General features: G+C 38.2%; 63 protein-coding genes and 1 riboswitch (1 of these 64 cut by a window edge). Of the genes, 50 read left to right on the forward strand and 13 right to left on the reverse strand.

Going from position 1 to position 56530, the window contains the following annotated elements:
* Window positions 1-10: 10 nt before the first annotated feature.
* The 7 genes from ilvA to ACRPLQ_RS02360 all read left to right on the forward strand — a co-directional run bounded on the left by ilvA (window position 11) and on the right by ACRPLQ_RS02360 (window position 6783).
* Window positions 11-1282, forward strand: a complete 1272-nt coding sequence (ilvA, locus tag ACRPLQ_RS02330; RefSeq protein WP_013084697.1) for a threonine ammonia-lyase IlvA — start codon at window positions 11-13, stop codon at window positions 1280-1282.
* Window positions 1283-1443: 161 nt separating this feature from the next.
* Window positions 1444-1695, forward strand: coding sequence for a YpmP family protein (locus ACRPLQ_RS02335; RefSeq protein WP_013058743.1), 252 nt, complete (start codon window positions 1444-1446; stop codon window positions 1693-1695).
* Window positions 1696-1864: 169 nt separating this feature from the next.
* A complete protein-coding gene (locus tag ACRPLQ_RS02340; RefSeq protein WP_028415129.1) occupies window positions 1865-2707 on the forward strand; it encodes a DegV family protein in 843 nt (280 codons plus the stop codon).
* Between the two features lie 150 nt (window positions 2708-2857).
* Complete coding sequence (locus ACRPLQ_RS02345; RefSeq protein WP_028415128.1) at window positions 2858-4474, forward strand: ATP-binding protein; 1617 nt, start codon at window positions 2858-2860, stop codon at window positions 4472-4474.
* A 24-nt stretch (window positions 4475-4498) separates the two neighbouring features.
* Window positions 4499-5077, forward strand: a complete 579-nt coding sequence (locus ACRPLQ_RS02350) for an SCO family protein (protein ID WP_028415127.1) — start codon at window positions 4499-4501, stop codon at window positions 5075-5077.
* 236 nt (window positions 5078-5313) lie between these two features.
* On the forward strand, window positions 5314-6198 hold the full coding sequence (locus ACRPLQ_RS02355; RefSeq protein ID WP_014458541.1) for an SGNH/GDSL hydrolase family protein: 885 nt from the start codon (window positions 5314-5316) through the stop codon (window positions 6196-6198).
* 12 nt (window positions 6199-6210) lie between these two features.
* Entirely contained in the window at window positions 6211-6783 is a 573-nt protein-coding gene (locus ACRPLQ_RS02360; RefSeq protein ID WP_028415126.1) for a YpmS family protein, read from the forward strand.
* A 31-nt stretch (window positions 6784-6814) separates the two neighbouring features.
* Here the strand turns inward: ACRPLQ_RS02360 and ACRPLQ_RS02365 are convergent, their stop codons facing one another.
* The gene (locus ACRPLQ_RS02365; RefSeq protein WP_014458542.1) at window positions 6815-7570 is read right to left on the reverse strand and encodes a DUF4397 domain-containing protein; all 756 of its coding nucleotides are present in this window, start codon (window positions 7568-7570) and stop codon (window positions 6815-6817) included.
* Window positions 7571-7784: 214 nt separating this feature from the next.
* On the opposite strand from ACRPLQ_RS02365, the gene ACRPLQ_RS02370 reads away from it, so the two are divergent.
* From ACRPLQ_RS02370 to ACRPLQ_RS02430, 13 genes are all read left to right on the forward strand, one after another.
* A complete protein-coding gene (locus ACRPLQ_RS02370; protein WP_165573653.1) occupies window positions 7785-7946 on the forward strand; it encodes a hypothetical protein in 162 nt (53 codons plus the stop codon).
* Window positions 7936-8361, forward strand: a complete 426-nt coding sequence (locus ACRPLQ_RS02375) for a hypothetical protein (protein WP_230624675.1) — start codon at window positions 7936-7938, stop codon at window positions 8359-8361. Before ACRPLQ_RS02370 ends, ACRPLQ_RS02375 begins: the two co-directional genes overlap by 11 nt.
* A gap of 87 nt (window positions 8362-8448) precedes the next feature.
* Window positions 8449-8622: a YjcZ family sporulation protein gene (locus ACRPLQ_RS02380; RefSeq protein ID WP_080518349.1), complete on the forward strand. Its 174-nt coding sequence runs from the start codon at window positions 8449-8451 to the stop codon at window positions 8620-8622.
* A 153-nt stretch (window positions 8623-8775) separates the two neighbouring features.
* Complete coding sequence (locus ACRPLQ_RS02385) at window positions 8776-10176, forward strand: ATP-binding protein (RefSeq protein WP_028415123.1); 1401 nt, start codon at window positions 8776-8778, stop codon at window positions 10174-10176.
* Window positions 10177-10393: 217 nt separating this feature from the next.
* A complete protein-coding gene (locus ACRPLQ_RS02390) occupies window positions 10394-11863 on the forward strand; it encodes an NAD(P)/FAD-dependent oxidoreductase (RefSeq protein WP_165636113.1) in 1470 nt (489 codons plus the stop codon).
* A 602-nt stretch (window positions 11864-12465) separates the two neighbouring features.
* Window positions 12466-12620, forward strand: a riboswitch (cyclic di-AMP (ydaO/yuaA leader).
* A 180-nt stretch (window positions 12621-12800) separates the two neighbouring features.
* Window positions 12801-14036, forward strand: coding sequence for a dicarboxylate/amino acid:cation symporter (locus ACRPLQ_RS02395; RefSeq protein WP_057242995.1), 1236 nt, complete (start codon window positions 12801-12803; stop codon window positions 14034-14036).
* Window positions 14037-14144: 108 nt separating this feature from the next.
* Complete coding sequence (locus ACRPLQ_RS02400) at window positions 14145-15494, forward strand: aspartate aminotransferase family protein (protein WP_098999605.1); 1350 nt, start codon at window positions 14145-14147, stop codon at window positions 15492-15494.
* A complete protein-coding gene (locus tag ACRPLQ_RS02405) occupies window positions 15495-16196 on the forward strand; it encodes a CoA transferase subunit A (RefSeq protein ID WP_028415119.1) in 702 nt (233 codons plus the stop codon). It begins immediately after the preceding gene.
* Window positions 16181-16843 carry a 3-oxoacid CoA-transferase subunit B gene (locus ACRPLQ_RS02410; protein ID WP_028415118.1) on the forward strand — a complete coding sequence of 221 codons (663 nt, stop codon included), beginning with the start codon at window positions 16181-16183 and terminating at the stop codon, window positions 16841-16843. The genes ACRPLQ_RS02405 and ACRPLQ_RS02410 overlap by 16 nt, the downstream gene beginning before the upstream one ends.
* Window positions 16844-16856: 13 nt before the next feature.
* On the forward strand, window positions 16857-18122 hold the full coding sequence (locus ACRPLQ_RS02415) for a peptidase (protein WP_028415117.1): 1266 nt from the start codon (window positions 16857-16859) through the stop codon (window positions 18120-18122).
* Between the two features lie 26 nt (window positions 18123-18148).
* Window positions 18149-18997: a putative beta-lysine N-acetyltransferase gene (gene ablB / locus ACRPLQ_RS02420; protein ID WP_028415116.1), complete on the forward strand. Its 849-nt coding sequence runs from the start codon at window positions 18149-18151 to the stop codon at window positions 18995-18997.
* Window positions 18998-19064: 67 nt separating this feature from the next.
* Entirely contained in the window at window positions 19065-20477 is a 1413-nt protein-coding gene (ablA, locus tag ACRPLQ_RS02425) for a lysine 2,3-aminomutase (RefSeq protein WP_432235655.1), read from the forward strand.
* Between the two features lie 14 nt (window positions 20478-20491).
* A complete protein-coding gene (locus ACRPLQ_RS02430) occupies window positions 20492-20770 on the forward strand; it encodes a YokU family protein (RefSeq protein WP_013058725.1) in 279 nt (92 codons plus the stop codon).
* 35 nt (window positions 20771-20805) lie between these two features.
* Here the strand turns inward: ACRPLQ_RS02430 and dat are convergent, their stop codons facing one another.
* Window positions 20806-21651, reverse strand: coding sequence for a D-amino-acid transaminase (dat, locus tag ACRPLQ_RS02435; RefSeq protein ID WP_028415114.1), 846 nt, complete (start codon window positions 21649-21651; stop codon window positions 20806-20808).
* A gap of 121 nt (window positions 21652-21772) precedes the next feature.
* Window positions 21773-22810 (reverse strand): acyltransferase family protein, encoded by a 1038-nt coding sequence (locus tag ACRPLQ_RS02440; protein ID WP_013058723.1) that lies wholly within the window; start codon window positions 22808-22810, stop codon window positions 21773-21775.
* Window positions 22811-23218: 408 nt separating this feature from the next.
* Here ACRPLQ_RS02440 and ACRPLQ_RS02445 point away from each other — a divergent pair, with 408 nt between their 5' ends.
* The 3 genes from ACRPLQ_RS02445 (at window position 23219) to ACRPLQ_RS02455 (ending at window position 24754) form a co-directional block, all read left to right on the forward strand.
* Window positions 23219-23434: a YozE family protein gene (locus ACRPLQ_RS02445; protein ID WP_013058722.1), complete on the forward strand. Its 216-nt coding sequence runs from the start codon at window positions 23219-23221 to the stop codon at window positions 23432-23434.
* Between the two features lie 197 nt (window positions 23435-23631).
* A complete protein-coding gene (locus ACRPLQ_RS02450; RefSeq protein ID WP_013058721.1) occupies window positions 23632-24318 on the forward strand; it encodes a hypothetical protein in 687 nt (228 codons plus the stop codon).
* A gap of 265 nt (window positions 24319-24583) precedes the next feature.
* Entirely contained in the window at window positions 24584-24754 is a 171-nt protein-coding gene (locus ACRPLQ_RS02455; protein ID WP_013058720.1) for a YozD family protein, read from the forward strand.
* 58 nt (window positions 24755-24812) lie between these two features.
* Here ACRPLQ_RS02455 and ACRPLQ_RS02460 read toward each other — a convergent pair whose 3' ends face one another.
* On the reverse strand, window positions 24813-25874 hold the full coding sequence (locus tag ACRPLQ_RS02460) for a DUF2515 family protein (RefSeq protein ID WP_028415113.1): 1062 nt from the start codon (window positions 25872-25874) through the stop codon (window positions 24813-24815).
* 117 nt (window positions 25875-25991) lie between these two features.
* Between ACRPLQ_RS02460 and ACRPLQ_RS02465 the strand changes: the two genes are divergently transcribed.
* From ACRPLQ_RS02465 to ACRPLQ_RS02485, 5 genes are all read left to right on the forward strand, one after another.
* Window positions 25992-26246 carry a hypothetical protein gene (locus tag ACRPLQ_RS02465; RefSeq protein ID WP_323873956.1) on the forward strand — a complete coding sequence of 85 codons (255 nt, stop codon included), beginning with the start codon at window positions 25992-25994 and terminating at the stop codon, window positions 26244-26246.
* 6 nt (window positions 26247-26252) lie between these two features.
* Window positions 26253-27086, forward strand: a complete 834-nt coding sequence (locus ACRPLQ_RS02470) for a serine/threonine protein kinase (RefSeq protein ID WP_047749946.1) — start codon at window positions 26253-26255, stop codon at window positions 27084-27086.
* A complete protein-coding gene (locus tag ACRPLQ_RS02475; RefSeq protein WP_028415111.1) occupies window positions 27073-27843 on the forward strand; it encodes a sporulation protein in 771 nt (256 codons plus the stop codon). Before ACRPLQ_RS02470 ends, ACRPLQ_RS02475 begins: the two co-directional genes overlap by 14 nt.
* Before the next feature lie 235 nt (window positions 27844-28078).
* Window positions 28079-28705: a phosphatase PAP2 family protein gene (locus tag ACRPLQ_RS02480; RefSeq protein WP_028415110.1), complete on the forward strand. Its 627-nt coding sequence runs from the start codon at window positions 28079-28081 to the stop codon at window positions 28703-28705.
* Window positions 28706-28951: 246 nt separating this feature from the next.
* On the forward strand, window positions 28952-29275 hold the full coding sequence (locus ACRPLQ_RS02485) for a hypothetical protein (protein WP_013058713.1): 324 nt from the start codon (window positions 28952-28954) through the stop codon (window positions 29273-29275).
* 51 nt (window positions 29276-29326) lie between these two features.
* Here the strand turns inward: ACRPLQ_RS02485 and ACRPLQ_RS02490 are convergent, their stop codons facing one another.
* Entirely contained in the window at window positions 29327-29479 is a 153-nt protein-coding gene (locus ACRPLQ_RS02490; protein ID WP_013058712.1) for a hypothetical protein, read from the reverse strand.
* A 194-nt stretch (window positions 29480-29673) separates the two neighbouring features.
* On the opposite strand from ACRPLQ_RS02490, the gene deoD reads away from it, so the two are divergent.
* Together deoD and ACRPLQ_RS02500 are read left to right on the forward strand one after the other, a co-directional pair.
* Window positions 29674-30378 carry a purine-nucleoside phosphorylase gene (gene deoD, locus ACRPLQ_RS02495; protein ID WP_013058711.1) on the forward strand — a complete coding sequence of 235 codons (705 nt, stop codon included), beginning with the start codon at window positions 29674-29676 and terminating at the stop codon, window positions 30376-30378.
* A 214-nt stretch (window positions 30379-30592) separates the two neighbouring features.
* Window positions 30593-32041, forward strand: coding sequence for a SulP family inorganic anion transporter (locus ACRPLQ_RS02500; RefSeq protein WP_323873958.1), 1449 nt, complete (start codon window positions 30593-30595; stop codon window positions 32039-32041).
* 245 nt (window positions 32042-32286) lie between these two features.
* On the opposite strand, the gene ACRPLQ_RS02505 is transcribed toward ACRPLQ_RS02500, so the two are convergent.
* Complete coding sequence (locus ACRPLQ_RS02505; protein ID WP_014458560.1) at window positions 32287-33453, reverse strand: FtsW/RodA/SpoVE family cell cycle protein; 1167 nt, start codon at window positions 33451-33453, stop codon at window positions 32287-32289.
* Between the two features lie 666 nt (window positions 33454-34119).
* Between ACRPLQ_RS02505 and ACRPLQ_RS02510 the strand changes: the two genes are divergently transcribed.
* The 12 genes from ACRPLQ_RS02510 (at window position 34120) to ACRPLQ_RS02565 (ending at window position 44359) form a co-directional block, all read left to right on the forward strand.
* Complete coding sequence (locus tag ACRPLQ_RS02510) at window positions 34120-34665, forward strand: hypothetical protein (protein WP_047749948.1); 546 nt, start codon at window positions 34120-34122, stop codon at window positions 34663-34665.
* A gap of 158 nt (window positions 34666-34823) precedes the next feature.
* Window positions 34824-35279, forward strand: a complete 456-nt coding sequence (locus tag ACRPLQ_RS02515; RefSeq protein WP_116739483.1) for a transporter — start codon at window positions 34824-34826, stop codon at window positions 35277-35279.
* A 140-nt stretch (window positions 35280-35419) separates the two neighbouring features.
* The gene (locus ACRPLQ_RS02520; RefSeq protein WP_014458563.1) at window positions 35420-36046 is read left to right on the forward strand and encodes an FMN-dependent NADH-azoreductase; all 627 of its coding nucleotides are present in this window, start codon (window positions 35420-35422) and stop codon (window positions 36044-36046) included.
* Window positions 36047-36180: 134 nt separating this feature from the next.
* Window positions 36181-36378: a hypothetical protein gene (locus ACRPLQ_RS02525; RefSeq protein WP_372452798.1), complete on the forward strand. Its 198-nt coding sequence runs from the start codon at window positions 36181-36183 to the stop codon at window positions 36376-36378.
* A gap of 234 nt (window positions 36379-36612) precedes the next feature.
* The gene (locus ACRPLQ_RS02530) at window positions 36613-37110 is read left to right on the forward strand and encodes a PTS sugar transporter subunit IIA (RefSeq protein WP_098999610.1); all 498 of its coding nucleotides are present in this window, start codon (window positions 36613-36615) and stop codon (window positions 37108-37110) included.
* Window positions 37111-37147: 37 nt separating this feature from the next.
* Window positions 37148-37975, forward strand: coding sequence for a PRD domain-containing protein (locus tag ACRPLQ_RS02535; protein WP_028415104.1), 828 nt, complete (start codon window positions 37148-37150; stop codon window positions 37973-37975).
* 178 nt (window positions 37976-38153) lie between these two features.
* Window positions 38154-39533 (forward strand): sucrose-specific PTS transporter subunit IIBC, encoded by a 1380-nt coding sequence (locus tag ACRPLQ_RS02540; RefSeq protein ID WP_028415103.1) that lies wholly within the window; start codon window positions 38154-38156, stop codon window positions 39531-39533.
* Window positions 39534-40038: 505 nt separating this feature from the next.
* The gene (gene yidC, locus ACRPLQ_RS02545; protein WP_014458568.1) at window positions 40039-40857 is read left to right on the forward strand and encodes a membrane protein insertase YidC; all 819 of its coding nucleotides are present in this window, start codon (window positions 40039-40041) and stop codon (window positions 40855-40857) included.
* A gap of 101 nt (window positions 40858-40958) precedes the next feature.
* Window positions 40959-42164, forward strand: a complete 1206-nt coding sequence (locus ACRPLQ_RS02550; RefSeq protein WP_224980521.1) for a TolB family protein — start codon at window positions 40959-40961, stop codon at window positions 42162-42164.
* Between the two features lie 35 nt (window positions 42165-42199).
* Window positions 42200-42709 (forward strand): GNAT family N-acetyltransferase, encoded by a 510-nt coding sequence (locus tag ACRPLQ_RS02555; protein WP_098999613.1) that lies wholly within the window; start codon window positions 42200-42202, stop codon window positions 42707-42709.
* Window positions 42710-42828: 119 nt separating this feature from the next.
* Window positions 42829-43671 (forward strand): ATP-binding cassette domain-containing protein, encoded by an 843-nt coding sequence (locus tag ACRPLQ_RS02560; protein ID WP_033579865.1) that lies wholly within the window; start codon window positions 42829-42831, stop codon window positions 43669-43671.
* A 1-nt stretch (window position 43672) separates the two neighbouring features.
* Window positions 43673-44359: a hypothetical protein gene (locus tag ACRPLQ_RS02565; protein WP_028415100.1), complete on the forward strand. Its 687-nt coding sequence runs from the start codon at window positions 43673-43675 to the stop codon at window positions 44357-44359.
* 27 nt (window positions 44360-44386) lie between these two features.
* Here ACRPLQ_RS02565 and ACRPLQ_RS02570 read toward each other — a convergent pair whose 3' ends face one another.
* The 3 genes from ACRPLQ_RS02570 to ACRPLQ_RS02580 form a co-directional block, all read right to left on the reverse strand.
* On the reverse strand, window positions 44387-45205 hold the full coding sequence (locus tag ACRPLQ_RS02570; RefSeq protein ID WP_155010511.1) for a glycerophosphodiester phosphodiesterase family protein: 819 nt from the start codon (window positions 45203-45205) through the stop codon (window positions 44387-44389).
* Window positions 45206-45333: 128 nt separating this feature from the next.
* Entirely contained in the window at window positions 45334-45957 is a 624-nt protein-coding gene (locus tag ACRPLQ_RS02575; protein WP_028415098.1) for a class F sortase, read from the reverse strand.
* Window positions 45954-46763, reverse strand: coding sequence for a DUF4397 domain-containing protein (locus ACRPLQ_RS02580; RefSeq protein WP_432235656.1), 810 nt, complete (start codon window positions 46761-46763; stop codon window positions 45954-45956). Before ACRPLQ_RS02580 ends, ACRPLQ_RS02575 begins: the two co-directional genes overlap by 4 nt.
* 260 nt (window positions 46764-47023) lie before the next feature.
* Between ACRPLQ_RS02580 and ACRPLQ_RS02585 the strand changes: the two genes are divergently transcribed.
* From ACRPLQ_RS02585 to ACRPLQ_RS02605, 5 genes are all read left to right on the forward strand, one after another.
* Complete coding sequence (locus ACRPLQ_RS02585; RefSeq protein ID WP_013058693.1) at window positions 47024-47914, forward strand: YitT family protein; 891 nt, start codon at window positions 47024-47026, stop codon at window positions 47912-47914.
* A gap of 214 nt (window positions 47915-48128) precedes the next feature.
* A complete protein-coding gene (locus ACRPLQ_RS02590; RefSeq protein ID WP_049166054.1) occupies window positions 48129-48884 on the forward strand; it encodes an alpha/beta family hydrolase in 756 nt (251 codons plus the stop codon).
* Between the two features lie 105 nt (window positions 48885-48989).
* Entirely contained in the window at window positions 48990-49358 is a 369-nt protein-coding gene (locus tag ACRPLQ_RS02595; protein WP_028415095.1) for a GntR family transcriptional regulator, read from the forward strand.
* The gene (locus tag ACRPLQ_RS02600) at window positions 49355-50224 is read left to right on the forward strand and encodes an ABC transporter ATP-binding protein (RefSeq protein ID WP_028415094.1); all 870 of its coding nucleotides are present in this window, start codon (window positions 49355-49357) and stop codon (window positions 50222-50224) included. The genes ACRPLQ_RS02595 and ACRPLQ_RS02600 overlap by 4 nt, the downstream gene beginning before the upstream one ends.
* A complete protein-coding gene (locus tag ACRPLQ_RS02605; protein WP_033579869.1) occupies window positions 50224-50919 on the forward strand; it encodes a hypothetical protein in 696 nt (231 codons plus the stop codon). The genes ACRPLQ_RS02600 and ACRPLQ_RS02605 overlap by 1 nt, the downstream gene beginning before the upstream one ends.
* Window positions 50920-50957: 38 nt before the next feature.
* Here ACRPLQ_RS02605 and ACRPLQ_RS02610 read toward each other — a convergent pair whose 3' ends face one another.
* Window positions 50958-51560, reverse strand: coding sequence for a DUF3885 domain-containing protein (locus tag ACRPLQ_RS02610; RefSeq protein ID WP_013058688.1), 603 nt, complete (start codon window positions 51558-51560; stop codon window positions 50958-50960).
* Window positions 51561-51790: 230 nt separating this feature from the next.
* Here ACRPLQ_RS02610 and ACRPLQ_RS02615 point away from each other — a divergent pair, with 230 nt between their 5' ends.
* Window positions 51791-52159, forward strand: a complete 369-nt coding sequence (locus ACRPLQ_RS02615; RefSeq protein WP_028415092.1) for a hypothetical protein — start codon at window positions 51791-51793, stop codon at window positions 52157-52159.
* A gap of 5 nt (window positions 52160-52164) precedes the next feature.
* Here the strand turns inward: ACRPLQ_RS02615 and ACRPLQ_RS02620 are convergent, their stop codons facing one another.
* From ACRPLQ_RS02620 to ACRPLQ_RS02630, 3 genes are read right to left on the reverse strand one after another with little or no spacing between them, the layout of a single operon-like run.
* A complete protein-coding gene (locus ACRPLQ_RS02620; RefSeq protein ID WP_098113575.1) occupies window positions 52165-53292 on the reverse strand; it encodes a Ger(x)C family spore germination protein in 1128 nt (375 codons plus the stop codon).
* Window positions 53289-54386 carry a GerAB/ArcD/ProY family transporter gene (locus ACRPLQ_RS02625; protein ID WP_098113576.1) on the reverse strand — a complete coding sequence of 366 codons (1098 nt, stop codon included), beginning with the start codon at window positions 54384-54386 and terminating at the stop codon, window positions 53289-53291. The genes ACRPLQ_RS02620 and ACRPLQ_RS02625 overlap by 4 nt, the downstream gene beginning before the upstream one ends.
* A gap of 15 nt (window positions 54387-54401) precedes the next feature.
* On the reverse strand, window positions 54402-55838 hold the full coding sequence (locus tag ACRPLQ_RS02630; protein ID WP_028415089.1) for a spore germination protein: 1437 nt from the start codon (window positions 55836-55838) through the stop codon (window positions 54402-54404).
* 118 nt (window positions 55839-55956) lie between these two features.
* Between ACRPLQ_RS02630 and ACRPLQ_RS02635 the strand changes: the two genes are divergently transcribed.
* Both ACRPLQ_RS02635 and ACRPLQ_RS02640 read left to right on the forward strand, forming a co-directional pair.
* A complete protein-coding gene (locus ACRPLQ_RS02635; RefSeq protein WP_028415088.1) occupies window positions 55957-56361 on the forward strand; it encodes a secondary thiamine-phosphate synthase enzyme YjbQ in 405 nt (134 codons plus the stop codon).
* 102 nt (window positions 56362-56463) lie between these two features.
* Window positions 56464-56530, forward strand: partial view of a hypothetical protein gene (locus tag ACRPLQ_RS02640; protein WP_016765283.1) — the 5' portion only. 59 nt of this gene lie beyond the right edge of the window; only the first 67 of its 126 coding nucleotides appear in the window; its start codon is at window positions 56464-56466; its stop codon lies beyond the right edge, outside the window.

Genomic DNA, 56530 nt, shown 5'->3' on the forward strand with positions numbered 1-56530 from the left:
GAAGTTGGTTATGAAACAACAAGTAGATAATCGAACAAAACACGTACATTTAGAGGACATCATGATTGCAAATCAATTGATTAAAGATGTTGTTGTGCATACACCACTACAGCGTAATGACGTTTTGTCTGAACGATATGAATGTAATATTTATTTAAAACGTGAGGATTTACAGGTGGTGCGCTCATTTAAAATCCGCGGTGCGTACAATCGAATCAAAAAGTTATCCCCAGAAGAATTAGAAAATGGAATTGCCTGTGCAAGTGCAGGAAACCACGCACAAGGTGTAGCATATGCGTGCCGTCATTTAAATATCGATGGTAAAATCTTTATGCCGAGCACAACGCCACGCCAAAAAATTAATCAAGTGAAATTTCTAGGCAAAGATAACGTAAAGGTCGTACTAATCGGAGATACGTTTGATGATTCTTATGAACAAGCTATTGCATGCAGTGAAGAGGAGCATCGAACATTTATTCATCCATTTAATGATGTAGACGTTATTGCAGGACAGGGTACAGTAGCCGTTGAAATGTTCAATGACTGTGAAGATGAAATTGACTACGTATTTGCGGGTATCGGCGGGGGCGGATTAATTTCCGGTGTCGGCACATACGTAAAAAGCATCTCGCCTCAAACAGCTGTGATTGGGGTAGAACCAGCAGGCGCGCCTGGTATGCAGACATCTTTAGCAAATGGAAATGTAGTGACGCTACCGGCAATCGATCCATTTGTAGACGGAGCGGCTGTTAAAACAGTTGGAACGCTTCCGTATGACATCAGTAAAGAGCTTGTGGACGATATTGTAGTTGTTCCTGAAGGCAAGGTTTGCACAACCATTTTATCTCTATACAATGAAAATGCGATTGTAGCAGAACCAGCAGGAGCTCTTTCGATTGCTGCTCTTGACTCATACCGTGAGCAAATTAAAGGAAAAACGGTTGTTTGCGTCATCAGCGGAGGCAACAATGACATTGGACGTATGCAAGAAATCAAAGAACGTTCGATGATTTATGAAGGATTACAGCATTATTTTATCGTTAACTTCCCTCAGCGCGCAGGAGCTCTTCGTGAATTTTTAGACGAAGTGCTTGGACCGACAGACGATATTTCGCGCTTTGAGTATACGAAAAAGAATAACAAAGACAGCGGGCCTGCACTTGTGGGAATCGAGCTTAAGCATAAAGAAGATTATTATCCACTAATTAATCGTATGGATAAAAAAGGATTTCCTTACACAGAAATTAATAAAGAAAGCAACTTGTTTCACTTATTTATTTAAATAGAAGGTCGTTTTAAAAAGGAATGCTTCATCAACTGTCGAATAAGTTGATGAAGCATTTTTATTTTAAAAAATATTTGTGTTTTCTTTTTATTTTATCAAGACAGAAAGTACCTCAAGCATTATAATAAAATAAACGGGTAAAAAGAGGGTTGATCGCCTTGCTATTAAAAAGCCTTGAATTTAAACATGTCAGTGGTCAAAAAGTAAAAATTACTGAAATTCCAGTTTTAGAGGAAAATAGCACGTTTCGGTTCATGTTATCTGCAAAACTTGATTTATTTATTAGACAAATCACGAACGAATCAGTTCCGAAGCAAACCTACTCGTTTCAAGAATATTTAAAACGCGTGCTGAAATGGAAAGATTACGAACAGCTCTTTAAGTCTCATGTATTAAAGCATAATGCATAAACGTAAAAGTTGACTTTTCTGAATATTTCAGCAGAGTCAACTTTTTTTGTTGATTTAAAAGGTTGAACATGCATTTTACGAATTAGCAAAACTTGCATTCTATTATAACTATATTGTTGTAAGCGTTCATGTTATACTAGTCTGCAATGCATCTTATAGGGGTGAACACATGTCGAAAATTAAAGTGGTAACGGATTCAACAATTGATTTAACGTTGGAAGAAGCTGAAAAATACGGTATTGAGATGATACCTTTATGTATTAATATTGATAATGAAACATATTTGGATCGCGTGGAATTAACGCCGACAGATTTTATTGAAAAAATGAAAAATTCAAAAGAATTACCAAAAAGCTCTCAGCCGGCTATTGGTTCTTTTGTTGAAGTATATGAACGATTAGTGAGTGAAGGGTATGACGTCATTTCCATTCATATGACTGGAGGAATGAGCGGAACCGTTCGAGCAGCTGAAAGCGCGGCTCAAATGGTAGAAGGAAATATCACCGTTGTCGATTCTATGTACATTACAAAAGCTCTTTCGTTTCAAGTCTTTGAAGCGGTGAAAATGATTGAAGAGGGGCATACGGTAGAAGAAATTGTCGCGCGCTTGGAAGAGGTGCGTCAAAATACGAATCTTTTTGTCGTAGTCGATACGCTTGAAAATTTGGTTAAAGGTGGACGTATTGGACGTGGAAAAGGGCTAATCGGTTCTCTTTTAAATATTAAGCCAATTGCTTCCCTAGCTGACGGAGTATATACTCCTGTTGCTAAAGTGCGCAGTCATTCTCAAATTGTTAAGTTTTTAACGAAGCAGTTCGAAGAGCATACAGAAGGAAAAAGTATTAAAGGAGTAGGGCTTGTACATGCAGATGGACTTGGGCTCGCTTCTAAGCTAAAAGAATCAATCGTGAAGGCAAGAGGCTATACGCAATTTTCGATTGAAGATACGACGCCTATTATCTCGACGCATACGGGTATTGGTGCAATTGGTTTTATGTATTTTGCTGAATAAAGTGAGTTGCTTTTTGCAAGTCACTTTTTTGGCTTTCTCTTTTTTGGAAAAAGGAGAAAGAGAAGTGGACGAACGTGTGATATAATAGAATCAACTTTCTACCAGCGAATGCTGTGCTGGTTACTATTCTTTTGAATCCGGAGTATACCGATGAAAAAATATATTCGAAATTTGAGTGTGTTTAACAAAACGGTTTTATTTTCTACTTTAATTGTAGTTGCCCTTGGAGTCATTTCTTTAGCCATTAGCTATCAAGTTCAAAAAAAAATGGCGAAAGAGACGTTAACGCAGCATGTGTTAATTATGGCCGATTTATGGAGGGAGTCTTTATCTAAACAAGACGTAATAGCAGCAGTGGATTCAAGGAACGGGCCGATTCCTGAAAAAGACGAGCTAGAAAAGCAGTTCAGAAAGATTTATGAATTGCATCCGTCGTACTTGCAGGGATATATTATGACGACCGAAAAATTCAAATCGCATGGAAATAAGATTATCGTAACAGCGAATAAGAAAATTAAGCAATCGCTAGAGCCGTCCATGATTTATTATGGGGGAGAAGAATTTTACAAATCATTTAAGGAAGCAGAACGAAAAAAGAAAAATATCGTAACATCTACATACAAAGACGAATTCGGGACGTGGATAACCGTTTTATCGCCTATTACAAACAGCTCTGGAAAAGTTGTGGCTATTCTTGGTGTAGATGTAGATGCAAGCGCTATCTATATCTATCAAAAACGTTTAATTGTGTCTTTGGTCGTTGCGTTTACGCTTCTGTTTACCTTCATTATTGTGATTCAAGACTGGGGACTAAGGCGATTAATGTCGCCCCTTGGGGAATTAATAGAAGGAATTCAAGCGGTGAGTCAAGGGAAATTTGATGTGAAGCTGACACACGAAGATGATTCTGAGTTAGGGAATGTACACACAAGATTTAATGAAATGACCGAGCGGCTGCAGCAGCTTTTTCATCAAGTGTCAGTAACAAAAGAACACCTGAATGTAGAAACAGATCTCAGTCATACAAAAGACGGAATTACCAAAGCGATTGATGAATTGGAAGTTATTATGGAAAAAACGAGGATGCAAAAGGAATTGCAGCGAGCGGAGAAAATGAATGCAATTGGCCAATTAGCTGCTTCTGTAGCGCATGAAATTCGAAATCCTATGACGGTGGTAAAAGGGTTTTTGCAGCTGTTTCAAGATAACACAAAGCTTTCAAACACTGAATTAAGTTACATTCATCTTATGATTAATGAAATGGACAGAGCAGAAGCGATTATTCATGACTATTTATCGTTAGCCAAGCCGGATGTTCACCAGCATCGTTTTATTAACTGCTTGGAGTGTATTACAAGCTTAGTAGATTTATTATCTTCTTATGCTTTATTAACAAACAATATACTCATAGAATTAGACGCAAAAGAAGAGATGTATGTTCGCGGCAGCCGAAACGAATTGAATCAAGTTCTGCTTAATATTATGAAAAATGGAATTGAAGCCATGAGAGCTGGGGGAACGCTTCGAGTGGGGCTTTACAAGCGAGAAGGGCATGTACATATTCAAATTGAAGATACTGGTATAGGCATGACCAGTGAACAAGTGAACCGGCTAGGAACAGCGTTTTATTCTTTAAAAGAAAAAGGAACAGGGATTGGTCTGATGGTTTCTTATCAACTGGTGGAACAAATGAATGGAAGAATTGAAGTGGAAAGCATACCAGGAAAAGGTTCAACGTTTATCTTGATTTTCCCTAGCTATGACTAAACTTTAACCGTGCAGGAGGAACATATGAAAAGCTGGTCTTATAAATTGTTTTTTTTACTGCTTATTAGTTGCATGATGTTAACAGCCTGTGGTTCCAAAATAGAAAATCCGCTTAATTGGAAGATGGACTCTTTTTCTTATGTTAACCAAGATCAAAAGAAAGTAGGGCTAAGTCAGCTGAAAGGGAACGTTTGGGTAGCTAACTTTATCTTCACAAGCTGCGAAACCGTATGTCCCCCAATGACGGCTCATATGGCTAAATTACAAAAAATGGCTAAGGATGAAGGCCTGGACGTTCGCTTTGTTTCATTTAGCGTAGACCCTGAAGTGGACACTCCTCAGAAAATGAAGGACTATGCGACTAAATTTGGCGCTGATTTTTCGAATTGGGATTTCTTAACGGGCTATAAACAAGCGGAAATTGAAAAGTTTGCGCTGGATCAATTTAAGATGATTGTGAAAAAGCCGCAAGAAGATCCGCAGGTTATTCACGGTACGTATTTTTTTCTAATTGACAAAGATGGAGTGGTTCAAAAATCTTATCAGGGAGTGACTGATCCTCCTTATGATGATATGATAAAAGATATTAAAACCCTTCAGTAAGAGCTATAAAATCGTCAAATCTATCCGCCAAACACAGCTATCTTTACAGCGATGTGTGAGCGGATATTTTTATGAAAGAAACATGCTTATCCTTTTTTTTACATATACTATATATAAGAAACGTAGTAAAATATCAACTTGACATAGTATGATAAGATATAAAGATATAGTTATTCAGAGCGGTAAGCAGTATTGCTTGTGACAGCGAGAATACAGCATAGTTAGTAGGTGTTATGATGAGAAAATGGAAAAGTATAGTGATAAGCAGTATGAGTGCGGTGGTGTTAGCGAGCTGTTCGACGACGACTTTTTTGCCAACGGACAATAAAGAAGAAGCCGTTCAGAAAGAAGTGGATTTAACACCTAAAAAGCATATTCCGAAAGGCTTTTTCCCTGTAGATTTAGATATTGTAGCCATTGGCGACTCATTAACTGAAGGAGTAGGAGATGAGTCTAAAAAAGGCGGTTATGTACCATACTTAACTAAATACCTTTCTAAACAAAATGAAGTGCAAAATGTACGAACAGAGAATCTAGGCAAAAGAGGAAACCGGACGGATCAGCTATTAGCAAGGTTAAATCAGCCGGGAGTAGCAGCTGAAGTATCAAGAGCAGACATCGTTTTCTTGACAATTGGCGGCAATGACGTGATGAAAGTGGTAAGGGATTACTTTTACAATATCTCAATTAAGACGTTTGAATCACAGCAGTCAAAATATGAAAAACGTCTAAATGACGTGTTTTCACGCATACGTAAGCTTAATCCTAATGCCCATATTTATTTAATCGGTTTTTATAATCCATTCTTTAAATCGTTAAGTGATGTGAAAGAAATTAATGTCGTTATTAATGAATGGAATGCGGCAAGCGAGAAAATTGCTTCTCAATATGATAATGTAAGTTATGTAAAAATTGATGATATTTTTTATGATTCTGACGTAAATTTATTAGGGAAAGACGAGTTTCACCCTAATAAAAAAGGGTACAAACTAATGGCTGAGCGCATTAGTAAATCAATGGAGGAAGAAGATCCTCTCGTTGGAGACCAGAAAAAGGAAACAGCAGAAGAAGTTACATCTGATGAAAAAGAGAAAAACACGAAAGAGAGTGGGAACGAGTAAGGAGATTGTTATATGAAGAAGTGGAAAACCCTATTTATCGCGTTATTAGGGATTAATGTTCTAGGGGCTATCCTTATTATTGCGTTTATTTTTCAACCGGTTGACAAGGTCAATCCAACTCCCTCTGAAAAAGTAGAAGGAGACGCAGAACTAACTATTTTGGCTAAAAAAGCGGACTTAAATGTACTGATTGATAAATATTTAAAAAAAGAATTTAAGAATCAGCCGCTTAACTACAAAATTACTCTTACCGATGTAGTAAGAGTAGACGGAACGATTCAAGTATTCGGCGATGATATTAATATTCGAATGACATTTGATCCGATCGTACAAAAAAATGGAGATATTGTGCTTGAACAGCAGTCACTTTCTGTTGGAAAGCTGCAGCTGCCTGTCCGCACAGTGCTTCGATACGTAAATAATAATTTTGCGCTACCAGAATGGGTAACAATCGATCCAAAGAATGAATCAGTATACGTAGCGTTACAGCAGATGAAGTTAGAGAGTGATTTTGCTGTAAAAGTACAAAAGTTTGATTTAAAAAATGATGATATTCGCGTACGTTTAATTTCGCGCAGTGAATAAAAAAACCTTCCAATTTGGAAGGTTTTTTTTGTTAACGGTCTTGGGAAATCAGCGCTTCTAATGCAGGACGGTTTTTAGCAAATCCGACGGCATATACCGTATATGTTCGATTCGGGCGAAGGTTCAGTGCTGGGATTTCGAGTACTACATTTTTGGTTCCTGCTATGCGCACACTAAGTTGAACATGCATGGGGGATAAAGGCAAATATTTTGTGACTTCTTTAAACTGCACGCCAGAAAAAATGACGTCTCCACCTCTAGCCGCAATATCCACAGCAGGAGCATCAGGAGAAAGGTGCACAAACCGAAGCTTCGTTTCTCCACTTGGTACATCCGTATTGTCATAGATAAATAATAAATCAAGCTTGTTTAGCTCATCTACCGCCGCTACCGTGTAATTTTGGTTTCCTTCAAATGTAAATGATTCCGTTAAAACAGGTCTTCCCGTTTCTCCAGCGGGATAAATAGAAATTGTGTATCTTCCAGGTTCTTGTAATTCAATATAATCTGTTTCTTGTTTATAAGTTAAGTTGCGAATCACTCGTTTGTTGTTAATATAAATATCTACAGATGGAGAATCTGGAGAAGCGTGAAGTATACGAATTTGCGGCGGATTTACGCGTAAATTCGTATTTTCAGAAGAAGTTAAGATGGCCTGCTGGATATAGTACAAATGCTTTTGATAATAATGAATATGCTTAGATGGATCACTATACTTATAGTAGTTAGCTAGAAAATCGTATTTCATTGCTTTTTTAATATATTGATCAAAGGAATAATTAGCCATATGTTCAGCTCCCTTATTGTCGGAGTATAAAAACATTTCCATACGTAACCAAACATATGCTAAAACTCATAATTTATGCCGATCACTGATCACTCCCGAGACCTCCAAGAAGAAACAATGAGCCAAACGCCCTCTATGTGCATATACTGAATCAAATTATTGACTGAAGGCTTATTGTACGACTGAATTTAGTATAGAAAAAAGGAGTGAGAGCATGCGTGATTTTTATGCTCGGATGCTACGGTTAATCATGTTAAGTTTTTTACTGCTGCTACTTTTAATTCAATTTACAGAGCGCTCTACTTCATTTAATCACATTACCCCCGCGCTAAATAAAGTAACCGAGCGAATTGAGCTGATTACCTATGATCAATAAATGTATGTTTTCTGCGTTTCGATATGTACTTGTTCTTTATGCAATTTGCTTTACATTTTTATTTGTTAGCACAGTTCCAAGCCTATTTGGTTTCACTGTGACCGTTCAAGAAACGGATTATCACCACCTGCATCGCGGAGATATAGTTGTCTTTAGAGACGAATCATCTTCTTCAAAGAATGAACTTGTACTGGCCCATAATCAAGACCCTGATGTACTGGTTACAGCTCAAAGAAATTCTTTGCCTGCTTCTTTTAAAGTGATTGGAAGCTACGCATACCATCTCCCGTATATAGGGGTCATTATTGAGTTTATGAAAGATTTTACTACGCTACTGGTGATGGGCAGTATTTTACTTTTGTTGTTTTCGTATACGCTGCAGCCCAAAAGGCGAATATGGCGTAAGAGAAAGTAAAAAATGGGCGAATGCACATACAGGACAATCAACTAACGCATATAAAGTACAGTGTACGAAATGAAAAAAACAAGAGGAGAGATTGCTATGTATAACTACGATTGTTACGACCCATGCCATCACGGAGGCTATCACCACCTATATGATACTTGCCACTATCCAATTGGCGGTTATCATCATTGCGGAACGGGCCAGTCATTTGCATTAATTGTTGTGCTATTTATTTTATTAATCATCATTGGCTGCACTTGTTTTTGCTGATTAGGTCTCATTTGCTCGCATGTGCGAGCTTTTTATAAAAGATGGAAAAGGACAAACTTACATATAAATTGTTTAAATAATAAAAAAATTTTGCCAAATCAACATTTACCATATTATACTATAGCTAGTAACTCAATAAGCGAAGGTGAATATATGGAAAAGGAAAAAGTATTTCAACAGCTATTTTCAATGTCATTTACACCAATGCTCGTAATGAATATGGATGGCGATATTCAAATTTTAAATGAAGCTTGCTGCCACCTTTTTAAAACGACGGAGGAACGGCTTCTTTCCTGTAATGTATTTGAAGAGCCAAATCGCTTTTTTATTGAAAAGCATGAAGTGGAACCGTTAAGAAAGCAAGAGGAAGAAGTTGTTTTACTTAAGAAAAAAGTAGATCAGCAGTTTCCGATGCATATCCATATTCAGCGCACGGAAGAAGATATTCCGCTCTTAGTTGTTCAGTGGAAAGAGTTTTCCTCAAGTATTGAAAAGCAAGAGGAAGTCATTCGGAAAATGAAGCAATATAAGCAGTTTGTCCAGCAAAGTCAAGATGCATTTATTGTAACGAGAGAAGGCAGAATCCAATATTTGAATCCCGCTGGTGTTAAACTTCTTGGCGGCGAGAAAAAAGAAGAGTATATCGGGCGTCCTTGGCTTCACTTTATTCATCCCGAACATTTAGAAATTGTAAAAGAACGAATGGTTCAGCTGATGAATGGAATGTCCGTGAGGCCACGTGTTGATGTGAAACTATTGACTAAAAAAGGGGTCGTCATTATTGAATCTTCGGCAACCAAAATTAAGTTTGAAGGACAGGATGCCATTCAGTATATTATTCGCGACGTAACGGATCGAAAAAAATATGATGAAATGGCAAGCAAATCTGAAAAGCTTACAATGGTGAGCAAGCTAGCGGCAGGAGTAGCACATGAAATCCGTAATCCAATGACGGCGATTAAAGGGTTTATTCAGCTGCTAAAAGCATCGAAACAGTATAATGAAGAATACAATGATATTATGCTTGAAGAATTGAATCGCGTCGAATCCATTATTCAAGAATTTTTAACGCTGGCCAAGCCTAAAATTGAAAATTCATACCATCCGAAAAGTCTCAATCAAATCATACGTCACGTGACATTACTATTAGATACACACGCCAATTATAAAAATTGTCGTATTATTAATGAGATTAGTGATGAGATTACAATCTTTTGTGAAGAAAATGCGCTTAAACAAGTTTTTATTAATTTAATTCAAAATGCGCTTGAGTCAATGAGCAAAGGTACAGTTAAAGTTACCGTTGAGAAAAGAAATGAATACGGCATGGTCATTATCGAGGATGAAGGATGTGGAATTGATGAGCAATCTTTAGCTCGGCTAGGTGAACCATTTTATTCCACCAAACAAACAGGAACTGGGCTAGGATTAATGATTAGCTACCGAATAATCGAACAGCATCAAGGGCATATTTCATTTGCGAGTAAAGTAGGAGTAGGAACAAAAGTAGAAATTGCTCTTCCGTATATTAAAGAACCAGTGAACATTTCGTAGCGCTTGCTATTCGTTCGCTGGTTTTTATTTGGTTGAAATAAAAACGAATGTTTTTTTATTTTTTTATTTTAATGTTCGTGTATATTGTTGACTAAAGGGTTTGTTTTTGATATATTATCAAATGGCTAGAAAATAACCGAATGATAATAAAAAAAGAAAATTCGGTCAATAACTTTTATCTTTTACCCAAAGAAAAAAGATGATGGGAGAATGTACAATGAACTCAAAATATGATGTTATTGTGGTAGGGGCAGGACCCGCTGGAATTTTTACTTGCTATGAGCTAACGTTAAAATTACCGGAAGCAACTATTTTATTAATCGATAAAGGACACGATATCTATCGACGTAATTGTCCGATTCTTCAGAAAAAAATTGAAAAATGTCCCCCTGCAGTTGGCAGAAAAGAGTTTGCTGGCTGTTTGCCTGCTTGTTCTATCACAAATGGTTTCGGTGGAGCCGGCGCATATTCAGATGGGAAGTTTAATATCACCAGTGAATTTGGAGGCTGGATGACGGATTATCTGTCTGAATCACAGGTGGTAGATTTAATTAAATACGTGGATGAAATTAATTTAAAACACGGAGCAACCGATACGATTACGGATCCGTTAACTGATAAAGTTCGTGAAATTGAAAAACGCGGATACGCAGCAGGATTAAAGCTATTGCGTGCCCAAGTGCGTCATTTAGGAACAGAGCAAAATTTAGAAATTTTAAAAAGCATTTATGAATACTTAAAAGAAAAAATTGATATGCAGTATAAAACGGAAGTAGCCGATTTAATAACAGAAAAAGAAGATGGTCAGCATATCGTGCGCGGTATTGAATTGAAGAATGGTGACAGAATTACGGCTGATAAAGTCGTGGTTTCACCAGGTCGAGACGGCTCGAAGTGGATGAGCGACTTACTAAAAAAACGCCGTTTGAAAATGATTAACAATCAAGTAGACATCGGTGTTCGAGTAGAAACATCTAACGTTGTTATGGAAGAAATCAACAAGCACTTGTACGAAGGGAAATTTATTTACAATACGTCTGTAGGTACAAGAGTCAGAACGTTCTGCAGCAATCCTTCAGGGCATGTGGTAGTAGAGAATCATTCAGGGATTATGTTAGCAAATGGACACGCATACAAAGATCCGAAGCTTGGAAGTCAAAATACGAACTTTGCGCTGCTTGTTTCTCATAAATTTTCGGATCCATTTGATCAGCCGAACGAATATGCGCACGAAGTATCAAGATTAGCTAATATGCTGTCAAACGGAGGCTTAGTTGTTCAAAAGTATGGAGATATTTTAAAGGGGCGCCGTTCAACAGCGAATCGAATTAAAGAAGGCTTTTTAGAACCAACGTTAAAAGAAGCTGTCCCTGGTGATTTGGGTTTAGTGCTTCCATACAATACAATGAAAAGCTTAATTGAAATGACAGAAGCACTGGATCATGTAACGCCTGGGTTAGCATCTGAACATACGCTGTTTTACGGTGTGGAAGCGAAATTTTACTCCGCCCGTCCGAAGTTAAACGATAAGTTTGAAACTGAAATTTCCGGTTTATACGTGGGAGGAGACGGAGCTGGTATTACGCGAGGACTCGCGCAGGCAAGTGCGTGTGGTGTGTGGGTAGCGCGTGACATTGTTGAAAAATTAAAGAATCGTAAAGCAAGTTCTGAACCTGTTACTGTATAAAAAAAGAGGCCGTCACGGCCTCTTTTTTTTATGGGTTAAATAACGAGAGGGAATAAGTAAAAAGTAAAGAACTTGTACCGCTCCAACTCCGATAGTTTTATACGATAATTACCCGCTCCTTTTTTAAAAGATAGTAGGAAATCTATACTTCTATCTTGAGCAGAATTAAGTAGAATAAGGGGAATTGATAATGTCGATTTCTTCGCATCAATAAAGTCAGTGAAATTTTAGGGAGTGTATATCAAGCAGTACAAGGATAAAATCAACAGTTGGAAAGAGTTATTTTTTTGATAAGTAAAATATTTATGGAAGCAGTAAAGTACATGGATATTAGAATAATTATACATATTTATGAATGATATTAATGAGAAGAAAGTTCACTTTATAAACTATTTTTTGAATTAATTTTTTATTCATTAGATTGTAAGTCTTGTTAAATAGGTGTTTTTGGTTTATTGAAATATGGTGTAAATATTTTAAAATATAACAATTCTCAACTTTTTACGATAAAATCATGCATTATTTTTGAATAAAAACTTGACAGGAATACATAAAATGAATTTTAATTAAAGTAACAATTATTATCATGCAAAAATATTAAAGAAAATTATTTGCTTAATCTCTTTTGTTTTATAAGAGAACGGAGGACCCATATTTGTGCGTAATGTACTTGGGGTGAATCTTGAATGAATCAAGTAGGGTAACTCACGTACCCGAATCCGACAGCTAACTCCGTAAGCATTCAGTGAGGGAATAACAGGTCTATGAAACCATGATATTCTCATGGTTTTTTGTATAGCTAAAAATATTCCTAAACTATTAATCTGAAAATTTTTAATATATTGTATATTTTGAGTGTTATCACCCTCAATGCATGGTAAAATAAGTATAGTAGTTAGAATCATTCTAATATAATTTATTTATGGGAGGTAAATCTATGAAGCTATCGACAAAGATCATTATCGCGCTAATTGCTGGTGCTGTTGTAGGAGTGTTGATTAATGCTTTTGCTCCAAGTGCTTTTGCTCCGCTGGACAAGTACTTGTTTACGCCGCTTGGGCAAATTTTCTTAAGCTTAATTAAAATGCTTGTTGTACCAATTGTGTTTTTCTCTATCACGTTAGGCGTAGCAGGTTTAGGAGATCCTAAAAAACTGGGAAGAATCGGGGCAAAAACAGTTTCGTACTTCCTAGTGACAACAACCGTTGCTATTGTAATTGGTTTATTATTAGCGTTTGTTATTAAACCAGGAACATTTGGATCTTTTGATACAAAAAACGCTTCTTTTGAAGCTGAAAAAGCACCGCCGGTTGGAGAGACATTCTTAAATATGATTCCAGTCAATCCAATCCAAGCGATGGCTGAAGGGAATATGCTTCAACTTATCGTTTTCTCTATCTTTATCGGTTTTGGTATTACGATGCTTGGAAGTAAAACCAAAGGGCTTTATAATTTACTCGAGCAAGGCAATGAATTGATGATGTACCTTGTAAATCTAGTGATGAAGTTTGCTCCTTACGGAACATTTGGGCTTCTTGCAACAGCGGTTGGAAGTCAAGGCTGGCAGGCAATTAAAGCGATGGGGCTTTACATGATTGTAGTCGTGCTCGCACTGTTCATCCATTCGATTGTAACATATGGGGGGTCAGTCGCTCTTATGGCCAGACGTAACCCTATTGAATTTTTTAAAGGTTTTGCTCCTGCGATGACAGTTGGATTCAGTACATCAAGCAGTAGTGCAACGCTTCCGATTTCAATGAATGTGGCTCAAAAAAATCTTCGTGTCCCGGAGTCCATCAGCAGTTTTGTTCAGCCGTTAGGTGCTACCATTAACATGGATGGAACAGCAATTATGCAAGGTGTCGCGACTATTTTTATTGCGCAAGTATACGGCGTTGACCTGTCGCTGGGTGCTCTTGTGACGGTTGTATTAACAGCGGTGCTTGCTAGTATTGGTACAGCAGGCGTGCCGGGAGTTGGTCTCATTATGCTAGCGATGGTATTGAGTTCGGTTGGCCTGCCTGTAGCAGGTATCGGATTGATTATCGGGATTGATCGCTTGCTTGATATGCTTCGTACATCTGTAAATATTACGGGAGACGCTGCGTGTGCCGTTATTGTGGCTGAGTCAGAAGCAAAGCGTATCGATAAATCTGTAACGCAATCGGCTTAATAAATGTAAAAGCTCTAGCTATATGCTAGGGCTTTTTTTATTGGCAAGAAACTCTTCTTTTCAGCATACAGTTTAATAAGAGTATGTGTTTGAAAGGAGAGTGCGGAAATGAATAAGACCCATGTGATAAAGCCGCTGCTCGACGACGACTACCCAGTTATTTCATATGGAAAAGGAATTTATTTGTACGACCAAGATGGAAAAAAGTACATAGATGCTTCGTCAGGGGCAGTTACAGCAAGTATCGGACACGGCGTAAAAGAAATTATTGATGCGATGACGGATCAGGCACAGAAAGTTGCGTTTGTATATCGGTCGCAGTTTACAAGCGATCCGACGGAAGCCTTAGCTAAGAAACTATGTGAATTAAGCAGCAATCATTTCCAGTGGAGCTTTTTTGTTAACAGCGGGACAGAAGCGACTGAAACGGCTATGAAAACAGCCATTCAGCATTTTCAAGAGCAAGGAAAGCCAACCAAAACAAAGGTTTTGTCACGCTGGATGAGCTATCACGGTATTACAATAGGAGCGCTGTCTATGTCAGGGCACGTTGGAAGACGAAAACGTTTCTCGTCTTTGCTTGAAGATTATCCTTCGGTTTCACCTCCTTATTGCTATCGATGTCCGTTTCATCAAACCTATCCATCCTGTAATCTTGCTTGTGCACACGAATTGGAAACAGTTATCAAACGAACCGGCCCTGAACATATTGCTGCTTTTATTACAGAGCCCATTGTAGGAGCTGCCGGAGCAGCTCTTACACCTCCACCCGGTTATTATGAAGTGATAAGAGAAATTTGTGATAAATATGATGTGTTATGGATAGCCGATGAAGTCATGACTGGAGTTGGGCGTACAGGCGTGATGTTTGCATATGAGCACTGGGGAGCTAAACCAGACATCATGACGCTTGGAAAAGGAGTGGGAGCAGGATATACACCGATAGCCGTTACGTTAGCTAGCAGCAAAACGATTGAACCTATCATGAACGGATCCAAATTAATTATGAGCGGCCATACGCTAAGCGCTAATCCGCTGTCAGCGGCTGTAGGGCTAGCTGTCTTAGCCTATATTGAAAAGAACGATCTTGTTCAACAAGTAGCGCTGAAAGGAGCCTATTTAGTAAAAAAATTGAAGGAGCTTCAACTTCTTTACCCTATCATTGGTGATATTCGTGGCAAAGGCTTACTAGTTGGTCTTGAGCTTGTACAAAATCCAAAAACGAAGGAGCCTTTTTCATCCTCCGAAAATATGACGGCGCGCGTAATAAGTAAAGCCCATAAAAATGGTCTTCTCCTTTATCCTTCACAAGCAGGAACAGATGGAGTAGAAGGAGACGGTATTATTATTGCGCCGCCATTTACGATTACTCATCGCCAACTTGATGAAGCGGTCGTGTTGCTTTCGAAAACATTGTATGAAGTACAAAATGAAAAACAGGGAAATGAGGTGAAATAAGTGACAAAGGTCGAAAACTCATTTCAAAAGATTACAACTGTGGAACAAGCAATTGAATACGTGGATCATGCTGCTACGCTGATGATAGGAGGGTTTGGAGGCGTAGGCAGTCCGCCTTCTCTCATTGACGGCCTTATTGAAAGCGAAAAATCAAATTTCACACTGATATGTAATGATTCAGGCTTTCCTCATATTGGTGCGGGAAAATTAGTAAGTCAAGGAAGAATTCAAAAACTGATCGCTTCTCACATTGGATCGAATCCCGTGGCTGGAACGCTGATGACAGAAGAAAAGCTGAAAGTTGAGTTTTCTCCTCAAGGAACGCTTGCTGAACGGATTCGAGCGGGGGGAGTTGGACTTGGAGGAGTACTGATTGATGTAGGAATAGAAAATGACATTATTCAATTTGGAAAAGAAAAAGTGGAAGTAGACGGCAAGACATTTTTAGTTGAAAAACCGCTCACAGCCGACGTGGCTTTTGTATATGCAAAAAAAGCAGATCCATTCGGCAACTTGCTCTATGATAAAAGCGCTCGAAACACTAATCCATTAATGGCTATGGCAGGTCGTATAACTATTGCTGAAGTGGAGGAAATCGTTCCTCTTGGCGACATTGACCCAGAGAATGTGATGACGTCAGGCGTATTTGTGGATTATATTGTGCCTTCAAAAGGAGTGAATTGGAAATGGGTTTGGGAATAGATATTCGTCATCGTATTGCAAGACGTGCTGCGGCTGAAATCAAAAACGGCATGATTGTTAACTTAGGGATTGGCATTCCTTCTCTTATTCCTAATTATGTACCAAGCGCTGTTCATGTGATGTTTCATGCTGAAAACGGAATTTTAGGGTTAGGATCTTCGCCTCCTTTAGGTGAAGAAGATGAGAATGTCTGCAATGCAGCAGGCTATCCAACAACTACTGTTCAAGGGGCTTCATACTGTGATAGTGCTACAGCCTTCGCGATGATTCGAAAAGGATACGTCGATATGACCATTCTTGGTGCGTTAGAAGTGAGTGAAAAAGGGGATTTAGCTAATTGGATTGTGCCAGGTAAGCGAGTTCCTGGGATGGGAGGAGCGATGGAATTAGCTCAAAAAGCGAAAAAAGTCATTGTGCTAATGAATCATACGAGCAAGACAGGAGAACCAAAACTGGTCAAGACATGCTCTTTACCTCTTACTGCTTCGGGCTGCGTGGGATTAGTTATTACGGATCGGGCGGTTTTTAAAGTAGAAAAAGATGCGCTTCTTCTAACCGAGTTAATGTCTCCTTATACCGTAGAGGATATTTTGAGTTCAACAGAAGCGACAGTTCGCCTGAGTGATCAATTGATTACGATACGATAAGGAGGACCATTACATGAACATACAGCAATCTATTCATAACTGGATGACAGAGCATCGTCAAAGTGCAGTGCGTTTACTCAAGCGTTTCGTAGAAGAAGCAAGCGTACAGGGTTCTGAAAAGCATGCGCAGGCAATTGTCATTGAACGCCTTCGACAGCTGCAGTTAGATATTGATATATGGGAACCAGACGAAAAAACACTTCGTACCCATGAAGCTTTTGCCTCCAACCGTTCTAGTTTCCGAGATAGCCCGAATGTGGTAGGCGTGTTAAAAGGAAAAGGTGGGGGAAAATCCATCATTTTAAACGGACATATTGATGTTGTGCCTCCCGGCGATCTTTCACAGTGGAAGGAAGACCCTTATACGGCCGTTGTAAAAGATGGAAACTTATATGGGCGCGGTGCAACGGATATGAAAGGAGGAAATGTGTCGTTACTTTTAGCGATTCAAGCATTAAAAGAGCTAGGTATTTCATTAAAAGGAGATGTTATTTTTCAAAGCGTAGTAGAAGAGGAAAGCGGAGGGGCAGGAACACTTTCCTGCGTGCTTAGAGGGTATAAAGCAGATGGTGCCATTATTCCAGAACCAACCAACATGAAGATCTTTCCTAAACAACAAGGCTCGATGTGGTTTCGCGTGACCGTACATGGAGTAGCAGCACATGGAGGGACTCGGTATGAAGGCGTGAGTGCCATTGAAAAAGCAGCTGTTGTGCTTAAACATATTGAGGGTCTTGAAAAAGAGAGAAACAGCCGAATTACAGACCCGCTCTATAATAAAATTCCCATTCCCGTGCCCATTAATATCGGAAATATACAAGGAGGAACGTGGCCTTCTTCAGTTGCTGATCAAGTAGTATTAGAAGGCAGGATAGGAGTTGCTCCGCATGAAAAAATGAAAAATGTCAGAGCGGAAATGAAATCGTGGCTTGAACTTTTGCCTCAGTGTGATGAGTGGTTTGCTGAGCATCCTGTCGACTTGGAATGGTTTGGGGCCCACTGGCTTCCTGGTGAAATTGAATTAGAGCATCCGCTTATGACCTCTCTTTCGTCCTCTTTTTATCATGTGAAACAGAAACAGCCGATCATTGAAGCATCTCCTTGGGGAACGGACGGAGGGATATTGTCACAAGTTGGAGATATTCCAACAGTTGTGTTTGGACCAGGAGTAACAGAAGTAGCCCACTTTCCAAATGAGTATATTTGTATTCAAACGATGCTTGATGCAGCAGAAATTATTGCGCTCACCGTAGCAGACTGGTGCAGTATTGCGGACTAAGCTAAAAAGGGAGAGGATACAAACAAATGGCGAAACAAGAAACTATTTGTCAACCAACCTTTGCTATGACTCTTTTTTTAGATGAATGTAACAAGCGTCTGAGAATGGATGATTACCGGGGAAATGTGAACGATATTTACAGCTATATATATAAAGAAATGGATAAGGCAACGTACGAAAAGTGGATTATAAAAGCACGTGCCGAACATCTGTTGGACTGGATGAGCTTGGGATTTTCTTTAGAAGCAACTGTTCCCTACTATTTTAACGGAAGCGACGCGTATCTTTTATGCTACTATACGTCTCAATCCCGCCGAGACAGCGGGGAGACGTTAAAAGAAACAGAGCTGCTTCAAGATGTTTTGAATTTGCCGACATCTGATTATTCTCCTTTATCGAATCAACTGATCATGCGCCGAGCCATTTCATCTGACGCCAAACAACTTTCTCAGCTCTACCGTCAAATCTTCACAGTGTATCCGACTCCCCTCTATGAAGAAGAGTATCTCTTTAGTTTGCTTCAAGAAGATAATTTGTTTTATATCATCGTTGACAAGAACGATATCGTTAGCGCTGCTTCTGCTGAAATTGACTATGTCTATCACAATGCTGAACTAACGGATTGTGCGACTCTCCCTGCTTACCGAAAGTATGGATTCATGAAGCATTTATTAAGCGCACTAGAGGCGGAGCTAAAACAGAGGCATATTTTTTGTGCATACACAATAGCGAGAGCGCTTTCATTTGGGATGAATGCCGCTTTTCATCAGCTTGGGTATACCTATACGGGACGGTTAACGAATAATTGTTACATTTATAAATCGTTAGAAGATATGAACGTATGGGTGAAGGATCTATCAAAAAGTAAAGGATGAGAAATAATTAACCAATTTATGGGCTGTAACATATAACAATAGTAAATCTTCATAAAGGAGCGATTGTATGTTATATGATTTATATAAGCCGTCCCGACATTGGAAAGATATCGAATTATGGAAAGATGTGCCCGAGGAAAAGTGGAACGATTGGATTTGGCAATTAACAAACACAATTCGAACGCTAGATGATTTAAAAAAAGTCATTAATTTAACTCCTGAAGAAGAAGAAGGAGTGCGCATTTCAACCAAAACCATTCCGCTTAATATTACGCCTTACTATGCATCTTTAATGAATCCAGATGATCCTCGCTGCCCCGTCCGTATGCAGTCTGTTCCGGTTGGCCAAGAACTTCATAAAACAAAATACGATCTAGAAGATCCGCTAGATGAAGACGAAGATTCTCCAGTGCCAGGATTGACTCATCGCTATCCGGATCGCGTTTTGTTCTTAGTTACCAATCAATGCTCCATGTACTGCAGATACTGCACTCGAAGAAGGTTTTCAGGACAAATTGGAATGGGCGTTCCAAAAAAACAGTTAGATGCTGCGATTGCTTATATCGCCAAAACACCTGAAGTGCGAGATGTACTCATTTCAGGCGGTGATGGCTTGCTGATTAATGACAACATTTTAGAATATATTTTGAAAAATTTAAGAGCTATTCCCCACGTGGAAATTATTCGAATTGGCACCAGAGCACCCGTTGTGTTTCCCCAGCGAATAACGGAAAATTTATGTGCCATTTTAAGAAAATATCATCCAGTGTGGTTAAATACTCACTTTAATACATCCATTGAAATTACGGAAGAGACAAAAAAAGCATGTGAAATGCTTGTCGATGCAGGCGTTCCAGTTGGCAATCAAGCGGTTATTTTAGCTGGGATTAATGACAGCGTAGCTATCATGAAAAAGCTTATGCACGATTTAGTAAAAATACGCGTTCGTCCTTACTATATTTATCAATGTGATTTATCAGAAGGAATTGGGCATTTCCGCGCACCTGTTTCCAAAGGGCTTGAAATTATGGAAGGGCTGCGAGGTCATACGTCTGGCTATGCTGTTCCAACGTTTGTTATTGATGCGCTAGGAGGTGGAGGAAAGATTGCCGTTCAACCAAACTATATTATTAGTCAAAGCGCAAGTAAAGTTGTTCTGCGAAACTTTGAAGGCGTGATTACGACGTATCCGGAGCCAGAAAGCTATGTGCCTGGGCGTGCAGATGATTATTTTCGAGCTGTTTATCCAGAATCGGATGCTAAAGATTCTTCCATCGGCATCTCGGGTCTTATGAATGATGCTCAATTCAACCTTGTACCGGAAGGGTTAGGGAGAGTAAAAAGACGTAAAACATATGAAAGTGACAGTGCTCACGAAAGCCTAAAAGACAAACGTGAAAAAAGAGATGAATTAAAAGATAAAAAGTTTAAAGCTCAATTGAAAAAAGACGGTAAAAGCGACGATGCTCCATCATCTTAAGGAGGTCCTGTAATATGACTGTTCAATGCGCATGGTGCGAAGAAGAAAAAGCGGTAGAAACAACCAATACCGCATACTGGGAATTGCCAGATGGAACGAGAAGTATCGAAATTACTCATATGCCATGTATCAGCTGTTCAGGTTGCGGGATGTCATATCAAGAAGAAGAGATCATAGAAGAAGTGGAAACACAGCTGCTTCTTGTCGATACAAAAAAACTTGATGAATCCATTCGGTATGATGAGCTATTAAAAGTGCCAAGATTATTAAAGCGCAACTACTTTAAATTCTAAAAATCCGCCCCTTATTTTGTAAGGGGCGGATTTTCTTATTGATAAGCCTTTGTTCCAGCAGTACGTAGGCTGTATGCGTGCTTTAAAGCTACTGTAACAGGACGAACAGTTGGAAGTTCGACTTCGTCTATTTTCGAAACGGGCAAAAGACCAACGGACGTGCTCGTAATAAAAACTTCATCAGCGTCTTTTAAAAAGGAAGGAGTCATATTTTGTTCTCGGATTTGAATGGCTTGTTCCTGCGCACATTCCAGTACGTTAGCGCGCGTAATACCGGATAGAATTTTTCTTGTGGCAGGAGTCGTGAACAAGACGTTGTCTTTTATCGCAAATACATTGCTGCTCGACCCTTCGGTTATGTATCCGTCTTTTACTAAAATAGCTTCTTTGCACCCTTTAGAAGCCGCAGCTTGTTTGGCCAGAAGGTTAGGAAGTAGGTTCAATGATTTGATATAGCAATTAGCCCATCGTTCGTCTTCCAATAGAAGAGTGGAAATGCCTTTTTCATAGGCTTCTTCAGGTGTTTGGCGAGGATGGCGTATTGTGAGTGCTAATTGTGCAGGTACATCAGGAAATAAATGATTTCGAGGAGCAATCCCGCGCGTAACTTGAATATAAATATCAGCGTCTTTTAACGTTGATTTTTCCATTCCTTGACGAATGATGTCCTTTAGTTCCTGTCTTGAAACCGGCAGTTCAATAAAGATTGCCTTTGCACTTCTTTCTAAGCGGTCTAAGTGACGTTCAATCGAAAACGGAACTCCTTTGTATACACGAATAAATTCATAAACACCGTCTCCAAACTGGTGACCGCGTTCATCAATTGGAATAACAGCCTCGTTAATATCTCTAAACTCTCCAGCATAATATGCTAATTCCATCTTGAAAAACTCCCTTCCTTTAGATATTAAAACGTTAACATAAAATTCAGCAAAATGAAATTATTTACTTGGTTTCTCTAAAGAAAATGAAAAAAGTCATACTCCTAAAGGAGTATGACTTTTATGAAAACGTACGTTTGAATGCTAATGAAAATTTCTGAATGGCTTTTTTAGGTGTAACAAACTGAACGATGAGCTTGGTACCGGTGATGAACCAATCGACAATACGGCTGCCAAGAAGCATCGTTACTAAAATGGACAGTGCGATTAAGACGATAATACCCCATGATGTTGGCTCTAGACTTTTTGAGAAGTCAGTTGTAAAGAACCATTTTAAAATGAAGCCGTGCAATAAATACACGTATAGTGATCGCTGTCCAATGCTTGTTAAAGCAAAACCGCGCGTTGGAATTAAAGCCATAAAGGCAAAAGATACAAGAAAAGCAATTCCATAGTGAGAAACGCGCATTAAAAATTCGGCCACATTGTCGTACGTGTTCGTTCCATACAGCATATCTGTGTAAGCCGTGTCGTCTAAGAAAGAATAGCTTCCAATTAATGTAACTAGTAATACGATGGATGCAATGATTCGATTTCGCGCTGTCAAAAGATTTGTAAAAGGCTCTTGTCGCTGTGACAAATAGTAGCCTAAAAGGAAAAACGGGAAGAAGACAAACATTCTGCTAATGCTTAGAATTTTATCAAATCCGTCAATATCAATGAAGCCCATTGCAAGTCCAAGCGAAATAGAGACAGTTAAGCTAATCCACATTGGGAATTTTGCAAAGAAAGGAAGCATTAATTTCCAAAAAATTAAGCTCAGTAGAAACCACATTGCCCATCTAGGAACCAAATATTGAAGCGTGTACGTTTCATCTGTATAAAGCACACTATAATAAAGAGTATAGATCGTTTGGAAAGCTAAGTAAGGAAGAGCCACCTTTGTAAATATTTTTTTGTAATATCCTTTTTTATGGAAATTTTTCGAGAAATAACCTGCTAGTAAAATAAAGACAGGCATATGGAAAATAAAGATAAAGTGATAAATGGACAGCATTCCGCTGCTATCTGTTCGGTACGGAGAAATCATGTGCCCAAATACAACTAAAAAAATTAATACGAATTTAGCATTATCAAAGTAAGCATTTCGAGTATTCATAGTATTATTTTTCCTCAACATATGCTGATGTAAACCTCCCACCAACAAGATTTATTTAAATGGCGATTATTGTTAGAATAACCTTTCACTACGGAATTAAAACATGAATTCTTCTTTTTTGCAATTACATAAAGGCTTGAGAAACCTGTCGAATCAACGCTTTTGTTATAAAAACGATGTGTTTTTGTTACAAATGTCTTTTTGAAAAAAGAAAAATATTGATATAACAATATTTATTCGTTACGCTAATAGTGAAATTTGTTTTGCAACTGTAACATGAATTTAATATTTTTTGTCCAGTAAAACACTCATATTGCAGTGTTCGACATCTACATATCACAGAAGAAAGTTGTAGATTTCTTGAAAAAATGATAGAAAAGATACACATACCGCTGGAGGGGGAGTACGATGAAATCCTTTTATCACTATATAATGAAATTCCGATCAAATAAAAAACATGATCGAATGGGAGAGTTTGCGCGAAGTGCTTATGATGATCACAGCTTCCCGAAATCTTCAACAGACTATGACGAACTGAGTTCTTATTTAGAGCTCAACGGACATTATTTATCAAGTATGACCGTATTTGATGAAGCATGGGAGCTTTATCAAAATAATGCGTGAGAAAATAAAAAGATCCGAACGATGAATCGTTCGGATCTTTTTATTTTCCTTAGCCTGTACAATAAGCAGAAAAAAATGATAGAGGGCAATAGATAATAAAGGCTTGGTTCTAAAGATGTTATACTTCCCCTTTTTTAGTTACTGCATATAATATTGTAACTTTTCAGTAGGTGTATGTTTACTAAGGAGGTGCGACGATGGCAGGGAAGAAAAAACCTAAATACGGAATTGGTGAAACAGTCGTTGTAACAATATACGGGACCGTTGGCACTATTACCGATATAAAAGTGATGGATGGGATTTTTGTATACGAAATCAACCATAGTGAAGGTCTTTTTTTAGAAGATACAATTGAGCTTCTAGAAGAATATGAAGGTCAAATATTAGTACAGGAAAGAGTAGAGCTTGAATATAAATTTTTCTTCGGCGATATCGTCCAGGTTTTTAATTATGGAAAAGAGTTATTTAAAATCATTGGTATTCGAACAGAAATATGGCGTTATAAAGAGGATTCATGGGAAGATATTGTCTATGAATTGTCACGTGTAACAGATGGAGAATGGCTTGAGGCTAGTGAAGAAGAACTCATTCTCGTAACTCCTCATGAGGAAACAGAAAATTACGCTCAAAGTGTTGATATGTTGTATTTAGGTAAAGAAATTAAAAAGACGGAGTTGCTACCAAAGATGAAAAAACAAAACGGTTCTGAAAAAGAAGAAGTGAGGTTAACTAAAGAAAAGCATGAGATTATAAACGGTCTTTTAGATGTGTACAATGATTATAAATTTTTGTATGAGCTTTTTGAAGATGAAGAATACGCTGAAGTCATGAACTTAGTGCTGAAACATTTAAAAAAGATAGCAAAATCCGAACAAGGAAAATAGCAGGTAGATGCCTAATAAATAAAAGATAGCCGAGATAGATCATCACATCTCTCTTAGCTATCTTTTATTGTGTATACGGCGATGGTAATGAAAAAAGAATGGGTATAATTACCTTTCTATTTAAACTGCTGAAATTTTAGACATACTATTGCCAAATTGTTCATAAATGTGTATAAGGTAAAACTTCAAGCAGAAGATGGAGTGAACCTATTTTTAAGAAAAATAAGGTACGCTAATCCGTTCAAACGGGATAAGGAGTGATATTGTGAAAGAAATCGAAGTGGTCATTGATACGGAAGAAATTGCGGAGTTCTTTTACAATGAACTAGTCAAGCGAGGCTATGTTCCCGCTGAAGAAGAGCTAGGCGAATTAGCGGATATAACTTTTGATTATCTCATTGATAAATGTATTATTGATGAGCAAGATGAAGAATAAAAAGATAGATACATCTGTAACGACGGGGAAACTCGTCGTTTTGTTTATGAGACAGCGGTTATGAAAAAGGATTAGCAGCTTTTATAGCGGATTGCACTTTTATATGATGCTGAAGGGGAATTTTTTTAACTGAAGAAGCGGGAATAGAGTCAAGAAGAGAAAATATGCTTTCGTCTTCAAACCAATCTTCTTTTCTTAAAAAAAGATGTACGCGGTCTCCCCAGCTCATAGTTAAAGTCGGGCTATAGAGCTTTTTGGAATGAGTTCTGTCATTTGTAAATATATCTGAATTATAATCGCTTCGAGACCCTGTATGAGGGTGTTTAAGGCTAAAGGTATAAATAGCATCATGCAAGTTTGAATAAAAAAGAAGAACGTATAGGGTTTTTCCCACTTCAATCCGTCTTATCACAGACTCAAAATGGTAGACTTTCGTTCCACATAAATCAATTTTATTACCTGAATAATAGGGAAAGACGATTTGAGTCATACCGAGAAAATTTTGAGTGTGAAACTGCCAAGAGTTAAGAACATCACGCTGAAACTCTTTTTTAAAGAGAACATTTTTTTCGATATGATACTGTTCGTTCACAATCAGGGCTATTGATAAGAGCGTTTTGTTTCTGTGCTGCCAAAAGTCATTCCAAACAGCTTTCATAAAAGAAGATATGTGAAAGGCGGGGAGTAAATGAAACAGATTGCTGTTTTGCTCTTTGCTTTTTTCATAGAGTAACAGCTGAGCGTAAGCATCATGAAATATCGCTGAGTTGGAATGTTCTAAAAACAAGAAGTATGCGTGCTGTTTCTCTGATGAAAGCAGGGATTTTATTAAGGTAGTGGAGAGATCTGTCATATAATAGCCGCCGTTTCGTGAAACTAAGTGTGCTAAAAGAGCCCAGTGAATTTCAGGGTGTTTTTGATAATAGTCCAAATAAGCTTGTGTACGTGTAACATTGTTTTGATTAGCTTTTTTTACTTTTCTTCGAATTTCTTTAATCCATTTTACATCTTCTCCAATAAAAGAGAGCGGGAGAATAGCAGGAGGTTTGTGCTGCATCATCTGCTGCAGACGAAGAACATCCTCCAATCTAATGAGGGGATTTGTGTCAGTAGAAGTCATGTTAAGCCTCCTTTGAAACGTTTAACTATTTTAAAAAAGGGTAAGGGACTTTTTGAAACCTTTATAACATTTCGTACGTATAAAGGGTAACAAATGTTAAGAAAAGAGGTTTTCTTTATGTTCAGAAAAATATTTGAATCATTAACTGGATCTAAACATCGCCGCTACAGCAGCAGTGATCGACACTACCGAGGTCCACGCCACTACAGCAGCAGTGATCATCATCACAGACGTCCGCGTCACCATAGCAGCAGTAGCGATTATAAACGAAGCAAATATTATGACAGCCACAGTCATTCAAAATATGGTCATCACCATTACAAGCGTAAACGCAAAAGCGGAAGCTTCTTCTCAAGCTTTTTCTCAAGTTGATTTGGAATGAAAAATCGAATGTTCAAACACTTTCATCGCTGGCTAGTTGACCGTCCTTTTAAAAAAGGAACAGTCATTTGTGAGCGCTATGAAATCATAAATGTACTGGGAATGGGGAGCTATGGTATAACATATGTTGCTAGTGACATTGTGCAACAAAAAGAGGTAGTAATAAAGCAGCTCCGCAAAACGAAGCAGCGCACGCCTCAGGGGCTGAAGTCTTTTCATTATGAAGCAAAACTGCTGTCTCAACTAGATCATCCTCAAATTCCTTCGCTGTATGAAGCTGTTGAAATAGATGAAGGGTGTTTTCTAGTGATGGAGTTGATTCAAGGAAAAACGTTTGAAGATTTAATTTTTGAAGAGAAGCGCGTATATACAGAAGAAAAAGCGCTTGACATTTTACTTGATATTCTAAAAGTAGTTTCCGTTATTCATGAGCAAGGAATCGTTCACCGTGATCTTCGTATTCCAAACATTATTGATGTTAACGGGACCATCTATGTTATTGACTTTGGTCTTGCAAGATTTTTGGGAGCTCATGAAGAAACAAGCAGCCTTATAGAAGAACAGCAGTTTATGAGACAAACATCGGTTGCAAGCGATATCTATGCGCTTGGTCATTTTCTTTTATTTTTATTGTATTCTGGTTATGAGCCGACGGATAAACAAGAAAAAAGCTGGGAACAAGAGCTAAGCTTGTCGGCGCCCATTAAAACCATCATTCAAAAAATGCTGAGAGCAGATGAAGCGTATGAAAGTATTAAAAGTTTACAAAAAGACATTTATGACTATATAAATAGTAAGAACTCGGGGAGGGAAAAGCATGGCGCTATTTAATAAAGCGTTAGCCCGCATTGGAATTGGTGCAGCGCGAGTGGATGCTAAGCTTGTCAATGATGAATTTCGTGCTGGTGAAACGATTGAAGGGATTGTTGAAGTGTACGGCGGAAATGTTGAGCAGAAAATTGACAGCATCTATCTGCGTCTATTCACAACCTATGTAAAAGAAAGAGACGATAAAAAATACAAGCAGGACATTGAACTTAATACGTTTAAGATTAACGACCCGTTTACGATCCAACCATCTGAAACCAAGTCTATTCCTTTTACCTTTCAGCTGCCTGATGATACGCCTGTTACATTAGGGAGAACCCGAGTGTGGGTGGCGACGAGCCTCGATATTAAAGATGCGGTTGATCCGTCGGATATTGATCATGTAAAAGTGCTCCCTAACCTTATGGTAACAAGCACAATTGAAGCGATGGAACAGCTTGGCTTTCGCTTGCGCCAAGTCGAGTGCGAAGAAGCTCCTCGCAGGATGAGAAAAAGACTTCCTTTTGTTCAAGAATTTGAATTTGTTCCAAGCGGTGGAGTGTACGCTGGGAAAGTAGATGAAATTGAAATCATCGTGCAGCCGAGCGGCTTACATGACTACGATTTATTTATAGAAGTAGATCGACGAGCCAGAGGGTTTGGGGGGTTTTTATCTGAAATGCTGGATGCAGATGAGTCGCTCGTTCATGTTCATGTTTCTGAAAAAGAAATTCCTCAGTTAAAAAATAGATTAACCAATATTATTTCACGCTATAGCTAACGTGCATAGCTCTCCTTTATTTTTCGTATATTAAAGACAGTAAAAAGAAAGGAGAGAGGTATATGCCGCAATCAAAACAAACGAAAAAAATAAATGCAAAAGAGGAATTTTCGGCTGAATTTGTCGTTCATCAAGCTCCCAAGCCGGAAGACTATATTCAGCCAAAACGTGTGAATAAGTAAAGCATGTAGCACGCTACATGCTTTTTCTTTTAATAGGTTGGAGGAAATAAAAAATGGTAAATCGCACTACAAAATATTCTCTATTTATTGTATCGCTTTTAGCTTTCTTTTTACTCATTTTATTTACGTTTAATACACCTTGGGTGAAACAGCTTGACTTTAATGTACTTCATACCATTGAAGGATGGAGGACGGATACGTTAACACCCATCATCATATTTATAACAACTGTAGGATCTTGGTATGTCACTGCGCCAATATGGTTTGCCATTATAGTATTTCTTCTTTATAAACGAAAAGGATTGCTCGCTTTATATATCACGCTTGTTTTTTGGGGAGTTCGCGCTTTAAATTGGGGATTGAAGGAGATTTTTGCAAGACCAAGACCTGATTGGAGTCAAGTCGTTCCCGCCTCTCACTATAGTTTTCCGAGCGGACATGCCATGAACTCAATGGCGTTTTACAGCGGAGTGCTTTTGTTAATATGGATGTATACAAGAAGCAGGGCTATTAAAACGGCAGCTGCATGCGTAATTGCTATTATTATTTTATTAATTGGATTTAGCCGTTTGTATTTAGGCGTACACTTTTTAACGGATATACTAGCAGGATATTGTGTAGGACTTGCTTGGTCATTAGGAGTCTACCTCCTTTCTAAGCGCCTATATAACCAAAAATAGGAGCAATGGTTACATTTTTTTCGTTAATATTTCATTTTGTTTAAGTAGGTCTATTGATTCATCCATTCAAAAACAACTAATGATAAAATGGGAAACAAATATTTTATGTACATGTTTAATAAGGAGAAACTAGTAATTTCGACAAAAAACGTTTTGATTCGATAAAGGATTTTCGGATTTTATCACTAATTATATAAGAATACATGACGTAAAAGAGTAAATACTTGCTTTTGGGTGGAGGGAAGAATGTTGAGTGTGTGGACCACAATAAAAAAACAATTTAATATTAGCACAGAATATGATGTAACCATTATGCAAACAGAAGAAAAAGGCGAAAAGCGCGGATATAAGCCTGTCCATCGTCTAACGATTACAGCATTCGATCATCAAGACGCTGCAACACAAGTATTTCAGATGTTTAATATTGCTGATAATTTGCCAAAAGATTGTGATGCGAGATTTATTAGCACAGGCGATATTTTGTTAATTGATGAAGGTACTCGAGGGAAGTATTACTACAAGCTATGGACAGACGGATGGCAAAAAGTGAATCGCCTGCATGTACGTTAAACATAAGGTAAAAGCGACCTATCTGGCCGCTTTTTATTTATATGTTGACTCTTAGTAATCACGAGTATGATGACCAGGGCCATTTTTTCGGTTTGTTGCTGAATATTCATCTCCATGGGCTTCATGTTCTGCTATAATTGCTTCTTTTGGAATGTGATTATTCTTTTTAGGCGAATTAATTCGGTTGCGATGTTTTTTCCCCATACATATCACCTCAGCTAAAGTTAGTAAATCCCTTGCGCTATTAGCGTACCCTTATATAAAAAGACATACTACGCCATTTTTTGGGCAGTATGTCTTTTTATTTTTGACGCATAATGTTAGAAGTAAATAGACATGCAAGGGATACAATATGGTATAGTGAAAGCGTAAGATTTTTTACATATAGGAGGTACGAAATGAGCGTACATATTGGGGCAAAACAAGGTGATATTGCAGAAACAATTTTACTTCCAGGTGATCCACTTCGTGCAAAATACATTGCAGAAACGTTTTTAGAAGATGTAACTTGCTATAACGAAGTGCGCGGTATGCTTGGATTTACAGGAACATATAAAGGAAAGCGCGTTTCTGTTCAAGGAACGGGAATGGGTGTACCATCGATTGCTATTTATGTAAATGAACTAATGAATGAATATGGTGTTCAAAACCTAATTCGCGTGGGTACATGCGGAGCAATCCAAAAAGATGTAAAAGTACGTGACGTTATTTTAGCCATGTCTTCGTCAAGTGATTCACAAATGAACCGCGTTAAATTTGGTCCTATTGACTACGCACCGACAGCTAACTTTGATTTATTAAAGCGCGCTTACGATGCAGGTGTTGAAAAAGGCCTTCAGTTAAAAGTAGGAAGTGTATTTACATCTGATCAATTTTACAATGAAGACGGCCAGCTAGAAAAATTAGCAGCTCACGGCGTATTGGCAGTTGAAATGGAAACGACGGCTCTGTATACGCTAGCCGCTAAATACGGCCGTAATGCTTTGTCGGTTTTAACAGTAAGTGATCACATCTTCACTGGTGAAGAAACAACGTCAGAAGAACGTCAAACGACGTTCAACGATATGATTGTTGTTGCGCTTGAAGCAGCAATTAATGAATGAACATAATTTCATTTATTTGCTGAATGGAAGCGAAATGCTGCCGCGTAACAAATAAAAAGACGAGAAGCAATCAAGCTTCTCGTCTTTTTATTTGTGAAAATTAATTGTTTCCAAATAGGAAATTGTATGGTACGATTTGATACGTTAAAAACGGCCTTGATTTTCGTGAAAGTCGAAAATCGTATAAAAAATTCATAAGAGGTGATAAACCATCATGATGGCAAGTATTAAACAGCAGTGGTTTTCAAATGTTCGAGCAGACATTTTGTCAGGGATGACAGTTGCTCTTGCGCTTATTCCAGAAGCCCTTGCTTTTTCCATTATCGCCGGTGTCAATCCTATGGTGGGTCTGTATGCATCTTTTTGTATGGCAATTGTGATTGCTTTTACAGGTGGAAGACCAGCTATGATTTCAGCTGCAACAGGAGCAATGTCTTTATTGATGATTAACTTAGTCAAAGATCACGGCATTGAGTATTTATTTGCAGCTACTGTTTTAACCGGAATTATTCAAATTTTACTTGGTGTTTTGAAAGTAGGAAGGTTTTTATCATTTCTTCCTCAAACAGTGATGATTGGCTTTGTAAATGCGCTCGGTATTTTGATTTTTACCGCACAGCTTCCGCATTTTGAAGGAGCAAATTGGATGATGTACGCAATGGTAGCCGGAACGCTGCTCATCGTCTACTTATTTCCGCTCATGACCAAGGCAATACCATCTCCGCTTGTTGCCATTGTCTTGATGACGATTGTAGCGATTGTCTTTCATTTAGATTTAAAAACGGTAGGAGATATGGGGAATATTACGCGTTCGCTGCCGGTTCTTCACTTTCCAAAGGTTGATTTATCAGTGGAGACACTGGTCATCATTTTACCTTATTCGCTTCCTTTAGCGATTGTAGGTCTACTTGAATCTATGCTAACGGCAACGGTGCTGGACGAAATTACAGATACGCCTTCGAATAAAAATAAAGAAGCGCGCGGTCAAGGCATCGCTAATATTGTAACAGGTTTCTTTGGAGGAATGGCTGGCTGTGCCATGATTGGACAATCTATGATTAATGTAAAATCAGGGGGACGTGGAAGGTTATCTACCTTAGTCGCCGGAGTCTTTTTATTGTTCTTAATTATGGTGCTTGGCGATGTTGTTAAACAAATTCCAATGGCTGCTCTTGTAGGCGTTATGTTTATGGTAGCTGCCGGTACATTTGATTGGCAGTCCCTTAAAGACTTAACGAAATATCCGCTATCGGATGCCATTGTAATGGTTGTTACGGTGGTTATCGTATTGTTTACACATAACTTAGCATTAGGAGTAATGGTAGGTATTGTTTTAAGTACGATTGTATTTGGCTGGAAGATGGCTAAAATCAAAACAACTTCACAAACAGAAGGTAATACGAAGCAATACAGAGTTTCAGGACAATTATTTTTTGCTACCATCAGTTTCTTTATGGATGAATTTCAGTATGAAACAGACCCAGATACCATCATTATTGATTTTAGTTCTTCTCATATATGGGATCAATCGGCCGTGATTGGCATCTCGAAAATTATCGATAAGTACGAGCGATTGAATAAAAAGGTTATTGTAAAAGGATTAAATGAAGAGAGTAAAAAAATCGTTAGGCAGATTGGCTTAACGTCGCTGTCGAACAAGTAAAAAAGGTGTGCAGTAGCACACCTTTTTTACTTGTTTCGTTTTAGTAGCTGTATGAGCCAGGTGGAAAAAGAAGTTGTAGATGAGGGTGCGGATGTCTGTTTTAACAAAATAGCATAGGCTTTGCGCCGATATTGGTAATCAAGCATGCATATCTACTCCTTTCAAAACAGTTTTTGAAAGCGTTTTCTTTATTGTAGCATGCTTAATAGGGAGATAAAAGAAAAAAGAGAGACCATTGTCTCTCTTTAATCATTTCCAAACATATAGCGTTTGTGATGCCATGAGATTCCAAACATCAGACCCATTGCAAACATGTTCCCCATCAGTGAACTACCTCCATATGAAATAAAAGGAAGTGGAATTCCGGTAATAGGCAAGACTTGAATGGTCATACCGATATTTTGAAATACGTGGAACGTAAGCATTGAAATAACGCCTACACATAAGTAAGAATTGAATTCATTTTTTGTTTCAAGCCCTAGCTTGATCAAGTAATAAACGAGTACGAAGAAAAGACTAATAACAATGCTGGCGCCTATAAAGCCAAACTCTTCTCCAATAACCGCAAAAATAAAGTCGGTCTGTCCTTCTGGCAAATAGACAACTCCATTTCCGATCCCTTTACCGTTTACCATTCCTGACCCAATCGCATCTAACGATTTCTTTAAATGATAGCCCTCTCCCGAACTATACGACTCAGGATCAAGCCAAGAATAAATACGTCCAAATTGGTATTGCTTAACCCCTAGATACTTTTCTAATAAGTTAGGTGCATAAACAACAAGTCCCAAAATAACAGAACCAACCGCTGTAATACCTAAAAACGCAGGCGCGATGATTTTCCAGCTTACGCCTGAAACAAATACAAGTCCAACTGTGATTGCTAAGAACACAAGAGCGGTACCTAAGTCAGGCTGCTGCATGATTAACAATAAAGGTAAAGCAAGTACAGCGCCTAGTTTACCAAGCAGTAAAAAGTCTTCTCTTACTGTTCGGATACGATATTTTTCATTGTGTTTAACAATGACCGTACTCAGTGTGATAATCAAAAACACTTTCATAAACTCTGATGGCTGCAACGAGAAGCCGGGAAGTGTGAACCAACTTTTTGCCCCGTTAATTTCTCTGGCAATACTTGAAGGAGCCACTAGTAAAAGAAGCAATAAAAAGTTCCCAAATCCATAAAAAACCCACGTTAGCTTTTGAAGCTGATCGGAGTCAAAACGCATGACAAATCCTATAATCACCATTCCAATAATATAAAAAACAACTTGTTGCGCTACGAAGTTCTTATCATACTGCCCAATTTTTTCAGCACTATGGATTGCCACAACGCTTACGCAAAACAATAGGAAGATTAGGAAAGCCAAGTTCCAGTCAAATCTACTAACATTTCTTTGATTTTCACCCATATTATTCACCTGTCACTATTAAATCTCATTCTTTCTTTATGATAAAAGAAAAATGCTGGTTTTTAATGCAAAGTCGATTAATGAAGAGTCGCACTAACCCCGCTTTGCAGTTTTTGCTTTGAATATAGACTTGCTAAAAGTAAGAAAAGATATGTCGCAAGCTGCGTTACCATACAGCCTTTTATTATACATGAATTATTCTATAACATAAATAGGAGAAATGATAACAATTTCTTTTTTCTAAAAACTCTATTTGTAAGGATTTATTCAATTCATCTTCTTTATCTCCTTAAAGGTTAATATGAAAACATATTATAGGAATTTATCTTTTTTTGCACGTGAAAAGATAAAGAAACATGTATATATATAACGAAAGAAAGGGGCAAATAGTTTCATATGAACGACTGAAAAATTCTAAACTGCAAGGACTAAATCTAGCAAGCTATACATATGAATAATAGTAAAGGTAAGAGAAAGTGTTCTACACTATCTTTTTCTACATGCAGACATTCAACTTCTTAGCTCCCTACAAGTAAACAGTCATAGTCTACTTTCTTACTGATGAACGTATGGAAGGCATAGGGTAGATTACCGAATAAGAGACACAGGATATTAGGAAAATAATAGATAGAGATTAATAGAATCATAACGTAGAGAGGTGTGTTTATGATTATAGGGGCAAGTTTGACAGCATTTTTATTATTATGGTGGACAATTTTTTATAGCGGGCGCTACCATCATTATGTTTCAGAGCCTGTTGGCAAAAGAATTTCCCTTCACGTAGGAATACATGTTACCTTAGTGGTTGGAGTGAATGCATGTCTCTGGCTTGAGCAGCCGCTGCTTTTTTCTAGCATTTTAGCAGGGTGTGCAGGACTAGGAGCCGGATGGTTTGTGGGGATTCCTTTTTCGGTAAAAAGTATTTTAAGCGGAATAATGGGGGGCATAGGAACCGGTGTTAGTTTTTATATCTCTATGAGTATGTGGATAGATCAATTTAACTCGCTGTCTTTTTTATTGATAGGAACGAGCGTTATTTTTAGCGGAAGCTCGTTATTTCAAGTGTTAAAATCGATTCCGTCATTTGAAAAGGTACTGGTGAAAAGGTGGGTTCAACATCCTTTTCTGATAGCGCCTATTTTGATTACCGTATTTTGGCTGTATAATTTTATTGAAAAATATTTTCCGCAAGCAGATCCAACACGCAAGTAGTTTCCGTGTTGGATTTATTATTTCTTCGGGTAAGCCTCCTTTAAGCTCACCAAGTTTGACATCGTTCCATTAGTCTATAGAAGGTAAAAGTAGACATTCACCTATCTTCATTATGATGCATATTGTAACGTAGCAAGCATTATAAAGGGGGAGTGCGTATGTATCCATATCAATACGATCCACGTTTTCAAAATTTGTTTCCACCTGGAGGAGGCCAAGGCTTTCCATCGTTTCCACCTGGAGGAGGAGGTCAGGGCTTTCCGCCGCCGCCACCTGGAGGAGGAGGTCAAGGCTTTCCACCGCCACCACCTGGAGGAGGGGGCCAAGGGTTTCCGCCGCAGGGAGGGGCGCAGCCACCTTCAAGTCCGCCGCCAGCTTTTACACCTACACCAAAGCTAGGTTCAGGAGGTCCATCGCTTTATGCTGTTGATCCAGGCGCTATTTCAGGATGCTTATACCGATACACCTATATATGGCCGAGAAATGGTCGACCTTACTGGTTTTACCCAACCTTTGTAGGCAGACGCTCAGTTGCAGGATATCGCTGGACAGGATCTTTCTGGGTGTATGCAGGGGTAGATGTAAATCAAATTCGAGAATTTCAATGTATATAAAACTCCGCTTGCGGAGTTTTTTTGTGCGAAAAGGTTGACGCATAAAAAATGGCGTTATATAATAAATCTCGAATTAAAGATAATTTGTTTAGTAATATCTCGAACTGATGATAATAGACACTTTTTAGGAGATGACATTTATGGCAAATGTATTATATGTAAAAGTAAATCCGCAGGTTGATGAAGCATCATTTTCAACTCGTTTAGCACAGGTTTTCTTAGATGAGTATAAAACAGCAAACCCGACTGATACAGTGACAACGCTTGATCTGTATAAAGAAACAGTTCCATTCATCGATGGAGATGTTTTAGCAGCATGGGGAAAAGCTGGAGCTGGTGAAGAATTATCAGCTGTTGAGTTAGAAAAAGTAACGCGTATGGGTGAATTAGTAGAGCAGTTTTTACAAGCTGACAAAGTTATTTTCTCAGCTCCAATGTGGAACTTAAGTTTCCCTCCACTAATGAAAGCATATATTGATAACATTTTAATTGCAGGAAAAACGTTTAAATATACTGAAAATGGTCCAGTAGGATTAGCTTCAGATAAAAAGGTAGTATTACTAGAAGCTCGTGGAGGCGTGTATTCAGAAGGCCCTGCGGCAGAGCTAGAATTTACTCAAAGCTATTTACGTACAGTAATGGGATTCATTGGTGTTCAAGATTTCCAACTGGTTGTTGCAGAAGGCATGGCTTACACGCCAGCAGAAGCAGACAATATTCTAGCAAAAGCATCTGAAAAAGCAAAAGAAGTTGCGTCAACGTTCTAATCTCAAGAGGCTGGGACAAAAGGATTTTAGACGAAGTGAAAAACGAACCACTGATCAAGATGTTTGATTAGTGGTTCGTTTTTTTTTGTTACGGTGAACGTAGGTTTCATGTTTGTAAGTCTTTCTAGCAGTTGATGGGAGGGCAAGCCGAAGACTCCTGCGGGAAAAGCGGAATAGGTGAGACCCCACAGGAGCGTATGCGACGAGGAGGCTCAGCATCCGCCCGCGGAAAGCGAAGTCTTGCACGGAAATCAACTGCGGTGTCAAAAGCGGTTCGGCTCATGTATACGAGTTATTCGTCTTTAGATTGGATTCATTTGTTTATGTCTTAACCTCTTTTTTAGGGTTAAAATTCAATATCCACCCTTCAGAAGATGTAGAAAGGGTTACATAAAGTGCAGCATAGGGAACGTGCTTCTTATAAAAGCGCTTATACATTTTTATTTACAAGATAAAAAAAGCATGGTTAAATAATGACCATGTTAATGTACCATCAGGATAGGGGAAGTTTTTCTGCAGAATCATTGGGGTATGCTACAAGTACAATCTAAAAAAGGGTGATTGAGATGTTTAAAAAATTATTTGGTAATAAGACAAAATCAAAAGAAACAACCGTTCTAGCTCCGCTTTCAGGTAATATCCTGCCAATCAGCGAAGTGCCAGATCCAGTGTTCGCACAGAAGATGATGGGAGACGGTTTTGCAATCGAACCTTCAGAAGGACAAGTTGTTTCACCCGTTGCTGGGGAAGTCGTTCAGCTTTTTCATACAAAACATGCGGTAGGCTTAAAAACAGAAGCCGGTACAGAAGTATTAATACATATCGGCCTTGAAACAGTGGCAATGGAAGGCGAAGGATTCGAAGCTCACGTAACACAAGGTGACAAAGTAAGTGTAGGAACACCTCTTATTACATTTGATTTAGCGCTTATTCAAGAAAAAGCGAAAAGCATTATCACACCAATTGTTGTTACAAATAGTGATGCAAGTGAAAGTTTCGAAATTTTGGCTCAAGGGACGGTTCAAAAAGGCGAAACTGCTTGTGCAAAAGTAACGATGAAGTAATAAGCAAGGCCTTTTCCTTTAAGAAAGGAGAGCGCATTTGAAGATTTTAAAAGTGTTAAATAACAACGCCGTTGTCTTTAAGGAAGGCGGAGTTGAAAAGATTGCGATGGGTCCCGGCATCGCTTTTCAAAAAGGTAAAAATGATCTTATTAATGCTGCAAAAGTGGAGAAAGTCTTTGTCATGAAAGAAGAACAGGAAAAGTTTCAAGAACTATTAAAAAATCTTCCTGAAGAGCATATTCAAGTGGCGGAAGAAATCATTTCGTATGCTGAGCAGCAGCTTTCTGCTACGCTAAGTCATCATGTGCATATTGCTTTGAGCGATCATTTATCCTTTGCTGTCGAAAGGATAGCCCGCGGAATTTCCATCCAAAATAAATTGCTTAATGAAATTAAATCACTCTATCAGCCTGAGTATGCAATAGGAGTGTGGGCTCTTCAGCATATCAAAAAGAGGTTAGACATCACGATGCCGATTGATGAAGCGGGATATATTGCGCTTCATATTCATACGGCGAAACTGAATTCACCAGGAATGCAGCAGCTCATGATGAATACAACGATTATTAATGAAATGGTTACGATTATAAAAAAAGAGCTGAATATGGAGATTGATGAAAACAGCATGTCCTATCAGCGTCTGCTGACTCACTTGCGCTTTGCGTTAAATCGTTTAGCGCAAAATGAACCTTTTCATGAGATGGATGAAGAGATGCTCGACGTATTAAAAGTCAAATATAAAAAATCGTATCAGTGTGCTGAAACGATAAAGCAATTTGTCAAAGAGGAGTACGACATTAATTTTCCAGAAGCGGAGTTAGGCTACATCACGCTTCACATTTGCCGAATAGAGCAAAGAATATAGAAAAAAGCATTGACGAATATTGTTGCATTGAGTACAATGAAAGCGTATTAATTGAATAATCGGGATTGTGACTGGTAAAGCAGGCAAGACCTAGAATGCGCATAAAGGACAAGTGTGTCTTTTATAAGCGTGTTTTAGGTCTTGCTTTTTTTATGACATACAACAAGGAGGAAGTAAGATGGACGTAAAAGAAATTGCTAAAAAGCTTGTTCCGCTTTTGGGAGGAAAAGAAAATATTGCTAGTGCCCAGCACTGTGCTACGCGTTTGCGCCTCGTTATTCGAGATGAAAGCAAAATCGATCAAAAAGGTTTGGATGAAATAGAGGATGTAAAAGGGGCTTTTTCAAATTCAGGACAGTTTCAAATCATTTTTGGAACCGGTCTCGTTAATAAAATCCACGCTGCTTTTGTTAAAGAATTAGGCGCTGAAGAGGCTGCTGCCCCAGTAGATCACCAAGAAGAAATGAAGAAGAAGATGAACCCATTTGCCCGTTTTGCCCGCATGCTTTCCAATATTTTTGTTCCGATTATTCCAGCCATTGTAGCAAGCGGTTTATTAATGGGATTGCTCGGTATGATGAAAGCGTTCCACTGGGTCTCAGAAGATAGTGCGTTATTTGTTTTATTGGACATGTTCTCAGGCGCAGCATTTATCATTTTACCGATTTTAATCGGGTTTTCAGCTGCAAAAGAATTTGGTTCAAACCCTTATCTTGGAGCGGTTATCGGAGGGATTTTGACGCATCCGATGTTATTAAATCCATGGACATTAGCAGATGCTAAGCCAGAATATATGGATTTGTTTGGCTTAAGTATTCCGCTGATTGGCTATCAAGGTACGGTCGTTCCAATTTTATTAGCTATTTACGTGATGAGTAAAATTGAAAAGGGCCTGCGGAAAATTGTGCCGAATTCGGTTGATTTACTTGTTACGCCTTTTTTAACTGTTATTATCACGGGCTTTGTGTCACTTGTGTTTATTGGTCCTTTCGGCCGCTATATTGGAGATTTAATTTCCATTAGCCTTCAGTCTCTATACGATGTAGCCGGAGTGTTTGCAGGAATTTTGTTTGGTGGCTTATATTCAACCATTGTATTAACAGGCCTGCAGCATAGTTTTCATGCTATTGAAGCAGGGCTGCTTGCTAACCCGAAGATTGGTGTTAACTTCTTACTTCCTATTTGGGCCTGCGCGAATGTAGCGCAAGGAGGAGCAGGGCTGGCTGTTTACTTTAAGACGAAAAATGCCAAAACGAAAAAAATTGCGATTCCGGCGGCTATTTCTTCTTTCTTAGGAATTACAGAACCGATTATCTTTGGCGTCAATTTACGGCTTCGCAAGCCATTTATTGCTGCGGCTATAGGCGGGGCAGCCGGGGGAGGCTACGTTGTACTTATGCACGTAGTAGCCAATGCATACGGACTCACAGGTATTCCAATGATGGCAATCGCCGCACCGCTTGGTATGAGCAATTTAATTCACTATATCATCGGTATGATTATTTCTGTGGGTGTAGCATTCGGCGTTACGTGGTTCATGAAACTAAAAGAAGACTGAGAACCAGCGCTAAGCATACGAGAATAGAGAATGGTATTAGATTTGCTCATCATATTTTATGGTGAGCAAATTTTGTGTCGTAAATATGAAACTTTTTAAAAAGTAATACGTAGAACAGTCAAAGAGATAAGTTGATGTTGTGTAACAGGAACGTAAATGCTACACTACATATATTGGATTGTACTATTATAGTCAGAAAGAGAGCTGGCACATGGAATTTTATCACGATCTTTTTCTATATGCGCCGTATTTATCTGCTTTCGTTTTATACATCCTTTGTTATTATATGCTTCGTGAAGCTAGGTTTACGGCTTTTCATGCGGAACCTGTCACTGACCATGTGAATGCAGGGATCGATCCTTCAGTATTAACGATATGGAAAAGACGAAATGTATTTATACATGTGTATAGAAAAACACCAGTTAAAGAGAAGAATAATGATGAAGAAGATCCTTTCCTTCTGAAAAACACTTCATACATTTAGTCATTATTAGGAGGAAAGAATATGAAAAGAAATAAAAAATTATTATTGCTTGGTTTAATGGGAGCGCTTCTTTTAGCTCTAGCCGGCTGTAGCAGTACAAAAACACCGGTTACGGCTACAAGTGGCGGATTCTGGGATCATTATTTTGTTTACCCTTTATCTATGGCATTAACGAAAATTGCTGAGTGGGCAGGCGGAAGCTATGGTCTGTCTATTATTATTGCGACGGTTATCATTCGTTTAGTTCTATTGCCACTTATTTTAAAACAGCAAAAGAGCACGATGGCTATGCAAGCACTTCGTCCAGAGATGGAAAAGATTCAAAAGAAATATGCTGGTAAAAAAGATCCGGAAACACAGCAAAAGCAGCAAAAAGAAATGATGCAGCTTTACCAAACGCATAAAATTAATCCGGTTGGCGGATGTTTGCCAATCTTTATTCAAATGCCTATTATTATCGCATTTTATAATGCCATTGCACGAACGCATGAAATTGCGCAGCATTCATTCTTATGGGTAAGTTTAGGAAAGCCAGATCCTTACTTCATTTTACCGGTAGTTGCAGCGATTACGACATTCTTACAAATTCGTGTAAGTATGACGGATGAAATTCAACCTCCAATGAAAATGATGATGAACATTATGCCAATCTTCATCTTAGTAGCGGGAATTTCACTTCCATCTGCTCTTGCACTATATTGGGTAATTGGTAACTTATTCGGAATTGGACAAGGTTACTACTTGAAAAAACGTATGAGTTTATTAAAAGAAAAAGATGCGGCCAATAATGCAGCACAAGCTAAAACAAAGCCATCACCAAAATCTAAGTCAAAATCATAATATACAAAAAGCGCAGCTATCCGCTGCGCTTTTTTATTTTTTCAAAAATGTGATGAGATGAGGAGATTTGTGTAACGCTATAAAAAAAGACAGGAGTGAACATGGTGAAAAAAATAGCGTTATGTCTGCTTTTTCTTATGTTGTTCCCTATGCAAATAAATGCTGCCAATACAGTGAAGGTCAGTTTTATACGGCAAGGAAACCTATGGGTATATGATAACGGTACCGAAAGGCAGTTATCCTATGCCCGTCATGCCTCTATGCCTCAATGGTCATCACATGGAGATATAGTTGCGTATGCAGAAAATGATTCTTTAATGATTGCACCGTTAAAAGGAAAACCGCTGCTTGTTGAACATGATGTGACTCATTATCAATGGTCACCGGTTGCCGAGGAGCTTGCGTATATTTCGAATGGAATCTTAGTATATTACAACGTTAAAACGCATGAAAAGAAGCGTGTAGCCATAGGAGTTGATCAGTTTTCATGGTTTCCGGAAGGAGATCGATTTTTAATTACGTCAGCTGCTGCGCTGGCGCCCACGGGATGGGGACCGGTAAAGCTATATACAGTGAGCAAATATGCAGGGTTAGATGTGAAAAAAGTAGAGGCTTTTACGACGCTGCCAGCAGAAAATGATTCATTTTTTGCGTATACAACAAGCAGCTTTAAATGGTCTCCTAACGGTCAATGGATTAGTTTTATCGCTATTCCAACGGCTTCGATGTCTGCAGATGCAAATAAGCTGTGCATCATTACAAAAGAAGGAAAAGCTTTTCAAGTGGTGGGAGATATGCTTAATGTACCCAATTGGTTTAAGTGGAGTAATGAAGAGCAAGTACTGGCATTTATTAATGGAGAAGGAAGATTTGCCACCGAAAATAAAAAGTTCACTTTAAAAGAGATGCCCGTTTTTAAAGAACATGTGTTTACGCCAAAAGGCTTCGCAGATTGGGATTTCACTTGGACAGAAAAAGATAACATCATCATTTCACGTGTGCCCGAAGCAGGGTGGTCGAATGATGAAAAAAAGAGGCCGCTGCCTTTTTTATATAGCATGAATGTAAAGACAAATAAGCAAAGTCAGTTCACATTTCCGCAAAAAGGCTTAGGCGATTACGCGCCTGTTTATCATAAAGCAACGAATCAAACGATGTGGATTCGTACAAATCGAAAACAAGCAAATCTTTTAACGCGCATAAAAGATACGAAAAATGACAAGGTACTTATTTCAGATTTAGACCTGCCGGGAAATTATTATGAGCTGTATCGGTGGAATGAAGTATTTAGCGTGTACAGTCCTTAATAGCTAATTAAAACATAAGAAACTAAGGTGAAAAGATGAATATACGATTGTTGGCAAAAGAAGACGCTGACGTGTACTTTGAACTCCGTCTTCGTGCTTTAAAAGATCATCCCGAAAGTTTTATTTTAAGTTATGAAGAAGAATATGAAAAAGAAATTGCTGATATCAGAAATTATTTCCCAAGCAGCCAATCAGAATTTGTAGTAGGAGCTTTTATGGAAAGCCAGCTTGTAGGGATTGTAGGGTTTCAGCAGCAAAAGCCTTTAAAAGTTCAGCATAAAGGAGATATTTGGGGCATGTACGTAGCCCCTGAAGCAAGGGGGAAAGGTCTTGGGAAGAAGCTGTTAAAAGCCGCTGTTGAACAAGCTTTTTCCAAAGCGAATGTTTTGCAAATCTACCTAGCTGTCGCTGCTAAAAATGAAGGGGCAAAAGCCCTATACAAAAGCCTCGGTTTTACTTCTTATGCGTATGAAAAAAGAGCTCTTCAAGTAGATGGTGAATTTATTGATGAAGAGCATATGGTATTGTCTATAAAAAGCCTTTGATCATATCAAAGGCTTTTTTGTACGGGAAAAATTTAGCTGAAACGTATAGAGATGGAAGCACATTCCCCATAAATATGCTATGATTTAACATATAGGATTATGGAGAGGCGAGGCAGCGGATGGAAAAACTGATTGAATTAAAAAATGTTGCAAAAGTATACAAAAAACATACCGTATTAGAAAACATTCATACGACCCTTTATAAAGGAGAGACTGTTGCGATTGTTGGAAAAAATGGGGCGGGAAAAAGTACGTTTTTAAAGCTAATTGGCGGATTATCTAAACCGACTAAAGGAACAATTCACCTTGATAAAGAAACCGGTACGCCTGGATTTGTGGTAGAGCAATTTCCTCAGGAGCTGCGTTTTACCCTAGCAGGTTATTTGCAGCACATGGGACGAATTCAAGGATTGTCTAAGAAAAAGCGCAGCTCTAGAATTGAAGAGCTGCTCGAAACTTTCGAAATGGTAGAGTTTAGACATGAAGAAATCGTTTCTTTTTCAAAAGGAATGAAGCAAAAAGTCAACATGATGCAAGCACTGCTGAGTTCTTCTAAGCTGCTATTGCTTGATGAACCTCTATCAGGATTAGATGCGCGTGCTCAGCTAGAAGTAGAACGAATTTTTACAAAGCTAAAAGAACGAGGGATGACCATTGTATTTACGTGTCATGAAGAAAGGCTCATACATGCTGTAGCGGATCGTGTTATCACCATTGGGTCACAGCGCATTTTAAAAAATGAGCGCGTTCAACTCATTGAGCATTTAACGGTTATTGAGGCAAATGTGATTCTTAATAAGCCACTTCGTTTATTAAAAGAAAAGTGCACGAAAATTGAACAGCACGGAAACTACTGGATTTTTTATATAGATAAAAAATATGTAAACGAGTTTCTTGCAGAATTACTTGCTGTTCAAGGTGAAGTTGTAAAGCTATATCATATGGAAAGGGAAGAAATTTAAGATGGGTGCATTGATTCGCTATCATTTTATTACATATATTAAATCGTATCGATATATTCCGCCGCTTGCACTTTATATTATTTCGCTGTGTATGAACTATACATATAGACCGAACCCGGTGCTTGATAGCTTTTTTAATACGGCGCTTTTCCTCTTTTTTCTAACCACTTGGTTTACAATGTCGCTGTTTCACGCGGAAGATTCCAGTCAAGAAGTTATTACAAAACTTCACGTAGGGAAAAAGAATAAGTACTTTACGAGCAAACTTATTAGCTGTGTTCTGCTGTTTACATTTTTATCAGCGGTTTCAATTGCCTATCCCGTGCTGCTTGATATGTTTGAAGTGGATATATCCACTAAGCAAATGGTGTTTGGGTTTATTATTCACTGGACGTTTAGTTTGCTTGGTATGAGCATAGGTCTTGTTTTTACAAGAGATGTTGTAAGAGAAGGCAGCTTATCGTGGTTTGGACCTCTGTTTATTTTAATCATTACGCTTGCAGCGGCAGGCGTTTCATTTCCGTATCAAGGAGGCGGACTGCTGCTGTATGTACTGCCGCCCGTATCTGCAATCATTCAATTTATTAACGAAGGATTAAATAAATTTTTGGTGTTTGGCTGGGCTTTGCTTTATGCCATAGCATTAATTAGCCTGTACTTGTGGCGAGCGAATAGAAGAGATGTATAAAGAATAAACACTTGCCGCGGCAAGTGTTTATTTTTTATGAAGCACGTTATAAAGACGATCCGGGTAATTAGTAAACATGCCGGTTACGCCCCACTCGATAAGTGTTCTCATTTGTTTTTCATCATTTACTGTATACGGGTGGACGTCTAAATCATACGAGCGAGCTTTTTGTACATATGGTTTTGTCAGCGTGCTTGCGTTAGGACCGATGCCGTTCGCGTATGTTTTAATTTGTCTGAACTGCTGATCTGTTAACATATTGGTTTGCTTGGAACGAATCAGTTGAATTAGTTTCATAGTAGGTCGGTATCGATGGACGGTTTTTAAGCTTTCAGGACTAAATGATTGTACAATGACGTGATTGGTATGAATGTTGTACTTAGCCATCAGCGTTAACAATTCTTTTTCCATACCTGGATATTCATGAGGAGATTTTGTTTCAATATAATAGTTTGTTCGATTGCCAAACTTACGGAATATTTCTTCTAAAGTTGGAATGACGGCTTTTTTAGGACCTTTTCCTGCGTTCAAACGCTGAAGCTGCTTCACTGTATACTGTTTTACATATCCTGTTCCATTTGTCGTGCGGTCAACTTTGTAGTCATGAATGGCTACAAGCTGCTGATCTTTAGACATGTGAAGATCAAGTTCAATGTAATCCGCTTTTTGCTGGACGGCCGTGAGATAAGATTGCATCGTATGCTCTGGCTCATATCCTGATGCGCCTCGATGAGCAATAATGGCTACTTTTTCTGCTTGAGTAGAAGCTGCCTGCGTATGTATAAACATAAAAATACCGCATAAACAAAAAGTGAGTGAGCTTACAAACCACCATTTTCGTCTCATATCAAAACTCCTTTTTATTGAGGGGTCGTGCATTAGTTTACCAGCGAGATGTTGTGTTCATATTAAGGCTGTGTAAATATTTAAATAAAACGAACCAGTGTGTAATTAAAAGTAATAAAGGCCGATGTTTAGTGAGAAACATCGGCTGTTTTTTCCGGGCGGAGGCTTGTATAAATAACGAGTCTGCGCTCATGAGTTTTCTGTTTATGATCAAATGTTCCCGTACAGGTGATTAAATTAAGCTGGTGTTGAAAAGTTGGACCGAAAATCTCTCTGATAGGAGCAGACTCTCGGGGGTAAGAAGCTTTATTGGTAACAACAAAGGCCAGCTGCTGACCTTGCTGATCGGTTACAAAAATTTCATCTCCTTTTGTGAGCTTGTCGAGATGATAGAAGATAGCGGGTCCTTTTTGGTCATCAACATGTCCTGCAATGACCGCATTTCCTTCCTCTCCGGGTCTTGCTCCAAGCTTAAACCATGCTACATCATGACCATTATCAGGAACGCTCATTTCACCTTGATTAGTAAGGCCCATTCCTTTTATAAAAGCCTTGATATGAAGCTTCGGAATAATAAGCTGAGATGGAAGAGGTGTAGAAGCGGTCCCTGAAGATTTCAAGGATTGAGCCGATTTTGTTTCAGCCATCTTCACAACAAAATCCGTCGAGCTATTTGCAAATGCTGATTGGGCAAACCAGCTGCTCATGAATAGTATAAAAGAAAAGGTGAAAACCCCTCCTATCCATTTCATTCGCTTTCGTATCCTCTGTGACGACGAACAACAAATATAGCGACCGCTCCAATTCCCAATAAAGTAAGAACAGGCACAATTGAATTATAATTATCCTCTGAAGCACCGCCCATACCGGTTTTTGGCATTTCGGAAGGCATAGCGGTATTATCTTTTAATAACAGCGTTTCAAGGCTGTCGGCTTTGTTAATAGCGAGCACCGTGTAGACCGTGTTGGCTTCTAAATTAAGATTTGGAATTTCCAGTATTTTTTTATTGTCTTGACTAGTTGCGATGGTTAAATCATAAGTTCCGGCATCTACTTCAGAATAATTTGTCATTTGTTTAAAAGCAGTGTCTTTAAACAAAGTAGGGCCGTGATTAATACCTACATTAACAGCGGGAGCATCTGGAGAAAAGTGAGCAATTCGGATTTTACTCTTTCCTTTAGCTACGTTCATATCATCTTGAGCTACTTTTAATTCTAAGTGTGCAACTTGGTTAATAGCAGCAAGGGTATAGGCTTTGTTTGCTTCGAAGGTTACATTAGTTGAAATGACAGGTTTTTCTTTTCCTTTTGTACCTATAGCATATACCTCTACTTTATGAGACCCCGCAGGTACCTTAAGGTAATCTGTCACATCTTTAAACGATGCGCCGACTACGATGCTTTGATTGTCCACATATATATCTACTTCAGGTGCATCAGGTGATGCATGCACAACTCGTATCATTGCCTCCTGCACAGCTGCAGAAGTGAAATTATCTGAAAAAGCTAGCAATAAAACTGCGAGTAAAGAAGCAGCAATAATCTTTACACGGTTCATAACGTTTTACTCTCCTTTTAATCTAAGTTTGTCCTGTTAATCCCGTATGAAAAGTGGTCGGGGTGCATTCACTTTTGAACGTACTCGGGCATTTATTCACTTGTTATCATCTACAATTTTATCCAATATATGCATAATTTATTTCATTAGATGAAATTTTTGTAAAAGAGCAGATAAATAGTTTGAATTTTGTGATAATATTAAAATAGAGCGTTTAGTTAGTAATTGATGTCTCTATCACAAAAAGGAGGGGAAGTTATGTGCTGCAAACGAATCATGAAATAAAAAAGGTTGTTCATCGTTCGCTATCAGCTAAAATGATTGTAAAGCGTATGCTATTTATTTTAGTGGGGGCCCTTTTAATGGCCGTCGGGCTAGAATTTTTTCTTGTCCCTAATGAGGTTATTGACGGTGGAATTGTAGGTATATCTATTATTTTATCCCACTTAACGGATGTTCAAATCGGCTTTTATATCTTCGTATTAAATCTTCCATTCTTTTTTATTGGATACAAGCAAATTGGAAAAACATTTGCGCTATCTACGCTATTAGGTGTTATCATTCTATCCATTGCTACCTCTATTTTTCACGACTTGCCGGTCTTAACAGGCGACCCTCTTTTAGCAACTGTGTTTGGCGGAATTGTTCTCGGTGTGGGAGTAGGAATTGTTATTCGATACGGAGGTTCTTTAGACGGCACCGAGATATTAGCTATTTTATTTAATAAGCGTACGCCGTTCTCCGTAGGTGAGACGATTATGTTTTTTAATTTATTTATTTTGGGAAGTGCCGGTTTTGTATTTGGCTGGGACCGCGCTATGTATTCTTTAATGGCTTACTTCATTGCTTTTAAAACGATTGACATTGTGATTCAAGGTTTAGATGAGTCCAAGTCAGCTTGGATTATTAGCGAACAATATGAACAAATTGGTGAAGCAATCCTTGCTCGTTTAGGGAGAGGCGTCACGTATTTAAACGGGGAAGGTGCGTATACGGGAGATGATAAAAAAGTGATTTTTTGTGTTATTACCAGGCTTGAAGAAGCAAAGTTAAAAGCGATTATCGATGAGATAGATCCATCTGCTTTTTTTGCTGTAGCAGCTATTGCTGAAGTCAGGGGAGGAAGGTTTAAGAAACGAGATATTCATTAATGAAGGTTGTCTGCTAATGAGACTGCCCCTTATTATAGCTTACAGCCGAATTTTTAGCTTTCTCTGCTTGATTGTTTGTAATGGTTTACGTTACTTTTGCTGCTTCATGCATATTGAGCCCCTCTTTTTTCTTGTATGTCTTTGAAACAAACATGTAAAATGTCTAAAAGATATAAAAAGAGTACATAGTAAAAAAACAGAAAGAGGGAGTGACATGAAAAAAACGTTAAAAATACTAGGAGTCAGTCTTGCCGTTCTTGTTGCAGTAACCGCGGCTTTTTTTGTTATATGGTCGGGTTTTGATTATGAACCTTCAAAACAGCTTCACTCACTGGTAGATGAGAAAAAAGTAGTGAAAAAAGACGATTATTACGTATTTAAGCCTCAAACGAACAAAGAGATAAAGGCCGGCTATATTATTTATCAAGGTGCTAAAGTAGAGCCGTTAGCATATGGCTATTATGCTCAGCAAATTGCAAATGAAGGATATCTTGTTGCTGTTGTAGATTCTCCGTTTAATATGAGCTTCTTTAGTCAAAATAAAGCGACGGATATTGTGAAGAGCTACCCGAAGATTGCCGCATGGTTTATCGGAGGGCATTCCCTTGGAGGAGTGAGTGCAGCGTCTTATGCGTATGATCATCAAAACTCAATAAAAGGCTTAGTTCTTTTAGCATCGTATCCGATGAATAAAAATGATTTTTCAACCTCCACTTACCCTATTTTGTCTTTAACCGGTGAGAAAGATGGTTTGTCGACGCCTGAAAAAATTAAAGAAACCAAGCATTTACTTTCAAAAAATACGGAGCTGGTCCAAGTAAAAGGAGCTAATCACGCACAGTTTGGAATGTACGGGAAACAAAAAGGCGACAACAAAGCCAGTATTTCTCCTAAAGAGCAGCAGGATGAGCTAGTAAAAAGAACGGTCAAGTGGTTCAACAGTCAAATGAAAAAGTCCGTCAGTAACTAACTGACGGACTTTTTTTCTTTTTTTGGAAATAATACTTGAAAAAATAACCAGTTAGTTATATAGTTAGTTACATGAGTAATGAACCACTTAAGTGAGGTAGTCAAAATGAAACAATCATTAGATCATCAGCGACCAATTTTTCAACAAATCAAAGAAACCATCGAAGAGAATATTTTAAATGATGCTTTTCCAGAAGAAGAAAGAGTACCGTCTACGAATGAATTTGCCAAAATGTATCGCATTAACCCTGCAACGGCAGCTAAAGGAATTAATCAGCTAGTTGACCACGGAATATTGTATAAAAAGAGAGGGATCGGGATGTTTGTATGTGCGGGTGCCAAAGAAGTGTTGCTTACACAAAGAAAAGAAGAATTTTATAACCGTTTTATCGTTCCGCTGAAAAAAGAAGCACAGCATTTAGGAATTACGGTAACCGAGTTAAAAGAGCTGTTAGACAAGGGGGAAATAGAATGAATATAGAAGCGCAGCTGTTAAATAAATGCTACGGATCTAAGCAAGTGTTAAAGGATATTTCACTTACGCTAGCACAAAATAAAATATACGGACTGCTAGGTAGAAACGGAGCGGGTAAAACGACTCTGATGCAAATTGTAGCCGGACATATTCCAGTTACAACAGGAGAGGTAAAAGTGGGAAATCAATCTCCGTTTGAAAACCGCTCTGTTCTACAAAACATCTGCTTAATTAACGAAAGCGGAAATTTCAAAAAAACATTAAAAGTCAAAGACGTGCTAAAAATTGCCTCCTTTTTTTATCCTTATTGGAGCCAGGAAGCTGCTGAGAGGCTTATGGAAGAGTTCGATTTAGATTGTAATAGGAAAGTGAAAGCATTGTCTAAAGGTATGGAATCAGCGTTAGGAATTATTGTTGGGTTATCTTCTCGCACAAGCATCACAATTTTTGATGAACCTTATATTGGACTTGATGCTGCGATGCGAGCCCGCTTTTATGAGCTTTTATTGGATGAATATGAAGAATATCCACGCACGTTCATTATTTCAACGCACTTAATTGATGAAGTAAGTAATTTGTTTGAAGAAGTACTTATTATGCAAAAAGGAAAGCTGATTCTTCAGGATACAGCAGAAAATTTGCAGCAGCGCTGTGTAAGTGTGAAAGGACCTAAAAGTCAAATTGAAGAATATGAAAAAGGAAAGCAAGTCATCCATGAACAAGTATTCGGGGGAGAGAAAAAAATAGTGCTGTTTAATGAAGATATTTATGCTGAAGAACTTGTCGACAGTTCGTTTCATGTAGAAGCCGTTCACATACAGGATATTATGATTTATCTTACAGCCAATCGTGGAGGTGTAGCGTAATGAAAGGACAGTTTGCAGCCATTAGTTATTCGCTCTACGTTGAACTAAAGTATTTAATGATTCGCTTTTGGACGATTCTGCTAGCTTTTGTTGCAGTAGATATTTTAGTGTTCAGTCAGGTGAATGAGCATCTTCTGTTAGTAACAAGTATGCCGCAGTATATCTTTTCAGGTATTGTAAGTTTTATTATCATTCGAAAAAGTTTTTCCTTTTGCTTAAAGTTAGGAGCTACTCGTAAAGCATATCTTTCAACGATGACCTGTGTTTTTGCTCTATTTGCAATTGTAATGTCTTTTATCAATGTTGTCATCATGAGCATTTCAATGAAGGTGATTAATAGTTTGAATTTAATGAATGTTCAGCTTTATTATGCAAGTGATTTTATCTTCCATGATCCTACTCTCGCTGTTCACTTTTTAACGGACGCTGTCTTTATCTTTTTTATTACAGCAGCCGCGTGTTTGCTTGGCAGCATTGTCTACAAATTCGGGCAAACAGGAGGGATGATCAGCGGTGCTGTTCTGGTGTTACTGTTCACAATTCCAGTAACAAAAGAACCGATTATTCATTTTATAAAAAGCTTTTCGAGCGGGTCGTTATTGCTTACATTCGGAACAATGGTTATCGTAAGCTTCCTACTCTTTCTTATCAACTGGCTGTTTTTAAAAAAAGCGTCTCCTGTCCATCAAGCCTAATAAAAAAGCAATCATTCCTTTACTGAATGATTGCTTTTTTACTGTACTTTTTTTGAACAAGCTGCATCAATATCTAGAATCCAGTCGTGAAACTTTTGCTGAAGCAGTTGAAGAGAAGACTGATTGTTTGATACGATGTCCAGGCCGCGCTCGTCGTATAGGTGGAAGATGGTTTCTTTATTCAAATTCACAATGTAACACTCTTCTTCAATAGCCGGATGAATATGAAGATCACGGTTGGCAATTGATTGCAAAAGAAGCTTTTCTTTCACATCATTTGTTTTACAGGCAATAATATACTCAGCGTTATTTAATAATGCTACGGATTGAACTTCTTGTTTCTTCAGGCGAGAGCGGATGAATTTTTTAATAGCTGTTTCTTTTTTCTTTTTTAAAAGTAAATCATCCTGTGCAGCATTCGCTTTGAAAACAAGCAGCAGCTCATCATTTTTTTCATGGAGTGTTTCAAAAATTTCGTAAGCGCGTGCGTACACATTTTTCATGTATTCTCGTTCCCATACGCCTTTTTGATTGGTAAGCGTAAAGCGAATACCCGCAGGCGCGTTATAAAAAAGAGGTCTTTTCATTTGAACATTTGGAAACATTGTTGTTAAGTATGATTGAAGCCGCATTGTGGTCATACGCAACACCTCATTTAGTTTAGTCCTGACTTAATATGTTGAATTTAGTCTATCACGTGATTAGCTAAATTTGTAAAGAAGTAATGTTATTTAATCAAAAGGTAACCAAACTGTTATATTTTGTTGATTTTGCATTATTTCTTTACACAACCTTTGCGGATGAACAGGTTTTTTCATACGCCTGTCGTATTACTTAACGTAGTAACGACGTGAAGAAAGGGTGATAGACGGTGAAAAAACAGCTTGTTCTTATTTCAATTGTTACAGCTGCTTTCTTTGTGCTTATTTTTCACAAAACGATCTTTCAAGAAGGTAATCCTCTTCCCATTGCATGGAGTATTGTAAAATTAAAGTCTTCAGGTGAAGATGTTGTTCAAATATCTGATAAGCCTAAGAGGTACCTCATTCATTCAAATGACTATTTAACGTTTATTAAACAAATGAAAAAGAAAAAAGTGAATTTTCAATATCAGGACGATAAAAAGTTTTATTTTAATAACGATGATGAACGCCAGCTGTTCATCAGCAAAAACTATACCGATAAGTTCACGATTATGGAACTAAAGAAAAAAGAGCTGACTGAAGCTGGCGTTGAGTAATAAGACTAATCTCTGCCCTGTGTACCAAAATCTTTAATTTGAACATCGACATGATAGTCGATGGTCGACTGGCTAAATATTTCATCCCATTCATGCTGATGTTTTTTCCAAAAATGAGGATGATGAATTCGTACGTAATTATGCAGGTCAAGCACATCAGCTTTGTAATTATTTTGTAATAAGCGAAGTGTTTTTTCTGCGTCTTTTCGAATAATTTTTTCTATTTTTTTCTCGGTGTTCTTTACATTAGAGGCGGCAAGAGCCTGTTTTGAAGTCTCCCAATCTTCTGATAGCCTGCCGCTTGTTTGAACGTTGATGTCAAAATGAAGGGAGTGATTTGAATCAATGCGGGCCTTCACATCTTGCTGAACATCTCCAATTTCATAGGAAAAGGGGTATGGACCGTGTTTGCCGTAAATAATTCCGCCTTTAATATTCCCCGTTAACCACGTTAAAGCCTCCACTTGGTGCTGAGTTAAGGTGAATTTTGCTTTTTTATCTTTTATGATTGCCGCGCCGTCTATTTCAACGCTGTTTTTTATTTTAGAAAGCCGCTGTATTAAAAAGCTTTGATCTGTTTTTAACTTAGCCGATAGCTCTCCCATGGTTAAGGGATTTAGAATTTTATTCGTTTTGAATTTATTGTAAACAAGCTCGTAAATTAAGTTGACTGGAGGCACAGACATTCCTTGAATCGTTAAAACGTTTTTAGCGTCTCCTTTTGTAACAAACGCAAGGCTGCTGCGCCGTATTTCATTATCACGTACAAACTGATTGATAAGCGCATCAAGAGGGATTGTCTTGCTCGCTTTTTCTCCTATTAAAAGTGCTCGCTGATGCTGGCTGTATATAGGGTCAGATTTCAGCGAAATATTTCGTGTGATTTCATGAATGGTAGGGCCGGCTGTTGTAATGTTTTTGTATGGAATGGAAGAAGACATATTTCCGGATTCCGTTTCGGTTAACGTTTGATGAGTCAGCACAAGCTGATTTTTTCCTGTTTTTGGTTCGATTTTTGGTGTAATATCCATTGCCACTCCTATAACAAGAGCAAGTTGTTCAATATTCCGATGGCTCATACAGCCGCATAATAAAAAAACGGTCATCATGACAGGAAGACATTTTTTCGTCATTTGAACACAACCTTTTTTATTTTCATTAACGTGCTGAAAAAAAGAGGGATAACTAAAAATGTCACTAAAAATGCCCAGCCTAATACCGTTGAAAAATGGGACACGTCGCTTGCTGTTTTGGGGGCTAACGAGCTCATAAATAAAATGGGCACAAGAAAGATAATATTGGTAGTTGACCGGTTTTTGAAAATCTTTTTAAATCCTGAAACAGCCAAAAAGAAATACATTACAAAAGTTAAAAAAAACTGAAGAAGCCAGACAATAAGTAAAAATAATTCAAGCCTCTCAAAGAAAATTCCTTTTACTTCATGCGTCTGAACAAATTCAATCGTAGGCCAAACGGTTGTTTTTACCTCCGGAACGGATAAAGCGCCTACAACTAATACGTAAGTGATAATATACAAAAGTAAAGGAATAGAAAATCCGATGATCGAAACTTTTCGTAAGTGATTTTTATTTTTCATATGCTTCGGAAGAAAGACAATGGTTTCAATCCCTAAAAAAGAAACAGAGACGGTTGTAAAGGCAGCAAGAAGCGGGCTGAATCCGTCAGCTAATACAGGCTGCAAGTTTTTTAAATCCACCATACCGATGCTAAGAGCGTATAAGGTAAGAAGAATGATGACCGTTACAGGAAAACATAGTGCCATTACTTTTCCAATAGAATCAATACCTCCCGTGATTAAATAAACGCCTGTCAAAATAAACGAAAGAATAATTAATTCAATGGGCATCGTTTCCAGTAAATAAAAATGAATCATTTCTGCCATAGCTCTTACTTCAAAGCTTGCTACAGATGTAAAATAAACGACCATAGCAAAGTTGAAGATATTTCCAATTATCTTGCCGGTTACTTCCTGTGTAAAATCAAACATACAGCTAATTGTAAAATACTTAACCATCCAGACTAAAAAAAGAACAATTCCAATAAACAAAAGACCGTCCATAATCAGTACAATCCATCCGTCTGCATTATTTGTCTGGTTTGTAATACTGCTTGGCAGTGTTAATAAACCGACGCCAAGCATAGTTGAAGAAATAATTGAAATGGCGTAAAAATCTGAAAGAAGCTTGCTTGATTGTGATTGTTGCATATGGTCCTCCTTTTGTTAGTTTTGTTTTGATTTATTTTTAGACTGTTTTAGGCTTTTGTTTGGAAGACGAACATAAGAGTCTTTCCACGCTTTTTTATTTAACGCAAAAAACGGTTTAAAGTAGGCTATACCAAAACTTTCGAGCTTAGTTAGATGAATGACAAGAACAAGGAAAAACATGGTAACTCCGTATAATCCAAAGATTGCTGCAATCATCATAGATACGAAACGCAAAATTCGAAACGAAAGGCCAATTCCATACTGAGGAACGGTAAAGGACGCAATTGCCGATACGGATACAACAATAATCATAACGGAGCTAACGATATGGGCTTCCACCGCTGCTTGACCAATCACAACCCCTCCTACAAGTCCAACTGTTTGTCCGACAGGAGTAGGGAGACGCAGCCCGGCTTCGCGCAATAATTCAAGCGTCACTTCCATGACCACTGCTTCGATAAAAGGAGAAAAAGGAACGTTTTCTCGTGTAGCCGCAATAGTGATAGCTAGCTCCGTCGGAAGCAGACCTTGGTTAAACGAAACGAGTGAAATATAAATAGCTGAAAAGAATAGGGTAATAAAAATAGACAAGTACCTTAGTAATCTCAGCAACGAACCCGCTATCCATCTTTCGTAATAATCATCGGGTGATTTCATAATCATATCGAAAGTTGTAGGTACTAAAAGAGCAAAAGGAGAGCCATCTACTAAAATGGCTACTCGCCCTTCATTCACCGCAGCGAGAACGCGATCCGGTCTTTCTGTATTTTGCACTTGAGGGAACGGTGAGTAGGGTGCTTCTTCTAAAAATTCTTCAATCATTCCTGAGTCTTGAATGTTATCTAAAGGAATGTCTAATAATTTCTCTCGGACTTGATTCACGATGTGAGTTTGACAGTGTTTATTATGAAAAACGATACTTGTTCGATGTTCCTTTGTATTTCCAATGTAAATGTCTTCAATAACCATTTCTTCTTCGGTAGAACGCTGCCTTAAAAGACCAAGGTTTTCATCTAAGTTTTCGATAAGCGCAATTTTAGGGCCACGCACTACTTTTTCTGTTGTAGGTTCACTTAAAGAGCGCTGTTTGGTCATAGACATATTCAGCGAATATGCCGTGGTGCTTTCGCTAATGAACAGCAAGGGCTGACCTTTAAAAAAACACGAGATCGCTTGCTTGTATGTATAAACTTCTTTGTCTTTAATGACAGAAATAAACGAATCGATGTCATCGAGTGTTTGCGTTTCACTTTTTGCTTTGGTCTCAACAATATGCTGAGTGAGATTATCAAGTTTTTCTCCGTCGACTAATCCTTGGAGATAAATAATGCATATATATTTTGTGGGGGACAGCCATAATTTTTTGGAACCAACATCTGTATTTTGACCCACCAAATCTAGAAACGTTTGAACGGTGTAGTCTGCATTGGGCTGAAATTTTGAATCAAGCATAAATAAACTCACCGCCTGTTGTATTAATGAGCTTAGTGTTTACGATGTAAAAACGAGTTATGCGAAAAATGTGGAAGAATAGAAAAGATATGTTATGGTAAAGAAAAGAGGTGATGGTATGCTACATTCATTTACGTTAAAAACGAATAAGCGTGACGAAATGATCGACGTTACGAGTCATGTACAAGCAGTAATAAGAACAGAAGGATTAAAAGAAGGGGCTGTAGTTGTTTACTGTCCTCATACAACCGCTGGTATAACAATTAATGAAAATGCGGATCCCGATGTAAAAACGGATATGATCCGACGCTTCGATGAAGTATATCCTTGGGAACATAAGTTAGATCTTCATATGGAAGGAAATACGGCGGCACATCTCAAAGCGAGCACGGTCGGCCCCTCTCAGCATATAATCATTCACGATGGGCAGCTGCTGCTAGGAACGTGGCAAGGAATTTATTTTTGTGAGTTTGATGGACCGAGGAACCGTACGTATTATGTGAAAATTTTATCCCTGCAATAACTTTTTTTCATACTCATTGTCCAACTTTCTTTTTAAAGTTGTTATAAAACAAAGTTTAGTTAATATAAATGTTATATAACAGTTAAAGGGAGAGATTGAATAATGGAAAAGATCGGTGCAGAACAAGAAACAGTAAAAAAAGAAAACGAAAAAACAAACTTTACATGGG

Origin of the sequence: Priestia sp. TRN 1309 (genome assembly GCF_050846875.1) — a bacterium.
GTDB lineage: Bacteria > Bacillota > Bacilli > Bacillales > Bacillaceae_H > Priestia > Priestia zanthoxyli.

Coding starts and splice junctions, on each gene's coding strand:
- ilvA (WP_013084697.1), top strand. CDS start 11: ATGAAACAACAAGTAGATAATCGAACAAAACACGTACATTTAGAGGAC.
- ACRPLQ_RS02340 (WP_028415129.1), top strand. CDS start 1,865: ATGTCGAAAATTAAAGTGGTAACGGATTCAACAATTGATTTAACGTTG.
- ACRPLQ_RS02345 (WP_028415128.1), top strand. CDS start 2,858: ATGAAAAAATATATTCGAAATTTGAGTGTGTTTAACAAAACGGTTTTA.
- ACRPLQ_RS02350 (WP_028415127.1), top strand. CDS start 4,499: ATGAAAAGCTGGTCTTATAAATTGTTTTTTTTACTGCTTATTAGTTGC.
- ACRPLQ_RS02355 (WP_014458541.1), top strand. CDS start 5,314: ATGAGAAAATGGAAAAGTATAGTGATAAGCAGTATGAGTGCGGTGGTG.
- ACRPLQ_RS02360 (WP_028415126.1), top strand. CDS start 6,211: ATGAAGAAGTGGAAAACCCTATTTATCGCGTTATTAGGGATTAATGTT.
- ACRPLQ_RS02365 (WP_014458542.1), bottom strand. CDS start 7,570: ATGGCTAATTATTCCTTTGATCAATATATTAAAAAAGCAATGAAATAC.
- ACRPLQ_RS02370 (WP_165573653.1), top strand. CDS start 7,785: ATGCGTGATTTTTATGCTCGGATGCTACGGTTAATCATGTTAAGTTTT.
- ACRPLQ_RS02375 (WP_230624675.1), top strand. CDS start 7,936: ATGATCAATAAATGTATGTTTTCTGCGTTTCGATATGTACTTGTTCTT.
- ACRPLQ_RS02380 (WP_080518349.1), top strand. CDS start 8,449: ATGTATAACTACGATTGTTACGACCCATGCCATCACGGAGGCTATCAC.
- ACRPLQ_RS02385 (WP_028415123.1), top strand. CDS start 8,776: ATGGAAAAGGAAAAAGTATTTCAACAGCTATTTTCAATGTCATTTACA.
- ACRPLQ_RS02390 (WP_165636113.1), top strand. CDS start 10,394: ATGAACTCAAAATATGATGTTATTGTGGTAGGGGCAGGACCCGCTGGA.
- ACRPLQ_RS02395 (WP_057242995.1), top strand. CDS start 12,801: ATGAAGCTATCGACAAAGATCATTATCGCGCTAATTGCTGGTGCTGTT.
- ACRPLQ_RS02400 (WP_098999605.1), top strand. CDS start 14,145: ATGAATAAGACCCATGTGATAAAGCCGCTGCTCGACGACGACTACCCA.
- ACRPLQ_RS02410 (WP_028415118.1), top strand. CDS start 16,181: ATGGGTTTGGGAATAGATATTCGTCATCGTATTGCAAGACGTGCTGCG.
- ACRPLQ_RS02415 (WP_028415117.1), top strand. CDS start 16,857: ATGAACATACAGCAATCTATTCATAACTGGATGACAGAGCATCGTCAA.
- ablB (WP_028415116.1), top strand. CDS start 18,149: ATGGCGAAACAAGAAACTATTTGTCAACCAACCTTTGCTATGACTCTT.
- ablA (WP_432235655.1), top strand. CDS start 19,065: ATGTTATATGATTTATATAAGCCGTCCCGACATTGGAAAGATATCGAA.
- ACRPLQ_RS02430 (WP_013058725.1), top strand. CDS start 20,492: ATGACTGTTCAATGCGCATGGTGCGAAGAAGAAAAAGCGGTAGAAACA.
- dat (WP_028415114.1), bottom strand. CDS start 21,651: ATGGAATTAGCATATTATGCTGGAGAGTTTAGAGATATTAACGAGGCT.
- ACRPLQ_RS02440 (WP_013058723.1), bottom strand. CDS start 22,810: ATGAATACTCGAAATGCTTACTTTGATAATGCTAAATTCGTATTAATT.
- ACRPLQ_RS02445 (WP_013058722.1), top strand. CDS start 23,219: ATGAAATCCTTTTATCACTATATAATGAAATTCCGATCAAATAAAAAA.
- ACRPLQ_RS02450 (WP_013058721.1), top strand. CDS start 23,632: ATGGCAGGGAAGAAAAAACCTAAATACGGAATTGGTGAAACAGTCGTT.
- ACRPLQ_RS02460 (WP_028415113.1), bottom strand. CDS start 25,874: ATGACTTCTACTGACACAAATCCCCTCATTAGATTGGAGGATGTTCTT.
- ACRPLQ_RS02465 (WP_323873956.1), top strand. CDS start 25,992: ATGTTCAGAAAAATATTTGAATCATTAACTGGATCTAAACATCGCCGC.
- ACRPLQ_RS02470 (WP_047749946.1), top strand. CDS start 26,253: ATGAAAAATCGAATGTTCAAACACTTTCATCGCTGGCTAGTTGACCGT.
- ACRPLQ_RS02475 (WP_028415111.1), top strand. CDS start 27,073: ATGGCGCTATTTAATAAAGCGTTAGCCCGCATTGGAATTGGTGCAGCG.
- ACRPLQ_RS02480 (WP_028415110.1), top strand. CDS start 28,079: ATGGTAAATCGCACTACAAAATATTCTCTATTTATTGTATCGCTTTTA.
- ACRPLQ_RS02485 (WP_013058713.1), top strand. CDS start 28,952: ATGTTGAGTGTGTGGACCACAATAAAAAAACAATTTAATATTAGCACA.
- ACRPLQ_RS02490 (WP_013058712.1), bottom strand. CDS start 29,479: ATGGGGAAAAAACATCGCAACCGAATTAATTCGCCTAAAAAGAATAAT.
- deoD (WP_013058711.1), top strand. CDS start 29,674: ATGAGCGTACATATTGGGGCAAAACAAGGTGATATTGCAGAAACAATT.
- ACRPLQ_RS02500 (WP_323873958.1), top strand. CDS start 30,593: ATGATGGCAAGTATTAAACAGCAGTGGTTTTCAAATGTTCGAGCAGAC.
- ACRPLQ_RS02505 (WP_014458560.1), bottom strand. CDS start 33,453: ATGGGTGAAAATCAAAGAAATGTTAGTAGATTTGACTGGAACTTGGCT.
- ACRPLQ_RS02510 (WP_047749948.1), top strand. CDS start 34,120: ATGATTATAGGGGCAAGTTTGACAGCATTTTTATTATTATGGTGGACA.
- ACRPLQ_RS02515 (WP_116739483.1), top strand. CDS start 34,824: ATGTATCCATATCAATACGATCCACGTTTTCAAAATTTGTTTCCACCT.
- ACRPLQ_RS02520 (WP_014458563.1), top strand. CDS start 35,420: ATGGCAAATGTATTATATGTAAAAGTAAATCCGCAGGTTGATGAAGCA.
- ACRPLQ_RS02525 (WP_372452798.1), top strand. CDS start 36,181: ATGGGAGGGCAAGCCGAAGACTCCTGCGGGAAAAGCGGAATAGGTGAG.
- ACRPLQ_RS02530 (WP_098999610.1), top strand. CDS start 36,613: ATGTTTAAAAAATTATTTGGTAATAAGACAAAATCAAAAGAAACAACC.
- ACRPLQ_RS02540 (WP_028415103.1), top strand. CDS start 38,154: ATGGACGTAAAAGAAATTGCTAAAAAGCTTGTTCCGCTTTTGGGAGGA.
- yidC (WP_014458568.1), top strand. CDS start 40,039: ATGAAAAGAAATAAAAAATTATTATTGCTTGGTTTAATGGGAGCGCTT.
- ACRPLQ_RS02550 (WP_224980521.1), top strand. CDS start 40,959: ATGGTGAAAAAAATAGCGTTATGTCTGCTTTTTCTTATGTTGTTCCCT.
- ACRPLQ_RS02555 (WP_098999613.1), top strand. CDS start 42,200: ATGAATATACGATTGTTGGCAAAAGAAGACGCTGACGTGTACTTTGAA.
- ACRPLQ_RS02560 (WP_033579865.1), top strand. CDS start 42,829: ATGGAAAAACTGATTGAATTAAAAAATGTTGCAAAAGTATACAAAAAA.
- ACRPLQ_RS02565 (WP_028415100.1), top strand. CDS start 43,673: ATGGGTGCATTGATTCGCTATCATTTTATTACATATATTAAATCGTAT.
- ACRPLQ_RS02570 (WP_155010511.1), bottom strand. CDS start 45,205: ATGAGACGAAAATGGTGGTTTGTAAGCTCACTCACTTTTTGTTTATGC.
- ACRPLQ_RS02575 (WP_028415098.1), bottom strand. CDS start 45,957: ATGAAATGGATAGGAGGGGTTTTCACCTTTTCTTTTATACTATTCATG.
- ACRPLQ_RS02580 (WP_432235656.1), bottom strand. CDS start 46,763: ATGAACCGTGTAAAGATTATTGCTGCTTCTTTACTCGCAGTTTTATTG.
- ACRPLQ_RS02590 (WP_049166054.1), top strand. CDS start 48,129: ATGAAAAAAACGTTAAAAATACTAGGAGTCAGTCTTGCCGTTCTTGTT.
- ACRPLQ_RS02595 (WP_028415095.1), top strand. CDS start 48,990: ATGAAACAATCATTAGATCATCAGCGACCAATTTTTCAACAAATCAAA.
- ACRPLQ_RS02600 (WP_028415094.1), top strand. CDS start 49,355: ATGAATATAGAAGCGCAGCTGTTAAATAAATGCTACGGATCTAAGCAA.
- ACRPLQ_RS02605 (WP_033579869.1), top strand. CDS start 50,224: ATGAAAGGACAGTTTGCAGCCATTAGTTATTCGCTCTACGTTGAACTA.
- ACRPLQ_RS02610 (WP_013058688.1), bottom strand. CDS start 51,560: ATGACCACAATGCGGCTTCAATCATACTTAACAACAATGTTTCCAAAT.
- ACRPLQ_RS02620 (WP_098113575.1), bottom strand. CDS start 53,292: ATGACGAAAAAATGTCTTCCTGTCATGATGACCGTTTTTTTATTATGC.
- ACRPLQ_RS02625 (WP_098113576.1), bottom strand. CDS start 54,386: ATGCAACAATCACAATCAAGCAAGCTTCTTTCAGATTTTTACGCCATT.
- ACRPLQ_RS02630 (WP_028415089.1), bottom strand. CDS start 55,838: ATGCTTGATTCAAAATTTCAGCCCAATGCAGACTACACCGTTCAAACG.
- ACRPLQ_RS02635 (WP_028415088.1), top strand. CDS start 55,957: ATGCTACATTCATTTACGTTAAAAACGAATAAGCGTGACGAAATGATC.